Source organism: Amorphus sp. 3PC139-8 (genome assembly GCF_040750475.1).
Lineage (GTDB): Bacteria > Pseudomonadota > Alphaproteobacteria > Rhizobiales > Amorphaceae > Amorphus.
In genome coordinates this window covers 1-57,671 of the sequence record NZ_JABJVY010000015.1, presented here as the reverse complement: position 1 = coordinate 57,671, position 57,671 = coordinate 1, and the positions used below count along the sequence as shown (strand labels likewise).

Genomic DNA, 57,671 nt, shown 5'->3' with positions numbered 1-57,671 from the left:
CCTCCCAGGCCCGCAGTCAGCCTGCGCGCAACACAGGCATCACCACTCACGGCAGCGTCATCATCCATGGCACGCGGCCGGACAACTTTATCGGCGCCGAGGCGCGGGAAACCCCTGGCTTCTTCGCCCGCCTATTCGGTGGCGGACAGCGCGCGTCCCGTTTCCGCGAGGACGGTCGCCACGTCGAGACGCCGGATGCCCAACGCGAAAAGGCACCAGCGGACAGCAATCGGGCACGGCTCGACCGGTCGGGAACCTCGGAGGGGGATGGGATCGTCGGCGTCTATCGCGGCGGCGGCATGAAGACCTGGTGCGTGCGGTTGTGCGACGGCTTCTATTTCCCGGTCAGCTATTCCACATCCAGCAGCAACTACCGGCGCGATCTCGCCATCTGCCAGGGCCGGTGCCCGGGCGCGGACGTCTCGCTCTACTCCCATCCAAGCTATCTCGACCCTGAGGACATGGTCTCGACCGTCTCCGGCGAGCGCTACACCGCGCTGCCGACGGCGTTCCTTTATCGCGACAAGGTCATCTCTGGCTGTGGCTGCGAGCTTCAGGCACCGGAGATCAAGACCGCCGGCGATCGCGGCCTGACCACCCCGCTCGACGCCGCACCGCAAGACGAGGCGAGCGAACTTGCCTCCACCGAGACGGGCGAAGACGGCGTGGAAACTCCGGTCGAGGCGGGAGATGCCGAACAGGGTTCGCTGACAGTCGCCGCCTATGCCCAGGAAGTCGCGGAAGATTCCCCCGCTTCTGCCGTCCTGAAAGAGCTTCCGCTCCGTCCAAAGTCCGATGACGACAGCGACGCACGGGAGATCACCGAGGACGATCTCAACGTGCGGAAAGTCGGTCCAACGTTCTTTGCCGACCAAATAGCGGCATCAGCCGCCGAAGCTCAGGCCCGGACGAGCGGCCAGTAAGCGCGAGACGCAACGGCGCAAACAGCGCCCGCCCCTTGCGTCCCGATGCTTTGCCCACCGCCTTCGTCCAGGCGGAGAAGGTCGTCTCGTCCCAAGGCTCCTCCGGCAGCAGATCGGCGGCCAGCGACAAAAGCTCCCGATCGTCCGGATCGACCGCCGGTTCGACCGGCCCCGTCACGACCTGCCACCACTCCGAGGCCTCCGACAGACGCGTGAGGTTGTCGCGCACGGCGAGCCAAAACGCTTCGCCACCTCCAACGCCGAGCGCGGCAAGCCGCTCAGCCACGTCGGCATAGTCGTAGGCCTGCAGCACCGCACCGTTCAGATTGTCCAAATCGCCCGGATCGAAGGTTGCCGCCGATCGACTGATCGAGGTCAGATCCACGACGTTCGCAAGCCGGTCCAGGCTGGAGACCGCCTCAATCGCATGCGAGGTGCCGGTGAGCACGGCGAGCGAGACCACCGCCATAGCCTCGTAACCGCTTTCGCGCAGCGAACGCAGCGAGAGCGCGCCGGTGCGTTTGGAAAGCGCTTCTCCGTCCGCGCGGACCAGAAGATTGTGATGGCCGAAGCTTGGCGGCGTCGCGCCGAGCGCCCGAAAGATCGCAATCTGAACGCCGGTGTTGGTAACGTGATCATCGCCGCGCACAACATGGCTGATGCCGAGCTCGATGTCGTCGACCACTGAGGGCAGCGTGTAGAGGAAGGTTCCGTCCTCGCGGATTAGCACGGGGTCGGAGACCGATCCAAGGTCGACGCTCTGGTCGCCGCGACAGAGATCCGTCCAGGTCACCGGCGTCGGCCGGACGGCGCGCGGATCGTCGTCGAAATTGGGAAGAAGAAAGCGCCAATGGGGTTTGCGGCCCTCGTCGAGAAGCTGCTGGCGGGCGGTATCGTCGAGAAACAGCCCTGCCCGGTCGTAGATCGGCGGCAGTCGTCGCGCCAGCCTGCGCTTGCGGCGAACATCCAACTCCTCGGCCGTCTCGAAACAGGGATAGAGCAAGCCTGCCTGTTTCAGCCGGACCACAGCCTCTTCGTAGCGCGCGAAGCGATCCGACTGGCGCACCACCATATCCGGCTCGATGCCGAGCCAGCGCAGATCCTCCACGATCGCCTCGGCGAACCTCTCTTCCGAGCGCGCCTGGTCGGTATCGTCGAGGCGTAGCACATAGCGGCCGCCATGGTGCCGGGCGACGAGCGCGTTCAAGAGCGCGGTTCGGGCATTGCCGATGTGGAGATAGCCGGTTGGCGAAGGCGCGAAACGAACCGTAACCTGCATGGTCGTCACCTTCTTCCCCGTCCGAGAGAACGGGCGCGGCTTTTGGCGGCAAGCGGTCGAACGGTCATCAACATTTCGGTCATCGCCTATCCCGGAAGCGATTGGTGATCGGAAAGCGGCGCTCCTGCGCGATGCCGTGCGAGGTCAGCATCACGCCGGGAGCCGCCTGGCGGCGCTTGGGCTCGGCCCGGTAAATCAGGTCTGCGACAGCCCGCACGGTTTGAAGCACATAGCCGCGCGCGGTAACCTGGCTCACACTCAATCCATCTTCCAGCAGCGCTTGGAGGATCCCATCCAGGATGGCCTGGGGCGGGATCGCCGCCTGACGACTCCGGTCGGCGCTCAAGCCCGCGTGCGGCGGCTTGGAAAGAACACGCTGCGGCACGACGTTGCGTTCAGGGCCCAGAGCGTCCAGTGGCCGCTTGCCGTTGCGCCAACGGGCCAAGCGAACCAGGTCCGTCCGGTAAAGGTCCTTGATCGGGTCGAAACTGCCGCTCATGTCGCCGCAAGACGCCGCGAAGCCGGTTGCGAGATCCGACTTGCCGATGGCGGCAAGAGGCAGCGTGTGGGTCGCTTGCGCGCGGGCCATCAAGAGCGTGCCGCGCACGCGTGCGGCAATCATTTCGTCGATATTGGCGTCCAGCGACGGCGACGAATGCGCTGCAAGCGCAGTGAGAACGCCATCGGCGCCGGGCTCGATTGGCACGGTCTCCAGTGCGATCCCAAGCACCTTTGCCACCTCGGCGGCATCCTCCAGGCTCTCCGGCGCCGCGTTTTGGCCGAACAAGCTAAGAGCGTGCACCCGCTCGGCCCCCAGCGCATCGACGGCCATCGCCGCGCAAACGGCCGAGTCCAGTCCTCCCGTCAGATCGAGCGTCACGCCGCGAAAGCCGTTCTTCTCCATATAGGCCTTGAGCCCGCACAAACAGGCGCGCCAGGTCGCTTCGGTGGCGTCCGGAAGGCGCGCCCGCGGGCCGTCGATCACGGTCCAGCTTTCGCCATCGCGATCCCAATGCGTCACCACGACGCTTTCGCCGAACTGAGGGAGCTGAAACCCCAACGACCGATCGGCGTTCAGGCCGAAGGAAGCGCCGTCGAACACCACTTCGTCCTGACCACCGACGAGATTGGCGACGACGACCGGCAACTCGAACGCAACCACCCGAGCAACCGCCGCCTGCAGCCGCTGGTCCGGCGCGGACGGTATGAACGGTGACGCCATCGGCGCAACCAGGATGTCGGCGCCGGTCTCCGCCAGGCACTCCACGACATCCTCGTCTCTCAAGTCGTCGCCAATCGCGATCCCGAGCCGAACGCCTCGCACCGCGATCGGCCCTGGTGTCGGTCCCGGCACGAACAAGCGCCGCTCGTCGAACGAACCGACGACCGACAGCATCGCCTTGTAGGTGAGCGCCTGAACCTCGCCGCGATCGAGCACGGCAACCGCGTTGAACAGCCGGCCGGCCTCACGCCACGGCGTTCCGATCAAGACTGCCGGACCGTTCCCGTCGCCGGTCACATCGGCGAGCGTCTCGATCGCGGAGCGGCAGGCTTCGCAGAACGCAATGTCCGCGGCCAGCCCCTCTGGCGGCGCGCCGGATATGAAAAGCTCCGGAAAGACGAGAATGTCGGCCGATTTTTCGCGCGCCTCTCGCCAAGTTCCAAGCGCGAGGTCGAGATTGCCGGCGACATCGCCCACGATCGGATCGAGTTGGGCGATGGCGATCCGGATGCTCGCAGTCTCGACCATGGATGGCTGTCTCGTGCGCTAGAAGCTGCAATGAACCTCGAATAAGGCTCAGCCGTTGCTGATCCCTTTGCTCCGGCAGGAGCAGATCGACGCGCGTACCAGCGACGGAGGCCTGCACATAGCGCGCGCACCGTCACTCCGCAATCAAGTGGCATTTTTCAGGTTTTATGCGAACGCGTAAGCGTCCATCATCAACGCGCCGTATTCGTGGGAGGTGTGCACCCGCGAAGGCACCGCCCCGCCTGCACCGAGCGCGACGAACAAGGGCATCAGATGTTCGTCGGTCGGGTGATTCTCGACGGCGAACGGCGCCTGGCGGCGATAGTCGAGAAGCGCGTCGATATCGTGCGCCTTGATGCGGTCCACGATCCAATCGGAAAAGGCAACAGCCCAGTCGGCGGGAGCGGCATCGACGGGATTGCGCCCGAGTTCCGTGCGGATTGCCCGAAGATTATGGGTCAGCGACCCCGAACCGATCACCAGGATGTTGTCGGCGCGCAGCGGAGTGAGCGCCCGGCCGAGCTCGAAATGGTGGCGGGCGTCTTCCTCGGGCTGAACCGAGATCGCAACCACCGGAATATCCGCCTCCGGATAGAGCAGCTTCAGCGGCACCCAGACCCCATGGTCGAAACCCCATGTCTGATCCACGACGGCCGGCATGCCGACGGCTTCAATCAAACCGGCGATCCGGCTGGCAAGCGCGGGATCGCCCGGTGCCGGATAGGTCATCTCGAACAGCCTGGGATCAAACCCGCCGAAATCGTAGATCATCCGGGGATGCGCCGCCCCCAGCACCGCCGGAACCCGTGTCTCGTAATGCGCGGAGATCAGAACGATCGCATCGGGCCGCGGCAGCGCGTGGGCGTACTCGGCGAGGAAATGGCGCGCCGGCGTGTCCGACAGGACCAGCATCGGCGAACCGTGGGAAACGAAGATGGACGGCAGCATGGCGTAACTCCGGCTTGGGCGGAGGACCGATCGCATCTAGGGACGCCGCCCATCCGCCTTTCCGCAGATATAGGCGGTCACCAGCGGCGCAGGCAGGGCGCTAACCGGAAACGCATCGTTCATCATTTCGGAAACGCCCGCGCAGGATGCCGCCGGAAACCGATTTTCCGCCCGCATCGCGCCCTGAGATCGAAAGCGCCCTACTCCGCGGCCACCGTCGGCGCACGGTAGCCCTGGTCGAGCCGCTCCTTGCGCAGGTTCTCCGCGATCAGGAAGGCAAGCTCGATTGCCTGCTCCGCGTTCAGACGCGGATCGCAATGGGTGTGATAGCGGTCCGAGAGGGTTTCCGCGGTCACAGCCCGCGCGCCACCGGTGCACTCGGTGACGTTCTTGCCGGTCATCTCGATGTGGATGCCGCCGGCATGGGTTCCCTCCGCGCGATGGACCGCGAAGAAGGTTTCCACCTCCGACAGAACCCGCTCGAAGGGCCGCGTCTTGTAGCCGTTCATGGAGACCGTGTTGCCGTGCATCGGGTCGCACGACCACACCACGCTGCGCCCTTCCCGAGAGACCGCGCGGATCAGGCCCGGCAGGTTGTCCATCACCTTGTCGGCACCCTGGCGCACGATCAGGGTCAGCCGGCCCGGCTCGTTTTGCGGGTTGAGGGTCTCGATCAGACGGACCAGTTCCTCCGCCGACATCGACGGGCCGCACTTCAGCCCAATCGGATTCTTCACCCCGCGGCAGAATTCGATATGGGCGTGATCGAGCTGGCGCGTCCGGTCGCCGATCCACAGCATGTGACCGGAAGTCGCGTACCACTCGCCGGTGGTGGAATCGATCCGGGTCAGCGCCTGTTCGTAGCCGAGCAGCAGCGCCTCGTGGCTGGTGTAGAGATCCGTCGAGCGGAGTTGAGGCGTGTTGCCCGGCTCGATGCCGCACGCCCGCATGAACGAGAGAGATTCCGAAATCCGGTCCGCGATCACACGATATCGATGGCTCTGCGGGCTGTCGGTGACAAAGCCCAGCATCCACTGATGCACGTTGTCGAGATTGGCGAAGCCGCCCTGGGCGAACGCCCTCAGGAGATTCAAGGTAGCCGCCGACTGGCGGTAGGCCATCTCCAGGCGCGCCGGGTCCGGCGTGCGGCTTTCCGGCGTGAAGGCGATGTCATTGATGATATCGCCGCGGTAGCTCGGAAGCTCCAGGTCGCCCTGCTTCTCCGTATTGGACGAGCGCGGCTTAGCGAACTGGCCAGCAATCCGGCCGACCTTCGTCACCGGCGAGGCGGCCGCGTAGGTCAGCACCACCGCCATCTGAAGGAAGACGCGGAAGAAGTCGCGAATGGTGTCGGGGTGATGCTCCGCGAAGGATTCCGCGCAGTCGCCACCCTGGAGCAGGAAACCATTGCCTGCGGCGACACCGGCGAGCTCCGCTTTCAGCCGGCGCGCCTCGCCTGCAAATACCAGTGGAGGATAGGTCGAGAGACGGTCCTCAGCCGCCGCGAGCGCCCCCTCGTCCGGGTACTCGGGCACCTGCTTGATCGGCTTCGATCGCCAGGATGCTGGTGTCCACGTCTCAGTCATTGTAATCATTCCAAATAAGGCGCCGCCGTCGGCGCGTCGTTCCGTTCGCCCCCCGCGTTCCGCGAGTGGGGGGCACTTATACACATGCCGGTTGTCTCTTGGCCACCCGTCCAGCGATCTCCGGCGTCGACAAGATCAAGAGCACGCAGGAGCACCGGTGGAGGGCGAGCACAGCCACAAGCCAGCGGACATCAAGGCCCGCCTCGCCGCCGGCCCGAAAGCGTCCTATCTGCGCGACTGGGTCTATGGCGGCATCGATGGCACCGTGACCACCTTCGCCGTCGTCGCCGGCGCGATCGGCGCCGAGTTTTCCACCCAGGTGCTGCTCGTGCTGGGCGCGGCAAACCTGTTCGCCGACGGCTTCTCCATGGCCGCCGCCAACTATACCGCAACCCGCGCGGAAAGGGAGGATTATCGACGCCTGCTTGAGCAGGAACGTCGCCACATCCGCTTCTTTCCCGATGGCGAGCGCCAGGAGATCCGGCAGATCTTTCAAAACAAGGGGTTTCAGGGCGAAGAGCTGGAAACCTTGGTCAGCCTCATCACCGAGCGCAAGGATGTCTGGATCGACACCATGCTGGCGGAGGAATATGGTCGCTCCAATACGCAGTCCGATCCGGTACGCAGCGCCGGTGCGACGTTTGCCGCCTTCGGTCTGTGCGGAGCGCTGCCGCTGGCACCGTTCGTGTTGTCGATCCCCGAGGCGCCCTCGGCGGCAACCGGACTTACCGCCCTCGTCTTCTTCGCGATCGGATCGGTGCGCAGCCGCTTTTCCACCCGCTCCTGGCTCAGATGCGGCTTGGAGACCTTCGCGATCGGCTTGACCGCGGCCGGCGTCGCCTTCCTCGCCGGCGATCTTCTGACCCGGCTGTTTTGACGGTTTAGCGGTTAAAGCGGACCGCACCGGCCGTCGAGAGCGCATCGTCGACCAAGGTCCGTTCCTCGTCAGTCAAGGTCTGCGCACGCGGATAGAGCGGCTCGTCGCGATCATCGAGGACCGGCACATGCCAACCATCGGTGGTCGCCATGAAATCGGCGACACCTTGCTCACCAAACACCTTCAGATAGCCCTGCAACACGCAGTCGACATAGCTCTGCAGGACCGGAAATCGGCGATCGCCATAACGATCATGGCGCTGCTTGACCCGGTAGACATAGGCTTCGCCCGGATGCCGGTCGGACGTTTCCGGTGCGACCTGGTCCCGCCCAACGGTTAGCCGGTCGTAGTGACGCTCGCGCCTGTCGAGGGTCGGCAGGCTCGCCACCGCTTCTCGGGCAAGCACGCCCTTCACCACCGCACCCGGCTCCGCGGCAACAATCGTGAGCGAACACGTTCCCGACATCAGCGAGCGGCGCGACGTCACGCGCCATGCCCGCCGATAGCCGGTAAGCCGCGCGGGAATCACCGTCTGGCTCTGGGGCCGTGTTGCGGCATTCACCAGCGAGCCGTACCCGAAATAGTGAAAGACCTCGCCAACGTCCTCTGAGCCGCGTCGGCCCGTCGTCAGGTCGTTCATTCCGCCGCTTCGCGAACGTACCGTTCCGGCGCCATGCGCATGGTAACGAGCTCTTCCGCCGCCGTCGGATGGACCGCGACGGTGGCGTCGAAGTCGGCCTTGGTCGCTCCCTTCTTCAGAAGGATGCCGAGGACCTGGACCATTTCCGCCGCGCCGTGACCCATGACGTGAACGCCCAGCACGCGGTCCGTCTCTCCGTCGACGACGAGTTTCATCAGCATGCGCTCTTCGCGACCCGACAGCGTATGCAGCATCGGCCGGAAGTTCGTCTTATAGACGTCGACGATCTGGAAGGCGGCGCGCGCCTCCACCTCCGTCAGGCCGACCGTACCGAGCTCCGGCTGAGAAAACACGGCACTCGCGACGGTCTCGTGATCGACATTGACCGGACGACCGCCGAATACGGTGTCGGCGAAGGCGTGACCCTCGCGGATCGCCACCGGCGTGAGATTGATCCGGTTGGTGACATCGCCGACGGCATAGATCGACGGCACCGAGGTGCGCGACCATTCGTCCACGACGATCGCGCCGTGGACGTCGGTCGTGACCCCGGCGCATTCGAGCCCGAGACCATTGGTATTAGGACTGCGCCCGATCGCGAACAGGATCTGATCGGCGGCCAGGACATGCCCCGCGGCGGTGTGGCCGAGCAACCCGGCGTCCGTCTTCTCGATCTTCTCGAACACGTCGCCGCAGACGATCTTAACGCCCTTGCGCTCCATTTCGGCGTGAAGCGCCGTCCTCAGATCGTCGTCGAAGCCGCGCAGGATCTCCTCGCCGCGATAAAGCAGCGTGGTTTCGACCCCGAGGCCATTCAGGATACCGGCGAACTCCACCGCGATGTAACCGCCCCCCGTAACGACCACTCGCTCCGGCAAGGTCTCCAGATGGAAGACCTCGTTGGAGGTGATGACGTGCTCGACACCCGGCAGCCGCGGATCGATGTTCGGCCGGCCTCCGGTTGCGATCAGGATCGTCTTGGCCGTGACCGAACGATCCTCCGCCTCCAGAAACACCCGATGCGGGCTTTCCAGCGTGGCGCGGCTGCGGATTGCCGCAACGCCCGCGCGCTCAAGGTTCGCCAGATAGGCCCCTTCCAGGCGGCCGATCTCGCGATCCTTGTTCGCAATCAGCGTCGCCCAGTCGAAGGTCGCACCTTCAAGCCCGCTCCAGCCGAAGCCGACGGCATCCTCGAATGCCTCGGAAAACTGAGAGGCGTAGACCAGGAGCTTCTTGGGCACACAGCCGCGGATGACGCAGGTGCCGCCGTAGCGATATTCCTCGGCGAGCGCCACCTTGGCGCCGTGCTGCGCGGCAATTCGGGCGGCGCGCACGCCGCCGGACCCGCCGCCGATCACGAACAAATCGTAGTCGAACTCGGACATCGTCACCTCTTACCGGAGGGCGCCATCTTCCGCCGGTCAGCCAACCGGTCAGACGATCAAAGCGGGAGACCTTGGGCCTTCAGCCGCTTGCGCACCTCTTCCACCATCTCGGTGGAGATCGCATCCGCCCACTGCTTCGACGCGCCGATGGAGAGCGCCGAAATACTCGGGCCCAGCCGGGCGAGCTTTTCGCCGGTCGGCGTCTGATAGAAGTCGGCAATTTCGTTCAGCTCGTCGGCCGAGAACCGTCGCGCCCAGATTTCCTCGACCGTCCGATCGAGTTGGGGGCGGCGCTGCGCCATTTCCAGAGCAACCTGGGTGGTGGTCTCCTCGATCTGGGCGGTCAGAGAGGGGTAGCTGCGCGTGAACAGTGTCTGGGTCTGTTCGGCCAAGGTCGGCAGGATCTGGTCGAAGCCTTCCGAGACCTGGGCGGCATCGATGGCGCGCCGGGCGGCCTTCAGATGCTGCGGCGTCAGAGCTTCTTCCTGCTCTCCCTGCTGCGACTGGGCCTGAACCGACGGGGCGCCGGCCACGAGAAGGCCGATGGCAAGTGCCGCGCCAGCGGTTCGACACCAATTAAGACAGCGCATGAACGTTCTCCGCGTTTTTCTGGATCAGGCCGGAGTGGATCCTGGGGATCCGACACTTCCGACCACGATCGAAACTCAATTCGTAAGAGCGGGATGGCGAGGGACAGCCCGTGCCCTTCTACATCCCGTCCCATATTGGCAACCACAGACTCAATCTAGAACAAATCGCACCGGGTTCTGGTCGGAAATTGCGTCAACAGATTGAAGCACATGGTTCATACGCCCCGCCTGCCGCACGATGGGCCGAACAACGCCCTCTTCATGCCTGGGACAGGTGAATGACCTCATCCGCGCCGGCGATCAAGGCTCCCGTGGCCAGGCCAATGAACAGGCCGTGCTCGACGACCCCGGGAATGTGCAGCAGCCGATCGGCCAACACTTCCGGGTCGGGAATCCGTCCGAACGCGGCATCGACGATCACATGTCCGCCATCCGTCACGAACACGCCGCCGTCCGCCGCTTTGCGCACGGTCAGCTCCCCGGCAAGCTCGAGCGCATCGGCCGCAGCCCGAATAGCGCGCACCGAAGCCCCCAATCCGAACGGGACCACCTCGATCGGTAACGGAAAGGCCCCAAGGACGTCGACCCTTTTGGAGGAATCCGCAATCACCAACATCTGATGGGATGCCGCCGCCACGATCTTTTCCCGCAACAGCGCCCCGCCGCCGCCCTTGATCAGGCGAAGCTTGGGATCGATCTCGTCGGCACCGTCGATCGTCAGATCCAGCTCGGGCGTCTCATCGAGAGTGGACAGCGGGATCTTCAGCTCCTGCGCCAACGCCGCCGTGCGTTCGGAGGTCGGGACGCCCACCACCGTCAGGCCTTCCGCGACCCGCTCGGCCAGCCCGCGAACGAAAGCTTCCGCCGTCGAGCCCGTGCCAAGACCGAGGCGCATGCCGCGCTCCACATGGCTAACCGCCGCGTGCGCCGCACGCTCTTTCATCGCCGCAGGATCAATCTGACCGCTCATGCCCTCATCCTCGATAGCTTCTCGCCACGCCCGCCTGGATGCAAAAGACAACCGGAAAGCTGTGGCAAGAGGCGCGCTGGCCTTAGCATAGGTCAACACGATCCGTCACGCCGAGGGGCGCCCATCCACCATTTGCATTCGCCCAATCGAGCGTTCGCAGACGGTGCGCGCATGGGCCGATCCTGCTATGGCAGCCACAAACCCCGTCCCTCTGGAGCCAGACATGACCGCCGCTTCCTTGCTGGTGTTCGACCTCGACGGAACTCTGATCGAGACCGCACCGGACCTGACCGCCTCGCTCAACACCGTCCTTGCGCTGGAAGGCTTGCCCCACGCCGATGTCTTTCGAGCCCGCTCGATGATCGGACACGGTGCGCGCGCCATGATCGTCCAAGCCTTGAAGGATCTCGAGGAACCGGCCTCCGACGCCCGTGTCGACCGGCTGCTTGCGGTGTTCCTGGACCACTACGAGGCCAACATCGCGGTCGCGAGCCACCCCTATCCCGGCCTCCTGGACGCGCTCGACCGGCTTTCCGACGCCGGCTGGCAGTTCGCCGTGTGCACCAACAAGCGCGCGCCACTGGCCGTTAAACTGCTCGACGCGCTCGACCTATCGGCCCGGTTCCAGACCATTGCCGGCCCCGATACCTTCGGGGTCGCCAAGCCCAACCCCAACCATCTGTTGCGCACGATCGCACGCGCCGGCGGCCAAGCCGATCGGGCGATCATGGTCGGCGACTCCCGCACCGACGTCGACACGGCGCGGGCAGCCGCAACGCCGGTGATCGGCGTGGATTTCGGCTACACCGAAGTGCCGATGCAGGAGATCGGGCCCGACCTCCTGATCAGCCACTATGAAGAGCTGGAAGCGGCCGTCGATCGGCTGTCGCGCCCCTGGGCGGCCTGACGGCTGTTTCCCAAAGCAATTTCTTACGGAAAGCCGAGTCCCGCTTTTCCTGAAACTGCCCTATTTCGCCGCGTCGACAATCTCCGGGCCGGGGGTGTGGCGGTGCGACACCGGTAACGTAACAGAGAAAATCGAGCCGGTGGGCCCGGTCGAGACCAGACGGATATCGCCGCCGAACACCCGCATGATCTGCAGCGAAATCGCAAGCCCAAGGCCGCTTCCCTTGGCATCACCGGCGCGCTCGTTCCAGGCGCGGGAGAACTTGGTGAAGAGATGGGCGCGATCCTCCGACGGGATGCCGGGCCCATTGTCGACAATGCGAAAATCCACGCGCCCATCCTGAACCGAAAACGACATTCGCACAAAGGGATCGGCGGATGTGTTGAACTTGATCGCATTGGACAAGAGGTTCACGAACACCTGCTTGAGCCGGTCGGGATCGGCATCGACGTGGGCCGGCCAGGTCACCGGCACGAAGGTGAGCCGGACCCCGCAACGCTCGGCCAGCCCCGTCATGACGGCGATCGCGTCCTGCAGCACCTGCGCGGCGTCGATCGTTTCCATGTTCCAGTTGATCTGGCCGCTTTCCATCCTGTTGAGATCCAGGATCTCGTCGAGAAGCCGGGTGAGACGCCGGCTCTCCTGATCGATGATCGCCACGAAACGTTGGGCACGCGCCTCGTCGAGCCCGTCCTCATGGACAAGCAATTCGGCGAAGGAGCGGATCGAGGTCATCGGCGTCCGGAGTTCATGGCTGACGCGGCTTAAGAAGTCGTCCTTCATCTTGTCGAGCTGGGTAAGCTTTTCGTTGGCATCGCGGAGTTCGCCGGCGATCCGCTCCAGCTCGACAGATTTGCGCTCCAGCTCGCGCGAATATCGGATCGCCTCGCGGGTCTCGTCGAGAAGCGCCATCACGGTATCGACGGCAATCGGCTCGCCCTTGGCAATCCGCGACACCATCAACCCGGCCGACGAGGCGCCGATGCCGCTGGCAAGCTGGCGTTCGACCAGCGCGATGAATTGCGGGTCCGGCAGCGGCAAGCGGCCGGGGCGCCCCTGGCGCATCGCCTGGGCTTCGAACACGGATGCCGTACGCTCCGCCCCAAGAATGCGCTCGCTCAGCCGGTAGAGGTCTTCCGCCCGCGCCGAACGGGGCAGAACCGGCTCCGCCGACGCCGGAGAACGGTCGAACACATCCACGAACAGCGCGCTCTGCAGCCGCTCGATCGGCGACTGGGATGTAAAGATCGACACGAATATGTACGCCGTCAGGTTGGCGCCAAAGCTCCAGAACAACGAATGGACAAGAGGATCCCAACCGTGGAGGCCGAACAGCGCAGTCGGCCGCAGCACGTCGAGATCGAACACGCCGTGCTCCACCAGCCAGCCGATATTCCAGCCGCCGGCTGCCAGGCTCGGCACCAGCAGCGTATAGGCCCAAACTACGAAGCCGATCACGAGCCCAGAGAGCGCGCCGTCGCGGGTTGCCCGGCGCCAGTAGATCCCGCCCACCAGCGCCGGCAGGAACTGCGCCACGCCGACGAACGAGATCAGGCCGATGGAGGCAAGCCCGTTTGCTCCCGCCGTGGTGCGATAATAGAGATAGCCGAGGGCCAGAATCGCGACGATCGAAATGCGGCGGATGAATAAGACCGTCTGCGAGAGGTCGCTGTCGGACGTGCTCTCGATCAGCCGGGTGCGCAGAAGAAGCGGCGTGATCAGATGGTTGGAAATCATGATCGACAGCGCGATCGATGACAGGATCACCATCGAGGTCGCCGCCGACAGCCCGCCGATGAAGGCGAGGATGGCCAGCTCCTCGTAGCCGGCGGCGAGCGGCACGGTAAGCACGTAGAGATCCGGATTGGCGCCGACGGGAAGCAGCGTCATGCCGGCCAGCGCGATCGGCACCACGAACAGGCTGATCAGCAGCAGATAGAGCGGGAACAGCCAGGCGGCGGTGAACAGGTGGCGCTCGTCCTGGTTCTCCACCACCGCCACCTGGAACTGGCGCGGCAGACAGACGATCGCCGCAGCCGACAGAAAGCTGATCGCGATCCAGCGCGTCTCGTCGGATTGGGCGAGCGTGGCGAGATGGGCGACCTTGGGAGACCATTCGCCGGAGAAGACGCCGGGCATCCCCTCGCCCGAGAGGCCGGCCACAACGAGAACGCCGACGCCGACCAGCGCCAGCAACTTGACCATGGATTCGAACGCGATCGCCGCCACGACGCCCGGATGGCTTTCGTCGGCGCCGATCTTACGGGTGCCGAACAGGATGACGAAGGCCGCCATGCAGGCCGCAACCCAGAAGCCGGTGTCGCTCAGAAAGCCGGGGCGCGGCGCCGTGCCGTCGGCAAACGGGGACGGCCGGGCGATCGCCTCGAAGCTGGTGGCGACGGCCTTGAGCTGCAGCGCGATGTAAGGTGCGATCGCCACGATCGCAATCAGCGTGACGACGGCGGAAATCGCCGAGCTCTTACCGTAGCGGGCGGAGACGAAATCGGCGATGGAGGTGAGCTGCTGGTTGCGCGAGATCCGGACCAGTTTGCGCAGAAGCAGCCACCAGCCGACGAACACGAAGGTCGGCCCGATATAGATCGTGGCGAATTCCACGCCGTTGCGCGCCGCCGACCCGACCGCCCCGTAGAAGGTCCAGGAGGTGCAATAGACGGCGAGCGAGAGGGTGTAGACGATCGGAGAACGGATGAAGCCGGTGCGTCCGCGCTCCGCCCGCCGGTCGCTCACGAAGGCGAGCAGGAACAGTCCGCCGAGATAGAGGGCTGCGACCGCAACGATGACCTCCGGCTCGAGCATCGCTGCGCCTCAGTTGCCATCCCAGGGTGGCGCTTTTGCGCTCTCCTCGTCCCGGAAGAGCCTGCGCGCAAGCCACGCGGTGGCGCCAATGAAGACGAGCCAGACCAGGAACAGGTAGGCGTGGAGCAAGGGGATTCCGCCGATCAGCATGGGGCGGTCGAACAGGAGCAGGACCGGCGGCATCAACAGGATGACCAGCGCCGCCGGCAACGCCCACTTCAAGTCGGAGACGCCATCACTCCGCATCCGCGCCTCCGCCGACGAGCCGACGCACCCGCCCGATCAGATCCTGGTTGGAAAACGGCTTGGTCACGAAATCGTCCGCTCCCAGATCGATCATCTGCTTGCGATCGGTGTCCTGCCCCTTGGCCGTCAGCACCAGGACCGGAACCCCTGCCCCGTGCGGCATCTGGCGCAAACGCCGGAGCACGTCGAAGCCGTTCTCGCTCGGGATCATCGTGTCCAGAATCAACAAATCCGGCGGGGCGGCGGCGAGGCGATCGAGCGCGATCGCGCCGTCGCGCACGGACTCCACCCGGTAGCCCTGGCGTTCCAAAAGAAATGTCAGCGATTCGACGATAAAGGGCTCGTCTTCGGCGATCAGGACACGGGGTGGACCTCCCTTTTCAAGATGTCCCGGATCAATCTCCGCCATTGGCTGCATGTGCCTCCCCACTGGTGTTTTGTTGTTGTGCGTGACTGTCGGCGTCCCCGGCCTCCGCCACGTTGATTTCGCGCAAGGCTTGCCGGAAAACCGGCGGATGCGCCCGCTGCTCGCAGCCCTCGCGACGACAGGACCGGCATTCGAAGCCAACGCGTGCGATCAGGCTGTCGCGACGCGAGGCATAGGCGTCGCCGTAGACAACCCGATCGGCATGGTGCGCCTCGCAGCCGAGCATGACCGAAAACACCGTTTGAGGGCGGCCGTGAGCGGTTGCAACCTTTGTCACACGTCGCGCGATAAAGAGAAAGCGCGCACCGTCCGGCATGGCAGCGAATTGACTCACCACCTGGTCGGGGCTCGTCAGCGCCGAATAGATCGCCCAACGGGGACAGGCGCCGCCGAATTCCGGCATTCTGAGGCCGGGAATGGAGAAGCGCTTGGAGATGTTGCCGGCCGGATCGGTGCGCAAAAAGGCGAACGGGACGCCCTCCGCACCCGGCGCTCTGAGCGTCACCAGCCGATGAGCGGCCTGCTCGAAGCTCGCCCCGAAGCGGGCGCCGAGTCCGTCGAGATCGTAGCGTAAATCCTCCGCGGCTTCGTAGAACGGCGCGTAGGGAAACAGCAGCGCCCCCGCCGCATAGCGAGCCAGCGCGCGCTTGGCCCTGAGGCGAGCTTCGGCGCTGGAAAATTTCGCCGTGGCGACGAGCTCATCGAAGGCCGGGCCGATTTCCAGTTCGCACAGCCGTTGCGCGAGACGAAACCGCACCGTCGTGACCGGTGCCCCTTCCGCCAGACAGAGCCGGCGCGCAGCCGGCTCGCCGCCCGCGTCCCCTGTCGCGGAGCTCACTTCAATGCCGTGGCACTCCGCCAACCGTTCCGCCAGCGCGTCGGCGGACAACAAGCGCCCGCCGCTAATCTCGGAGCGAAGCGCCGTGGCCGCCTCTTCGATCGGCGGAAAATGGTTGCGGTTGTCGATGATGAAGTCGTCGACTTCGCGCGCCGGCGAACTCGGGCGCAACGTATCGCCGGAGTGCTCCAGCGTGTCGATCACCGCGCGGGCACTGGAGGTCAGCGCATCGCTCTCGCTGGCGATGATGCCGGCGAAGCGCCGCCGCTCGGCGGCTTCGAGATCCTCGTGCTCGGCCAGGATCTCCGAAAAGGAGCGCACCGAGGTAATCTGGGTCAACATCTGGTGGCTGAGCGCCATCAACTCTGGATCGCGGCTCAAGCGCTCCGACAGAGCAAGGGCCGTCTCGGTGGCATCCTGCAGGCTGCGGTGCATGCGGATGAAAGCACGCGCCCAATCCGGATAACGACCGACCAGCCCGGCCGCAGTATCGGCGTCGAGTTCCTCGTGCCCGAGCGCCCGCGCAAGCTCCATCAGCGCTTCCACCAGGCGGCTGTCGTGGTCGGCGGTCAGATAGTCCAGATCGAGGTCGAGGGCGTCGGCGATCCGCCGCAGAAGCTTGCCGCCGATATAGCGTTTGTCGTGCTCGATAAGGCTCAAATAGGCCGGCGAAATATCGACCTCGGCGGCCAGTTCCGCCTGCGCCAATCCGGCCGCGCGCCGGCGTTCGCGAATGCGCTGTCCGATCGGAACGCGGACCACCACTCAACCTCCCCGTTATCGGCCCGTTCGGGCTCGTTTGGCCGTTTGTAAAGTTCTTAACAGCCATTCACGGCCATGCGACCGGAATTTACAGAACTTTGCAAGTCCCCCGCTTCGCCATTGCCGGTTGCACAGCCCATGGCGTAGCCATTTGGGAGAGCGGATCGCTCGAGCTGGTTGTAGTCCGCTCAAACAAGATCCGGGAGGAAACCATGAGCATTCTGAAGACCGGGACGTCCCGTCGGACGGTCCTGAAGAGCGGTGCCGTTCTGGCCGGCACGGCGATTGCCACCCCCCAGTTGTTCATTCGCCGCGCATCCGCCGCGGACTATCTGAACGCCCCCACGGGATCGACGGTCACGCTGGGCTTCAACGTGCCGCAGACCGGTCCCTACGCAGACGAAGGCGCGGACGAGCTGCGGGCCTACCAGCTCGCCGTCGAGCACCTCAATGGCGAGGGCGACGGCGGAATGCTCAACACTATGAAACCGACCGCACTGAAGGGGAACGGTGTCCTCGGCAAGAAGGTCGAATACGTCACCGGCGACACCCAGACCAAATCCGACGCCGCTCGCGCATCCGCCAAGCGAATGATCGAGAAGGACGGCGCGATCATGATTACCGGTGGCTCGTCCTCCGGCGTCGCCATCGCGGTGCAGTCGCTCTGCCAGGAGACCGGCGTGATCTTCATGGCCGGCCTGACCCACTCCAACGACACTACCGGCAAGGACAAGCGGGCGAATGGCTTCCGCCACTTCTTCAACGCCTACATGTCCGGCGCCGCACTCGCTCCGGTGCTGGAGAAGGCCTACGGCAAGGATCGCCGTGCCTACCACTTGACCGCCGACTACACCTGGGGCTGGACTCAGGAGGAATCGATCAAGAACTCCACCGAGAATATCGGGTGGGAGACGGTGGCCACGGTCCGCACCCCGCTCGGCGCCGGCGACTTCTCGCAATACATCACCCCGGTCCTCAATTCCGGGGCCGACGTCCTGATCCTGAATCACTACGGCAAGGACATGGTGAACTCGCTCACCCAGGCGGTTCAGTTCGGCCTTAAGGAAAAGCAGGCCAACGGCAAGAATTTCGAGATCGTGGTGCCGCTCTATTCCGAGCTGATGGCCCAGGGCGCCGGCGAAGCGGTGAAGGGCATCTACGGCTCCGCCAACTGGGACTGGAAGCTGAAGAACCCCGGCACCGAGGCGTTCGTGAAATCGTTCGGCCAGAAATACGGCCAGCCGCCGAGCCAGGCTGCCCAGACCTGCTACGTGCAGACGCTGCTTTATGCCGACGCCGCCGAACGGGCCGGAACCTTCAACCCGTGCGCAGTGATCAAGGAGCTGGAAGGCTTCGAGTTCGACGGCATGGGCAACGGTCCGACGCTTTATCGTGCCGCCGACCATCAATGCTTCAAGAAAGTGCTGGTCGTGAAGGGCAACGAGAACCCGACCAACCAGTACGACCTGCTCGAAGTCGTCGAGGAAGTGCCGGTCGATCAGGTGTGGTACGAGCCGTCGATCTTCGGCGGCGAGCTTGGAAGCTGCAACCCGGGCGCCTGACGCCCCCGGGACTGCCTCAGCCCCTTGGTTCGGCCCGTTCGCCATCCCCCCGGACGGGCCGATTACAGCGCAGCCGGACGCTGCGCGTTGCGCGTCCACCCGGCGAACCATCCCCAGTTTGTCCGGGTGGACGTCTGCATCAAGCGCCGGCGCGGAGCACAGGTCACATGGACCAGATTCTCCTGCAGATCCTCAACGGCCTCGACAAGGGCGGCGCTTACGCCCTGATCGCGCTTGGCCTCACCCTTATCTTCGGCACCCTCGGCGTCGTGAACTTCGCGCACGGCGCCTTGTTCATGCTCGGCGCGTTCTGCGCGGTCGCGTTCTACCAGGTCCTGCACCTGGAGAAGGTGACGCAAGACCCGACGCAGCTCACGCCCTGGGGCACCCCGATGGAGATCCGCCAGCCTTATATCGAGGCGTGGCTGGGCGACGCGGGCGGCGCGCTCCTGAACTTCGCGGTCCCGCTTTCGATCCTGCTCGCGATCCCCGTGATGCTCGTCATCGGCATCGTGATGGAGCGCGGACTGATCAAGCATTTCTATCGCCGACCCCACGCGGAGCAGATCCTCGTCACCTTCGGCCTTGCGGTGGTGCTTCAGGAAATCATCAAGGTCTGGTTCGGCGCCAATCCGATCCCGATCCCCGCTCCGGACATGGTCGCCGGTTCCGCCGACCTCGGAGTGGCACTCGGGTTTCCGCCGAACGCCATCTCCTATCCCTGGTGGCGGCTGGTCTATCTCTTGTTTTCGCTGCTCGTGATCGGCGCGGTGTTCGCGTTCCTGCAGTTCACCACCTTCGGCATGGTCGTGCGCGCCGGCATGGCGGACCGCGAAACCGTCGGGCTTCTCGGCATCGACATCGGCAAGCGCTTTACGATCATGTTCGGGATCGCCGCCGTCGTCGCCGGCCTGGCGGGCGTGATGTACACGCCGATCCTGCCCCCCGACTACCACATGGGCATGGACTTCCTCGTGCTGTCCTTCGTCGTGGTCGTGGTCGGCGGCATGGGCTCGCTCAGCGGCGCGGTTCTCGCAGGCTTCCTGCTCGGCATCCTGCAGTCGTTCGCCTCCATGAACGAGGTGAAATCGATTTTCCCCGGCATCGACCAGATCATCATTTATCTCGTGGCCGTTGTGATCCTCCTGGTCCGGCCGCGCGGTCTGATGGGCCGCAAGGGCGTGATGGAGGGCTGACCAGATGGGCTTCTTCGACAAGGACACTCTGCAAAGCGATCTCGTCCTGATCGCCATTTTCACCGTCGCCGTCGTGACGATGCCGATCTGGCTGCAGCCGTTCGGTGCCGCCTATCCGGACCTGATGCAGAAGTTCGCGATCTTCGGCATCTTCGCGACCGGCTTCAACATCCTGTTCGGCCTCACCGGCTACCTCTCCTTCGGCCACGCCGCATTTCTGGGTGTCGGCTCCTACACCGCCGTTTGGAGCTTCAAGCTCCTGGGCATGAACCCGATCCCGGCGGTGATCCTCGCGGTGGTGGTCGCGGGCGTGTTCGCCCTCGTCATCGGCTTCCTGTCGCTCCGGCGGACGGGCATCTACTTCTCGATCCTGACGCTCGCCTTCGCGCAGATGTGCTACAACCTCGCCTATTCGGTGCTGACCCCGATCACCAATGGCGAGACCGGTTTGCGCGTCCTGCGCTCCGATCCGCGCATCTTCGACGGCTCAGCCGAAGCGACCGGCCCGTTGGTGGCGAAACTGTTCGGCATCGACATGACCGGCATGGCGGGATTTTATTTCTGCGCCGTCATTCTGATCCTGGTCTCCTGGCTTGCGATCATGATCTTCCGCTCGCCGTTCGGCCTGATGCTCAGGGCGGTGAAGACGAACCAGAACCGGCTTGGCTACACCGGCCTTAACACCCGCCCCTATGCGCTTGCCGCCTTCGTGATCTCCGGCATGTATGCCGGGCTTGCCGGGGCGTTGATGTGCGTCACCGACCCGCTGGCGGGTGCGGAGCGCATGCAGTGGACGGCGTCGGGCGAAGTCGTCCTGATGACCATCCTCGGCGGCGCCGGCACCTTGATGGGGCCGATGCTGGGCGCAGCGCTGATCAAATATTTCGAGAATATCTTCTCGTCCTTCAACGACCGGGCGCTGGAGCAGGTTTATGCCTTCTTGCCGGACTCCGTTCGCGAAGCGGCCGTGTCCGTGTCCGGGCTGTTCGTCGGCGATGGCTGGCACCTCACCCTCGGCCTGATGTTCATGATCATCGTGATCTTCCTTCCCGGCGGCATCATCGAAGGGCTCAGGCGGCTCGGAAAACTCCTGTTCGGGCGAAGACGCACCGAGGACCGACACGTGTCGGCCCAGGACCGTCCACAAACGGCGACGCGCTGAGGGAGCGACGGGAATGGGTCTTCTCGAAGTCAATGACGTCAACAAGGCGTTCGGCGGCCTGAAAGCGCTGAACCACATCACCCTCTCGGTCAACGAGGGCTCCGTGCACGCCATCATCGGGCCCAACGGGGCGGGCAAGTCGACGCTGCTCAACTGCCTGATCGGCCGACTGATCCCCGATTCCGGCACGGTTACCTTCAACGGCCGTTCGCTGGTGGGGGTGAGGCCCTACGAGATCAACCAGGTCGGCGTCAGCCGAGTGTTTCAGACGCCGGAAATCTTCGGCGAGCTGACGCTGATCGACAACGTCATGATCCCGGCTCTGGCGCACCGCGACGGCACCTTCCGCCTCAACACCTGGACCCGGCTCGATCACGAGAACGAGGTTCGCGACAAGGCGCTGGCGGGGCTTGCCGATGTCGGCCTGGCGGAGAAAGCCGACATCGTCGCCAACAGCCTGAGCCGCGGCGACAAGCGCCGACTGGAGCTCGCCATGTGCCTGATCCAGGACCCGAAGCTGTTGCTGCTCGACGAGCCGACCGCCGGCATGGCCCGCCACGACACCAACCGGACCATCGACCTCCTGAAAGAAATCAGCGAGCGGCGCAACCAGACCATGGTGGTCATCGAACACGACATGCACGTCGTGTTTTCGCTCGCTCACTACGTCACCGTGATGGCCCAGGGCGCCGTGATCGTCGAGGACAAGCCGGAGAACATCAAAGGCAACCCGAAGGTTCAGGAAGCCTATCTGGGAGGAGCCCACCTGTGAACGCGACAGAGACTCTGACCCGCCCGGACGGCGCACCAACGGCCAGCACGAACTTCCTGAATGTCCGCGACATTCACGCCTATTACGGCGAGAGCTACATCGTGCAAGGCGTGTCGTTCCAACTGAATCGGGGCGACATCCTCGCCCTCCTCGGCCGCAACGGCGCGGGCAAGACGTCGACCCTGCGCACCATCGCGCGGGTCGGTACGCCGGACCTGAAACAGGGCGAGATCTGGCTGGAAGACACCCCCGTTCACAAAATGCGGGCGCACGAGGCCTCGCGGCGTGGCATCGCCTTGGTTCCGGAAGATCGGCGGATCATCGCTGGCCTGACGGTGGAGGAGAATATCGATCTCGCCCAGATCGCGCCGCCGATCGGTTGGCCGAAGGAGCGCATCTTCGAGCTCTTCCCCCGGCTCGGCGAGCGCCGCCGCCAGGAGGGCGTGACGCTGTCGGGCGGTGAGCAGCAGATGCTGGCCGTCGCCCGGGCGCTAGCGCGCGACGTCACATTGTTCCTGCTCGACGAGCCCTATGAAGGCCTCGCCCCGGTCATCGTCCAGGAAATCGAACGCACGCTGGAACAGATCAAGTCGATCGGGCTCACGACCATCATCGTGGAGCAGAACGCCATCGCCGCCCTCCATCTGGCCGATCGGGCACTGATCCTCGATATGGGCCAGGTCGTATTCGACGGCTCGGCACGCGAAGTGCTCGACAACGCCGAACTGCGCGAACAATATTTGGCGGTCTAGCTCATGGAGCCGTTCCGCATTTCTCGGACTTACGGAGCGGGTCTTAAGTGCGTGTTTCGGCGCGTTTCCGGACGGCCACCGGTTTCCATTTGACCTGGAAGCGCTCTAGGTCATGAACTCATAAATCCGCACGGTCCGGGCGGAGGCGATTTGGTCGAATGCCAGGAGCAAGAGCGCAGGAAACCCGGCCGGTTTTCAAGATTTTGCGACGCAGCAGTCGGGCAAATCGACCCGCTCCTTCGGACGCCGAAACGGTTTCGACCTGCTTCGTCGACCCGCTCGGACGGGGGAAAGACCCCGCCCTTCGCGGCTCTCCTGGCATCTCTTTGCCGTTTCAGGCGCCGGAACATTCGCATTTATGAGTCCATGACCTAATCGAAAACCAGACCGCCCCGGCTCTCGCGTCAAGCTCCAAGCTTCTCGATCGAGAGACGTCCGCAGGCCGCTCGGTTTCCCCCAATTGCGCGGACTATGAGCGCCGATTGCAGGTATACTGAATAATCGGACCGGTAATGAAGCCGCTGGTCTTTTCCTTCCAGCGGTTGCACTCAGCTTCGCTCGTGAAACAGCCGACGAACGAAACCGGGATGATTTGGTCCGTGGTGTCGTCTTCGACCGAGCCGGACACGCGACCGACCCATTGGGCATTCGGATTCGCGTTGCAGGACGGCGTCGCCTTTCGGATCTGATCGATCTCATAGAGCGTGTTGGCGCTGGCCACGCTGCTTGCGAGACCGAACGCCACTGCGATCGCGATCCCTGCCATTTCCATTCGCATTCCGCTCTCCCACCGCTTCCAGGACATGCCTACGCCTGGATCGGACCCGCAATTGGTGGTCGGCCACCGGTCGTGTATTCGCCGCCGCCAGACATACTATAACGGTGCCGGAAGGCGCGAACATCACATGCGCGCGACGGCTCCCGAACGCCTATTGGATTCGTCTTCGGCACGTGCCTGACCCCACCGGATCGACGCCGCAACCTTCAATATTGAAGGTTTGACAAGCGCGCTTTAGCCGCGATCGATTGCCACCGGCCTGGATCAACCTTCTCATAGCCAGATCCAACAAGCTTGTTCATGACGCGTGGCGCGCGCTCGACAACAGAAGCCCCGCGTGTTTCTTGCCCCCTCGACCCAAGACGAGAAGCGGAATCGCAAATAATTGCGCCCTCAGCAAAAAATACGCGCCATCTATAACAATTTGTACATAAAAGCCGGCCCTGCCGGATCTCCGATCCTTTGGCAGAGGCTTGGGGGCGTGCGTGCTTGATTTCACACTCGCCCTTTTTCGGAACGCAGGCATGCTCGCCTTCCTGGCGATTGCCTATGGGCTGTTTCTTCAACGTCTGAACGGGCTTGCGGCCGCCACGACGCTCGGCCTGGTCTTCGGCCTCGGCGCGGTGTTGTCGATGCTGGATCCGATCGAGATCCAGCCAGGAGTGTTTGCCGACTCACGCACCACGATGGTCGTGCTCGCAAGCTTCTTCGGCGGTCCGGTCGCCGCTACGATTTCAACACTAATCGCCGTTGCGTGCCGGATCCTGCTGGGCGGCGTCGGCACGTTGGCCGGCACTCTCGCGATCATCCTGTCCATGGTGATCGGGCTGACGGGCTACTATTGGGTCGGCCGCCGGATCGATCAGGTGCGCTACTGGCACGTCGCGTGTCTTGCTGGCATGACCGCCTTCACCACAGCGAGCCTGCTCGTCCTCCCGATCCCATTCGCATTGGACATTCTGGAACACACCGGACTTCCCGTCGTCGCGGTCCGCGTCCTCGGCGTGATCTTTCTCGGCGCGGTGATGTTGGAACAACAGCGCCGCATCCTCGCCGAAACAAGGGTGCGCGAACTCGCCTATGTCGATGAGCTCAGCGGACTGGCAAATCGCCGCGCCTTTTCGCTCCAGCTTTCCCGGGAGTGGAACCGGTGGGAACGATATGGCGAGAACTTCACCATCGTTCTGGTCGATATCGATACCTTCAAATCGATCAACGACCAATTCGGCCATCCGGTCGGCGACATCGTCATTCAGCGTCTTGCCGAGATCATGCTTGCCGAATCCCGCCACTCCGACATTGTCGCCCGCACTGGAGGCGAGGAGTTCGGTCTGCTTCTGCCCTACACCAGCAGCGAAACAGGCGGTCGTGTGGCAGAGCGCATCCGCAAGCGCGTTGCCGAAACGACGATCTTGGCGGAGGGTCGCGAGGTTCGCTTCACGGTCAGCCTGGGTGTCAGCGCCAGTGCCGATCGATACCGCTCGATGTCGAAATGCCTGTCCGGCGCAGATCGCGCCCTTTACGGCGCGAAAAAGCGTGGACGCAACATGGTGATCGTCGACACCCCCAGCCAAGCGCTCGCGAACGTTTGAGCGGCGTCGCTGCCCCTTGCGTCGGCAACGACTTCCCGGTTCTTTAGCGGGGCACGGCGAGAGTGGGGATGGGTTCGGTTCGCGTTGCATCGAAACGATCGCATTCCTGCGCCGTCACGTCGAACGACACCACCAACTCCAGAGTGATTCAACGACAATGACCGGAAACGATCTTCGCTTCGGCTTCGCCGGCCTCGGGGTGATGGGGGTGCCGATGGCTCGCCACCTGCTGGCCGCCGGTCCGACGACCGTCTGGAACCGAACCGCAAGCCGAGCGGACCCGCTAGTGGCCGAAGGCGCCGCACGAGCCGAGACGCCGGCAGCCCTTCTCGATGCCGCGGACCTGGTCGGGGTGTGTGTGCTGGACGGTGCCGCCGTGCGCGAGCTTGCCCTTGGCCCAAACGGCTTCGTGCACGCCAAGGGCAAGGCCGGCAAGGTCATCGTCGACTTCTCCACCATTGCGCCCGACCAAGCCCGCGCGATCGCGGCCGAGATGGCAGAGCATGGGATTGGATGGATCGACGCCCCCGTTTCGGGCGGCGTGCCGGCGGCAGAAGCCGCGAGCCTGATCGTGCTGGCCGGCGGCGCCGAGGAGCATATCGCCCGCGCCCACCCGCTGATCGACCTTGTATCCGCCCGGTTGACCCATCTGGGCCCTTCCGGTGCCGGCCAGCTCGCCAAGCTCTGCAACCAGATGATCGTCGCCAACAACATGATGGTGATTGCCGAAACCATCGCGTTCGGCCGTAAGGCGGGCGTCGACGTCACGCATCTCGCCGCCGCGTTAAAAGGCGGCTTTGCCGACTCCACGCCCCTGCAGATCTTCGGCCCCCGCATGGCGACCCACACGGTCGAACCCAAACTCGGCGGCATCGGCGTGATGTTGAAGGATCTCTTGATGGCGGCGGAGGCGGCAGCGGACGCGGGAGCCATCACCCCGACGTCCAGCCACACCATCGATCTCTATCGCAGCGTGGCGGAGCGCGGCGGCATGTCTCTCGACGACGATATCTCGGCCCTGGTCAATCTGTTCGACGACCAAGGCGCGTGAGGCCCGGCGCATGGATCTGACCTGCTACGACGACTTTCGCCGCGTTGCGCGCCGCCGCGTGCCGCGCCTGGCCTTCGACTATCTCGACGGCGGGTCGGGCACCGAAGCCGGCCTCGTAGAATCGGTCGCAGCCTTCGAACGCATACGGCTGATCCCGGAGAGCCTGGTCAACGTGGACCAGGTCGACACCTCCTGCGAGCTGTTCGGCCATCGGTTCGCCCAGCCGTTTGGCTTCGCGCCGCTCGGCCTGACGGGGTTGATCTGGCCCGGCACGGACATGCTGCTGGCCAAGACGGCGGTCGAACGCAACATCCCACACATCCTATCGACGGCGGCGACGACCACCATCGAGGACATCAGCCGAGCCTCCGGCGGACACTCCTGGTTCCAACTCTATGTCGCCCGCGACGAGGCCGTCGCCGACGACATCGTCGACCGGGTCGATCAGCTCGGCGTCGACGTCTTGTTCGTGACTGTCGACGTCCCGGTCCCCGGTCGGCGTCTACGCGATATACGCAATGGCCTCAAGCTGCCGCTGCAGCCTTCGTTGCGCCTTGCCGTCGACCTTGCCCGGCGCCCGTCCTGGTGCGCCGCGCTCGCGCGATCCGGTGCACCGCGGCTTGCCAATCTGGAGCGCTATGCGGACCCGGCCGCGACGGCAGGCCAGCTAGCTGCCTTCATGGCGACCCAGAGCTCCGGCCGCCTGGACTGGGCGGTGCTGGAGCGGTTGCGCAAACGTTGGCCGCGCAAGCTCGTCGTCAAAGGTATCCTGTCGCCGCAAGTCGCGGCACGGTCGAAGGAGATGGGCGCCGACGGCGTCGTGGTTTCAACCCACGGCGGACGGCAGCTCAACAGCGCAATTGCCTCGATCGATGCCCTGCCCGCGATCCGGGCGGCGGTGGGGCCGGACTTTCCGGTGTTGATCGACAGCGGTGTGCGCTCGGGCGAGCACGTCGCCAAGGCGATCGCACGTGGAGCGGATTTCGCGCTGATGGGCCGTCTGCCGCTGATGGCGATCGGTGCCTCTGGCGGCAAGGGGCTGGCGCTTGCGGTGGACCAAGTCGCCGACGACCTGGCGCGCACCCTCGCCCTTCTCGGCGTCACCTCGCTCGACCAGCTCGGACCGCATCTGGTCGCGAGCTGACCAGAGCCGAGCTCTCGCACGCCAACAACCATTTCATTCAATCCAAACAGGGAGGACTGGGGGATGCAGATCGAAACCAACCGCTTCAAGGCCGCGATCACCTCCGACACGCCCCAGATCGGGGTTTGGAGTTCGCTGTGCTCCAACATCGCCGCCGAGATTCTCGCCACGGCCGGCTTCGACTGGGTGTTGATCGACATGGAGCACGCGCCGAACGACCCGGCGAGCGTGCTGTCGCAGCTTCAAGCCTACACCGCCAGCGGCACCACGCCGGTGGTCCGCCCGCCCTGGAACGAACCGGTGATGGTGAAGCGGCTCCTGGACATCGGCTGCTTTTCGCTTCTGTTCCCGATGGTACAGACGCCCGAAGAAGCCGAAGCTGCCGTGCGCTCCTGCCGCTATCCGCCTCGCGGAACCCGCGGCGTGGCGCTGACCCATCGCGGCAACAAATTCGGACTGGCGAGCGATTATGCCGCGCGCATCGAGGACGAACTCGCCATTCTGGTTCAGATCGAGACCATGTCGGCGCTTGAGCGTGTGGACGAGATCGCCGCTGTCGACGGCGTCACCGGGGTGTTCTTCGGCCCGGCCGATCTGTCGGCGGACATGGGCCTGTTCGGCCAACTTGGTCACCCGGATTTGACGGCCGCGATCGAGCGCGGATGCCAGGCGGTTCAAGCAGCCGGCAAGCCGTCCGGCATTCTGGTGACCGACGTCGACCTGTCGGTGAACTGGCTGGAAAAGGGCATGCGGTTCGTGGCGTGCGGCACCGACGCTGGCCTGATCGCCAAAGGCGGCCGCGCGCTCAGTGCCGATGTCCGCGCCAAGGCCGGGCTATCCTGATCCGATCCGTCAGGCGGGACGCTACTCGTGACAACGCCGAGTGTGCGTTGCACAATCGTCACCGCCTCTCGCTATAGCCTGGCGGGGCGCAACCGTCCCGGCAGGCTCTCAGCGATGGACGAGCTCAGGCCACCCTCTGCGATATCGCCACGTCTTCCCGCATTCGATCCACGGAGCGCGCTATGGTCGAACCCGCATTCTCCCAAAAGACGGCCGGCGACCGGATTCATTTTCAGGTATTCGAAGGGCGCGCCGAAGCGGTGGAACCGGTTCCAACCGCCGTCGTCTGTCCCAATGAGGCAGCCTCGCTCGGCGGCGCACTGGAAGCGTACGATCGCAAGCTGATCGAACCCGTTCTCGTCGGCTGTGCGGAGGAGATTCAGCGGACGGCGGACGAACTCGGGCGCAGCATTTCCGAATTTGAACTCGTCGATTGCACCGGCGACAGTCAGGCGGCCGCAATGGCGGTCAAGCTGGTCCACGACCGGCGCGTGCGCTGCCTGATGAAGGGCCATCTGCATACCGATGTCTTCCTGCATCCGGTGGTGGCGCGCGAAGGCGGGCTTCGCACCGGGCGCCGGATCTCGCACGTTTTCGTGGCTGATCTGCCGAACCATCCGAGGCCGCTCCTGGTCACCGATGCCGCCATCAACATCGCGCCGGATCTCGCCACCAAGGCCGATATCATCCAGAACGCGATCGAACTCGCCCTCGCCCTCGGCATCGACATTCCGAAAGTGGCTGTCTTGTCCGCGGTCGAAACGGTCAGTCCGGGGATCCCGTCCAGCATGGACGCCGCCATCTTGGCCAAGATGGCCGATCGCGGCCAGATCAAGGGTGGCCTGGTCGACGGCCCGTTCGCGATGGACAACGCAATCGACCCTCAGGCGGCTGCCACCAAGGGGCTGTCCTCGCCGGTTGCCGGCAAGGCCGAGGTCCTCGTCGTTCCGTCCATAGAGGCTGGGAACATCCTGCTGAAGGGCCTGACCTTCCTGGGCGGCGCGGAATCGGCCGGCCTGGTCATCGGCGCGACGGTTCCCATCATGCTCACCAGCCGAGCCGACGATGACCGTGCGCGGGCCGCATCCGCTGCCCTCGCCCTGCTCTACGACCACTGGGCCAAGACGCGCACTCCCGCCACGACCTAAGAAAAGAAAGGGCGTTCGCCGTGACCGACCTGATCCTGACCATCAACGCCGGCTCGTCGAGCATCAAGTTCTCCCTTTTCACCATGGCCGCGGCAACGGAAGTCATCCGCGGCCAGATCGACGGGCTGGGTGTTCATCCGCGTCTCGTCGCCCGCGAAGGCAGCGAAAAAGTCGTCGACCAGACCTATCCGGATGGGACCGGGCCAGCGGACCACGCCGCCGCCCTCAAAAGCATTCTTGCCTTGTTGCAGGAGCGCCATCCCGACCAGCAGGTGACAGCGGTCGGCCATCGGATCGTGCATGGCGGCCCGGACTTCAAAGACTCCGTGCGACTGGACGACACCGTTTTGGACCGGCTGAAAGCGCTCAATCCGCTGGCGCCGCTGCATCAGCCGCACAATCTTTCCGGCGTCGCAGCCGCGCGCGCCGCGTTTCCCCACGCCCTCCAGGTGGCCTGTTTCGACACAAGCTTCCACCGCAAGCATCCCTGGGTGAACGATACCTTCGCGCTACCGAACCAGTTCTATGAAGCCGGCGTGCGCCGCTACGGCTTCCACGGCCTGTCCTACGAGTACATCGTCTCGCGGATTGCAGAGTTGGGGCTGGCTGACGACAGCCACAAGCTTGTGGTGGCGCACCTCGGCAACGGCGCCTCCATGTGCGCGATCCGGGACGGGGTTTCGATCGCCTCCACCATGGGCTTCACGGCGCTGGACGGCCTGCCTATGGGCACGCGCTGCGGCCAGATCGATCCCGGCGTGCTGCTCTACCTGATTGGCGAAAAAGGCATGACGACGGAGGAGCTGACCAAGCTGCTCTACAATGAATCCGGCTTGAAGGGCCTGTCCGGCATCTCCAACGACGTCCGGGATCTGGAAGAAAGCGACGACCCCAACGCCGCCCGCGCGCTGGATTATTTTGTGTTCCGGGTGCGCCGCGAGCTCGGCGCGATGGCGGCCAGCCTGCGCGGTCTCGACGCCGTGGTGCTAACGGGGGGCATCGGCGAGAACGCCGCCAATTTGCGCCACCGTATCCTGCACGATGAGGAATGGCTCGGGATCTCGATCGACGATGAGCGCAACTACGCCAAAGAGATGCGCGTCTCGACGGACACCTCCCCGGTGCAGGTCTACGTCATCCCGACCAATGAAGAGATGATGATTGCCCGCCATACCGCGCGCATTGCAGCCCAAGAGAGCGTTGGCACGGCGAGCTGAAGAGCGACATCCGATCAGAAGGCGCCGTCATAGGCGCGCCGATCGATCCGAGCGGCCAGGATCGTAAAGCCGTCGCGGCCCAGCGCCTCATCGAGTTGGGATGCCAAGGTTTCGGCGTCGTCGACCCAGCGGCCCACCCCGCCGAGTGCCTCCGCTACCGCAGGAAAGTCCGTGCCACCGAATTCCACGCCAACGGACGGGCGCTGTTGCGCCCGCTGTTTCAGCTCGATCAGTGCCAGGCTTTCGTCGACGAGCACGACAATGGTGAGCGCCAAGCCGAGATCGCGGATCGTGGCGAGTTCGCCGAGATTCATCTCAAGCCCGGCATCGCCGACAAAGGCGACCACTGGTGCGTTCGGGTGGGCAAGCTTGTAGCCGGCAGCCAGCGGCACGGCACAGCCCATCGTGCACAACGCCGAAGACTGCAGCAGCGTGCGCGGATGGTGCGCCGTCCACATCTGGCTGAGCAGAATACGATGGGCGCCGGAATCGGCCGTGATCACGGCCTCTTTCGGCAGACCATCGCGAACGGTCGCAAAGACTTGCGCCGGCCCCCAATCCGAACCCGGCGCGAACGCTTCGCCCAGAGAAGTGCGCACGGCGGCGGGCTCGCCCTCCGGCCAGACCGGACGCGGCGCGACGGAGGCCATCAGCGTATCGAGCGTCGGTGCGATCGCCCCCTTTAGAAGCAGCGAGACCGAATGCATGCCATGGTCGCGCACGACCGGGGCAATCTCGATCACATGCTTATCCGCGCGCCACGGATTGCGCCAACCGATCCGCATTTCGATCGGATCGTATCCGAGAAGCAGGATCAAATCGGAAACGTCGAGGAGCGGCTTCAAAAGGTGGTCGGCTTTAGGCGAAAGCCCTGCCCCGCCGAGCGCCAGCGGATCAGTCTCGTCGATGAGACCCTTGCCTTTGTAGCTGGTGATCAGCGGAACGCCGAACCGGCGGCAAAAGGCGGCAATCTCGGGCCCCGCTTCTTCGTTGACGGCGTCCACGCCGGCAATCGCGAGCGGCCTGCGGCTGGCGGCGAGCCAGGCGCGTGCGGTATCCAGATCCGGTCCCGGCGCCGGCATCGCTGGCGCCGGCAACACAGGCGCCGGCCCCGCGACTTCGCCGGTTTCGCCTTCTGCCACGCCGATCGGCACATCGATGTGAACCGGTCCAGGCTGGCCATCCGACAGCGCCACCAACGCCTTGTCCATCACGGCGTTCAGGCTGCCCGGTGCCGCCCGGAAGCTCGCCTTGACGATTGGCGCAAGCAGCGCGCGATGATCGAAGACCTGATGGGTGTAGGTGTCGGCGTCGGCCTGATCGACACAGCCGGTGAGGACAATCAGCGGAACACGGTCCTGATGTGCATTGGCAATCGCATTGACCGCATTGGCCAACCCCGGCCCCAAGGTGGCGACGAGGATGCCGGGTACCCCTGTCGCATGCCAGCCGCCTTCGGCGAAGAAGCCGGCGGGCGTTTCATGCTTGGTCAGGACGAACCGGACGCCGGCCCGATCGAGCGCATCGACAAGGGCAAGCACTTCGCCCCCCGGAATTCCGAAGGCCGAGCGGCAACCGATGGCGGCAAGCTTGGCGGCAATCAGTTCCGCGCCGGTCGTCATGTGCCGAGCCCGACGATACCGGCTTCGGCGAGCCCATCGATTTCCACGTCGGAAAGCCCAAGCGCTTCGGTAAGGACATCGCGGGTATGTTCGCCGAGCCGGGGCGGTGCGTAACGGTAGCTCACCGGCGTGTCGCTGAACTTGATCGGATTGCCGATCAGATCCACCGAACCGGTGGCGGAGGTCGGATGTGGCATCGTCACCCGGGCGCCGCGATGGATCGCCTGGGGATGGGAAAACACCTCCGAGACATCGTTGATCGATCCGCACGGCACACCGACGGCCTTCAGATCATCGATCCATGCCTGGCGAATGCGGGTGCGAGTCATGGCCTCGATGATCGGGATCAGCTCGCTCCGGTTGGTCACTCGTGCCGTGTTGGTGGCGAAGCGCGGATCGTCGGCAAGCTCCTCGCGCCCCGCGACAGCACAGAACTTGCGAAACTGACCGTCATTGCCGACGGCGAGAATGAAGTCGCCGTCGCTGGCCGGAAAGGTCTGATAGGGCACGATGGTCGGATGCGCGTTACCGAGCCGGCCGGGGACACGTCCGTCGGTCAGGTAAGCCAGACCCTGGTTGATCAACGCGGCGATCTGGGAATCGAACAGCGCGAGATCGATATGTTGGCCGCGCCCGGTGAGCGTGCGGGCATGAACGGCCGCCAGCACCGCATTCGCCGCATACATGCCGGTCATCACGTCCGCCATGGCAACGCCGACCTTGGTCGGGCGTCCACCCTCGTCGTCCGGAAACCCGGTCACGCTCATGGTACCGGCCATCCCCTGCACCATGAAATCATAGCCCGCCCCGGCCGCGAACGGTCCGGTCTGGCCGAAGCCGGTGACGGAGCAATAGATCAGGCGCGGATTGATCGCCGACAGGCTTTGATAGTCGAGCCCGTAGCGGGCGAGCTGACCGACCTTGTAGTTCTCCAGTACGATGTCGGCATCCGCCACCAGGCGCTGCACGATCTCCTGGCCTCGGCTGGTGGAGAGATCGATCGCAATGGAACGCTTGTTGCGATTGGCGCAGAGATAGTAAGCGCTTTCGCGCGTGTCGGTTCCCGATTGATCCTTCAAGAAGGGCGGCCCCCAGCCACGGGTGTCATCGCCGACACCCGGTCGCTCCACCTTGATCACGTCGGCGCCGAGATCGCCCAGAAGCTGGCCAGCAGTCGGGCCGGCGAGGATCCGGCTCAAGTCGATGACCTTCAAATCGGCGAGCGCGCCGGTCGGAGCGGACGTTGCGGAAGCCTCCTGCTCGGGGGGTGTCATGGCCAATCCTTGGTGGGAAACAATTGTCTGGAGATCGCACACGGCGACCCTCCGCACAAGCCGAAGTCAGTGCGAAGCCTGAAGCGCCCGATAGGCGTCCTCGATCCAGCCCGGCTCGATTTCGTGGCCACCGCTATGGGTGCAAAGCTCCAGCCGCTTGCCGCCGCAACTCTGCCAGCGCTCGCAAGCGAGATCTCCGAGTTCGGCCGGCAAAGGCTGCGCCGCACAGCCGGCCCGCTTGCGCCAGGTCGTAAGGCTTTCCATGACGTCGGATTGGCGAGAGCTGTCGCCGATCGGCCGGCCCTCCATCGGAACGACCGTGTCGCTAGTACCGTGGATCTGGATCAGGTTCGGCACCGGCGACGGGCAATCGGTCGGGATCGGGTTCCAATAGGCGCCGGCGACAGGAATGAAGCCGTCAAAGCGATCGCCGAGATAGCAGGCCGTGAACCAAGCCATCGAGGCGCCCATTGAGAACCCGGCCGCAACGGTTCGGTCGGGGGCGATCGGGTAGCGCGCCTCGACATCGTCGAGTACGTGCGCCACGAAGGCGATCTCATCGCGATGGTGGGAAGGCGATCCCGGAAACGACCAGCTCTTGCCCTGACCGTTCGGAGCGACCAGCAGCACGCCGAGATCGTCGGCGGCCTTCGTCAGCCCTTCGTTCCACATCACGCTGTCGGCCGATCCCTTCCAGCCGTGGAAATAGACGAGCGCCGGAATTTGGCTCTCGCCATCCCAGTCGGCGGGCACATGAACGCGGTAATCGCCCCCCTCGACAGGGCAAGCGGAGAATTCACCGCATGAATCGCGGGCGTAACCGGCGTTTGAGGCCAGCAGCCCAATCGCGAAAGCCAGAGCCAGCGCCGGAAGGAACCGCTTCGGCAGCTTCTTGAGGGTCGACGTCATCGGATACGCCTCATGCGCGCCGTCTCCTCTCCTCGTGGGTTCGCCCGAGAGATCAGCCATTGGCCGGCTCGGACACGGCGGCGATCGGCGCATCGACCATGTCCGTCGCCGGATGCGGCGCCAGTGCCGGCAGCGCCAGCGGCGCAAGGGCCGCCGGCCGCTCGCCCTCCTCCGGGATCTGCCAGAGCCGGACGCGGACCGCGAACCGGCCGAGCCTCGGCCAGGCAGTAATGACGGCAAACGGCACGGCGAGCGCGAGCCCGGTGACGACGGGCGCAGCTGCGATCAGCGCACCCGTCGACACTCCGGCGAACCCGATCGCACCGGCTATCCCCAGCGCTGTCTGCGGCCAAAGCCGGCGCAGCGCGACCAGCAGCGGCACACCATGGCCCGAACGCCGCTGGGCGCTCCAGCCAATGGTGCGGCCGAACGGCAGGCCGAGGAGGAACAGCGTGTGTGCCAGCGCGGCGATTGGGGCGATGAGCATGAAGAACAGAACCTCTCCGACTACGCTAGCCAGCAGCCGCATCGTCCCACCGAAACTCTGCCGAGCCCGTAAGCGGGTCAAAACGTCGACGATGGAGGCGAGCTTCGGCGCGAATACCATGGTCAGGATAGTGACCAGCATGGCGAGCCCGGTGTCGGGCCGGAACAGGACTGCCGGCTCGGTGGCGAACACCACGATCATGGCCGTCGCCACCATAAAGCCGATCCAAGCGGCAGACCCCAGGAACATCAGCATCGCGAGCACGAGTTGAATGCGGCTGACGAGCTTGAGGCCCGGCAAGCCGATCAGCCGGCCATACTGCATGTTGCCCTGGCACCAGCGCAGGTCCCGGCGCAGGAATTCCATCAGCGTCGGCGGGTTTTCCTCGTAGCTCTCGAACTCTTCGGGAATGACGCGGACCTCGTAACCGGCCCGTCGCATCAGCACCGCCTCGACCTGATCGTGGCTCAGCACGTCACCGCCCAACGGCGGGCGTCCGGGCAGTTTCGGAAGCTCGCAATATGCCCGGAACGGCTCAAGCCGCAGGATCGCGTTATGGCCCCAATAAGGCCCGCAATCGGCCTGCCACCAGGCGGCTCCCAGCGTATGCGATCGCATCCCGAGCCGCATGCCGAACTGGAACATGCGAGCAAAGAAGCTGGTGGTCGGCAGACCGGTCACCAGGCTCTGCAAAATGCCGATTTGCGGATTCGCTTCCATCACCCGCACGAGCCGCTTGAGCGCGGCCGCCGACATGTAGCTGTCGGCGTCGAGCACGATCGCGAAGGCGTAATCATCCCCCCAGGTCTCGCAGAAGTCCCGGATATTGCCTGCCTTGAAACCGGGATTATCGGCTCGCCGGCGATAGACGATCCGGATCCTGTCCTGCCAGCGATGGCGGAGGCTTTCGATCGCCGACTCTTCTTCCACAATCACGTCGAGCCAGTTGGAATCGCTGAGCACATAGACGTCGAACCGCTCCGCCACGTCGGCATCGACCAGCCCCTCGATCATCGCCGTCACGTTGCGGACGACGGGAGCGACATCTTCGTTGCGAATGCAGACGAGAAGCGCCGTGTGCGCCTCGATCGAACGCGCTGGGTCATCCGCAGCAACGGCGGGCGCCGTGGCGGCGAGCGGATCGCGCGCAAACCGCATCACGACGAGGCCGACCACCGCGTTCCAGAAGCCCACGACTGTGTAAGGCAGCGTCAACGCAAAGAAGGCAATCAGAACAAGGTCCGGCACATCATAGCCGCCCGGCGACAACGTCACCGTCATCAGCACGAACAAGGCGCCGACTGTCAGTGAAACCGCTGCCCCAAACAGGCGCCGGCGCCCCTGCACTGCCCGTTCCTTCGCAGTGTCCGTCACCACCTGAGTGGACGAACCGTTCATAGAGCCCTCGCTTTGTCCCTCGCCCGCCCCGTGTTAGGGCCTTCGCAACATTAGCAAGCCATTGGCCTGCTGGAATGCTATCGCGATGCATCAACACCGAGAATCCGGCAAATGAAGATTTCCGGACGGTCAAGGTTCATCACGTCTCTGCGAGCCGAACCCAATCAGGCCCTGACCCAATGAACTCGACCGAAGACACCGCCGCCCGAGCGCTCTGGTATCTCGCCCCGGGACAAGCGGAATTACGGGATACTACGCTCGGACCGCTTGCATCGGATCATGTCCGGGTGCGGACGCTTGCCAGTGCGATCAGCCGCGGTACTGAGGGCCTCGTCTTTCGCGGCGAGGTCCCGGAGAGCGAAATCGATCGCATGCGCGCACCCTTTCAGGCGGGCGATTTCCCCTTCCCGGTAAAATACGGCTACGCCGCAGTCGGCCGTGTCGAAGCCGGACCGGCGTGGTGTGTGAAGAGCCGTGTGTTTGCGCTTCACCCGCACCAGGATCTTTTCGACGTTCCAGCCGATGCAGCCGTGGCAATCCCCGAGACCGTGCCCAGCGAACGGGCCGTGCTCGCCGCAAATATGGAGACGGCGCTAAACGGCATCTGGGACGGCGGACTCTCCGCCGGAGACAAAGTCGCGATCGTGGGCGGCGGCGTGGTCGGGCTGCTGGTCGCCTATCTGGCCGCCCGCACACCCGGCACCGAAGTGACGGTGCTGGACATCAATCCGGCGCGCGGTCCAATCGCGACCGCGTTCGGCGCCGCCTTCGGTCATCCGAGCGAGGCCGATGGCGCCTATGATCTCGTGTTTCACACCTCCGCCTCCGGGGTCGGCTTCGACACCGCACTGCGGCTCGCCGATTTCGAGGCAACCGTGGTGGAACTCTCCTGGTACGGGACCAAGCCGGTACTCGCCTCGCTCGGCGGCGTGTTCCACTCCAAGCGCCTTACGCTTCGCTCCAGCCAGGTGGGTGCGGTGGCGCCCTCTCGGCGAGCCCGTTGGAGCACGAAACGCCGGCTTGCCAAGGCGCTCGATCTCCTGGGCGACCCGGCGCTGGATCGCCTGCTTGAGCCGGCAATCGCATTCGCCGACAGCCCCGAGCGTCTCGGGGAGGTCTTTTCCGCCGAGCGCGGAATGCTGTGTCCGCTCTTGCGCTATCCGGCTGCGACCGACATCTGAGATTGCTCAAGACATTTTGCCAGGAGACACGCCCGTGCACGCCGTCGAAGTCCGCGACCACATTATGATCGCCCACTCCTTCAAAGGCGACGTGTTCGGACCCGCCCAGGCACTGCACGGCGCGACCTTCGTGATCGACGTCGCCTTTCTCGCCGAAAGTCTGGATGCCAACGGCATCGTGATCGATATCGGCCGTGCCCACGAGACCCTAAAGGCGGTCCTCGCGCCTCTGAACTACAAAAACCTGGACGAACTGCCGGAGTTTGCCGGCCAGAACACGACCACCGAAGTCCTGACCCGCCACATCTTCGAACAGGTGGCTGCAGCCGTTCGCGCCGACGAGCTTGGCCGGCCGGCCGCTGAAATCGCATCGGTGCGGGTAACGATCTCCGAATCCCATGTTGCGCGCGCCTGGTACGAGGCGCCGATCGCGGCGTGAGCACGCTCGTTTTCGCAATCCCCGGCCCGCTCGACACAGCTTCGGGTGGGTACGGTTACGATCGACGCGTCATCGATGGGCTGAAGGCACTTGGACATCGGGTGACGCATCTCGCCTTGGCGGACGGCTTTCCGAAACCCGATGCCGACGCCCGCGCGCAAACCAGCGCCGCATTCGCCACGATCGACGACGGACAGCCGACGATGGTGGATGGCCTCGCCCTGGGCGTCCTGCCGCACGAAATCGCCGAGCTTGCCCGCCGCGCCCCGGTCGTCGCGCTGATCCACCATCCCCTTGCGCTGGAAACCGACCTGACGCGCGAGCGCATCCAGGCGCTGGAAACGAGCGAGCGCCACGCGCTTGCCGCTTGCCGGCATGTGGTCGCCACCAGCGATGCGACTGCATCCGTTTTGGCCGAGCACTATGGCGTCGACCGGTCCCGCCTGACCGTTGCGCCGCCGGGGGTCGATCGGCCGAGAGCCTTCGCGCCACTGACCGCAGATCCGCCCCGTCTCCTTTCCGTCGGCGCCCTGGTTCATCGCAAAGGCTATGACGTGCTCGTCGACGCCCTGGCCGGGCTACAAGATCTCACCTGGACGGCGGAGATCGTGGGCGACCCGGAGCGCGATCCGACGATTGCCGCCGATCTTGTGCGCCGGATCGAGGCCCACGGCCTTGCAGATCGCATCCAGCTTGCCGGCCGGCTCGACGCCGCAGTACTCGCGACGCGCTATATGGACGCCAATCTCTTCGTCATCTCCTCGCGCTATGAGGGCTACGGAATGGTGGCGAGCGAAGCGATCGCCCACGGACTTCCGATCGTCGGAACCACCGGGGGAGCACTGGTCGACACGATTCCCGATGAGGTGGGCCTCAAGGTCGCACCGGACGATGCGGAGGCGCTGTCGACGGCGGTGCGCCACGTTCTGGAAAGCTCTGCGCTTCGAACCAGGCTTGGCGAAAGCGCACGAATTGCGGCACAAGACCTTCCCCACTGGGCGGAAACGGCGCGGACGATCGCCACCGTGATCGAAGGATTGAACTCATGACCTTTTCCAGCGACTGGCTGAAGCTGCGCGAACCGGCCGACCTTCGGGCCCGCAATCGGATCCTGGTCGCCCACGTCGCAGCGGCTTTCGCGGGGAAGGTCCCGATCAACGTCGTCGATCTTGGTGCGGGAGCCGGCGCAACGGTAAAGGCGCTCGCCCCTCATCTGCCGGAGGACGCTCGCTGGCGGCTGGTGGACAACGACGCGGCGCTGCTGTCGCTCGCCTCCTGGACGCTGCCGCAGGAGCGACTGGAAGCGCGTTGTCTCGATCTGGACCGAGCGCTGGAGCAGGCCATCGAGGCGCCGGCGGATCTGGTCACCTGCTCCGCCCTCCTCGATCTCGTTTCGGAAAGCTGGCTCGAGCGTCTGATCGGCGAGCTGGGCGCGCGGGGTGTGCCCTTCTACGCCGCCCTTACCTACGATGGCAGCACGACCTTAACGCCCGGCGATCCGCTGGACGAGCCGATCACCGAAGCGCTCAACCAGCACCAGCATCGCGACAAGGGCTTCGGCCCCGCCCTTGGTCCGGATGCCGCTCTGCTCGTTCCCGAAAAACTCAAGGCCGCCGGATTCAGCGTCGAAGTCGGCCGGTCCGACTGGCTGATCGACGACAAGGAACCCGAGCTCGCTAACGCTCTCCTCACCGGCTGGGTGGATGCCGTCGCCGAAACCGGGCTGATCGCCCCGCCGGATCTGGGCGCTTGGCGCAAAGCCAGGTTGGATGCGGTCGCGGCCGGCGAATTGACGCTGCGCGTCGGCCATATCGACCTATTCGCTAGACCCAATTAGGCTCCCTGGAACCGTCCGCTCATGCGGTCGTCTCCAGGCCTGAAAAGTCGCAGTCGAATACCACCTCGTCTCCCAGTCGGTGCAGCGTGGTGGCTGGCCGATGCACGGCGTCGAGCCGATCCGTGGGCGCGAGTGAAAGGCCCTGACGGCCCGCCCCGATGATCATCGGCGCCACCAAGAGGTGCAGCCGATCCAGACATCCGGCATCGAGAAAGGCGGACACGGTGGCCGCGCCCCCCTCGACCAATTGGCGACGATAGCCAAGGACGCCCAACCGTTCACGGATCGCATGCGGATCCAGCCGACCCTTATCATCCGTAGGCAGGCGGACCACATTTACGAAACCAGGCAGATCCAATTCGGCGGTCTCGCTCGTAACCACGACGAGGTCGGTGGTGGGATCGGTCAGGAGCTTCGCATCGCGCGGGATGCGCCCTCTCGGATCGATCACGGCGCGGGCGGGGCTTTCCCCTTCGACAAGACGCACCGTGAGACGCGGATCGTCGGCCGTCACCGTACCGATACCAACGATCACGATATCGACAAGAGCCCGTAGCCGGTGAAGATGAACGAGACACGCCTCGCCATTTATGTAACGCGACCGGCCGGTCGACGTGGCGATACGGCCGTCCAGGGATTGGCCGAGCTGGGCGAGCACGAACGGGTCCTGGCCCGCGCCCGCGGCGATCGGCCCGTAAAGGGCGCACCAGTCCGGCGGCAGCGCGTGGCCCTGACGAGCGGCCGCCAGGACGGCTCGCCACTCGTCGGCGTCGGTTCGGCACGGCACGAATTCGGTGCTCACGGGTTACCTTGTTTAGATCGCAGGGCATCGACGTGCGACAAAACTGGAGGAGTACGGTATTGACACACCATCAGCGTCACGGCCATCCGAACGTTGGCCCCGCCAGCGCGGCCGAACGCGTCGATACCTTGGCGCAGCAAGAAGGTCCCATGATATCTCCTGCCACCGGCGATACCGACGCCCTCATCCGGATCCATCGCGGTTGCGCCGATCTCCGCGCCGGGCGGCCACTGGTGGTCGCCGCGGCCGACGAAACGATTGCCGTTCTGCCGGTCGACGGGCTCGACCAGGCCACCCTCGACGACTTTCGCATCCGAATTGCGGCTGCAACGCCGGTTTTGCTTGTCACCGACCTGCGCGCCAAGGCGATCGGTCTGACCCCCTATGAGGCGACCGCGGTGACCACCCCCACCGAGGCAACGCCGGAAGACTATCTGACCATCGCCTCCGGTTCCGAAGTTCGTCTGGGCCACACCACGGCACCCGGCGGCGAGGCAGCGAAAGCCGCCCTCGAGATCACTAAATGCGCCGAGCTGTTGCCCGCTTTGGTGGCCGCACCGGTTCGCGGCGGCGTCTTGGAAGCGCCCGACGCGCCGATCGCCGTGGAGGCCGGCGCAGCGCTGAACTACCGCGCCGAGGTCGCCCAAACCCTGAAGATCGTCGCCGAGGCGCCAGTGCCCTTGCGCGGCGGCATCGAAAGCCGCTTCATCGTGTTCCGCGACATGATGGGCGGTACGGCGGTCGCGGTGATGATCGGAAATCCGGATCCGAACCAGTCGCTGCGCGTGCGCGTCCATTCGGCATGCGCCACCGGCGACATCTTCGGATCGCGGCGGTGCGACTGCGGCGATCAGCTTCGGCTCGCGATCGAGCGGATCGATCAGCTCGGCGGCGGCTGCGTGCTCTATCTGGACCAGGAAGGCCGCGGACTCGGACTCGCCAACAAGCTCAGGGCCTACAATCTGCAGGATCTCGGCCTGGACACCGTCGATGCCAACACCGCGCTCGGCTATCACGAAGACGAGCGGGATTATGCCGCCGCAGGACGGATGATCGCGGAACTCGGCTGGGATCAGATCGTGCTTCTGACCAACAATCCGACCAAGATCGACGCCCTGCGCCACGCCGGCATCAACGTTTGTGGTCGGATTCCGGTGCTTGCCCCGGTCACCCCGGACAACCGGCGCTATCTGGAAGCAAAGGCCGCGCGAGCCGGTCACCTTCTGGATCAGATTGCCGGCGGCGACGAACCTACACCCGTGGCGGTCAAATCGGCGGGGCGGGACTGAGCCCCGATACGGTTACCAAACACGGTCAAGGGGCCCGAGCGAGACGCGGCGGCTGGACCCTTTGCGCTTTCCATAGAATAGTGGAGCAACTCTAACTTATCGTTCGAATGTGTTTGCGGACGGCGAACCGGTTTTTCCTTCACCTGGAAGCGCTTGAGCAGGGAGAACGCGACGCCATGGAAAGCCCCACCCTGCCACCCTGCTATTCGCCCGCGCACAGAGCGCTGCATTGGATCATGGCGGCAGCCGTGATCGTGCTGCTCGCCGCCGCGATCGGCATGAACAACGTTGCGCCGGGCCCCTGGATGAACCGACTCTACGTCCTGCACTGGTCGCTGGGCGTCCTGGTGTTTCCGCTGGTTCTTATCCGAATCGGTATGCGCTTTTCCAATCCGCCGTTGCCGCTGCCGGAGGACATTCCCGGCTGGCAACAACGTCTGGCAGTCGCCAACCACGCGCTGCTCTACGCGATCTTGCTGGTCAATCCGCTGCTTGGCTATTTCACCAAATCGGCGTTCGGCGGTCCCGTGACCTTTTTCTGGCTGGTCGACCTACCGCCGGCGATCGCCAAAGATCAGGCGCTGTTCGAACGGCTTTCGACCGCCCACGTCATCATCGGTTTCGTCATGATCGCGGCGATTGCGATGCATGTCGCGGCCGCGCTTTATCATGGCCTGATCCGGCGCGACGGGGTGTTTTCCCGCATGACCACCGGCGGCGGAAGGTGATGCGGAGCCTTATGCGAGTGGACCGCCTTGCCGCGCACCTTTGACGCGAATCACAAAATAGACAAAATCTATAGTGGAAATCCCTCCTTGGGCTGCCGATAGCACGTGGCAGGCATGCAGATCCGAGCTCACCGTCAGTGTCGAGCAGGATTTAAACCTATCATGTTTCGTGATCTGACGCCTTTTCCGAACAGGCGAAAGTGCCTGATCGAGACGAAAGGACTAAAGATTTAACAGGTTAAGCATTTTCTGCTCGGATTGACTCGATTTGAACAGGACATGCTCAGGTCATGGGCTCATAGATGCACACGCTCCGGCGCCTGAAACAGCAAAGAAGTCCCAGAAAAGCCACGACGGCCGGGGAGCTCCTCCCAGTGCGAGCAGATCGCTTTGACCAGTTTCTGCGTCGCAAGATCGTGCTCCTCCATGAGGCCGGAACGGATCAACCTTCCGGAGTTCCCGCGCTTACTCCTAACATTCGACAAAATCACGTCCGGCCGGAACGTCCGGACTTATGAGTTCATGACCTAGGGGCGCACACGTGGACATTCGTCAGCTTAGCTATCTGGTCGTGCTCGCGCGGGAGAAACATTTTACTCGAGCCGCCGCCCTGTGCGGGGTGACGCAACCCACGCTTTCCGGCCGCATCCGCCAGCTCGAAGAAGAGCTCGGCATCCCGATCGTGAAGCGCGGCCACCGCTTCCATGGCCTCACGCCGGAAGGCGAGCAGATCGTTAAGCGGGCCGCATCGATCCTGGAAGACTGGGAGGCGATGCAGCAGGATTTGAGCCGCATGAAAGGCGAGCTCACCGGGCGCGTCACCTTGGGCGTGATCCCGTCCGCCCTGCCCCGCGTCGCCCTACTCACCCGACGGATCGGCGAAACCTTCCCCGGCATCGGCTTCACGCTTCTGTCCATGTCGTCGGAGGAAATTCGGCTCGGCCTGGAGAATTTCGAGCTCGATGCCGGCATCACCTATCTCGATAACGAGCCGATCGACCAGGTCCGCACGGCCCCGCTCTACCGCGAGCGCTTCCGTCTCATCACGCCACTCGACCATCCGCTCGCTCACGAACACCAGGTGACCTGGGCACGCGCTGCGGAATTTCCGCTCGCGCTCCTGACGCCGGATATGCAGAATCGCCGGATTGTGAACGCCGCATTCCTGGCGGCTGGCGCGAGCCCGACCTCCCGCATCGAGACCAACTCAATCATTGCCATGGTCACCCATGTCCGCGACGGACAGCTCGCCGCGGTCCTGCCCGAACTATCGCTGGAAGCCTTCGGCCCCCTGCCCGGCATCACGGCTCTCAAACTCGTCGATCCGCTTGTCGATCATGCCGTTGGGCTGATCGTTCCGGACCGCGATCCGCTGCCGCCGGTGGTGGAATCGGTCTATCGCATCGCACTTGCGGCGGGCGAAGCGACCGCCGCCCCCGCAACCTTGGCCACCGCGGCTTCCGCGACCAGCAAATAAAAGAAACGGCGCCCACCGGGGATTGCGGGCGCCGTCCAAAGGGATCCCGCCGAAGCGGGACCCTGTCGTGACGGGTTCGAACGGCCTATTCGGCCGGAGCGCCCCGGACGGACGCGACGTCCGCCTGGTGACGCTCCTCTTCACGCTCCGGCTCCGTCTCCATGAAGTGATGCGGCTTCACGGGCTTCAGGAACAGGTTGGCGAAGAAGGCGATCACCAGCAGCCCGGCCATGCAGTACATGGTCGTGTTGTAGAGGCTGGGGGTCGGATCGACCGTTCCAGCTGGCGCGATCTCCAACAAGCGACCGACCGTCACCGTGTTGGCGGCGACGAGCTGATCGAGTTGATCGAGCCCGGCCCCGAACCGCTCCTGGAACGCCGCCGGATCGACTTTCGGCGCCAGATTCTGGATCGCGTTGTTGATCGACATCTCCCGAAGGTAGGTGATGGCGAACGGACCCAAGACGCCGGCCGCACTCCACGCCGTCAGAAGTCGACCATGGATGCCACCGACATATTTGGTGCCGAAGACGTCTGCCAGATAGGCGGGGATCGTGGCGAACCCGCCACCATACATGGTGAAGATGACCATCGTGGCGGCGTAGAACATCACCAGCCACATCACCGCCGGGTTGGCGCTGACGGCCTGCGCCGTGAACGGAATCGACAGATAGAGGATCGTTCCGAGCACGAAGAAGCAGTGATAGGTGTTCTTGCGGCCGATATAGTCGGAGATGCTGGCCCAGAAGAAACGGCCGCACATATTGAAGACCGAGATCATCAACACGTAGGTTGCCGCGAACGCTCCGTCCACGATGCCCGGCAAGGTACTCCCGAAAATCTCCGTCATCATGGTCTTGGCAACGCCGATCACGCCGATGCCGGCGGTCACGTTGAAGCAGAGCATGACCCAGAGCTGCCAGAATTGGGGCGTCTTCAAAGCCTGGTCGATGTGGACGTTGCCGGAGGTGATCATGCGCCGGCTCGATTCCGCCTCGCTGGGCGGGGCCCACCCGGCCGGCTTCCAGCCCTCGCGGGGCACCCGGTAGATGAACGAGGCGACCATCATCACCACGAAATATCCGATGCCGAGCGTGAGGAAGGTCATCGCCGCACCGGTATTCCCGGTCCCGACGACGTAAACGCCCTCCGGCCCCGGCACGATCATGCGCGGAACGTCCGCCGCCGTGACCAGCACCACTTCCGTCGCCGTGCCGTTCACGTCAGCAAACTGCGCACCGCCCTGGGTCGTGAGCGCGACATCGGCCGCCGGCCCAAGATAGGTCGGGGCGACGTAGTAGAGGTGCAAAAGCCAATCGATCAAAGGCGCGCCGATCATGGCGCCACCGCCGAAGCCCATAATGGCCATGCCGGTCGCCATGCCGCGCCGGTCTGGGAACCAACGGATCAAGGTCGACACCGGCGAAACATAGCCGAGGCCGAGGCCGCAGCCACCGATCACGCCGTAGCCCAGATAGACGAGCCAGAGCTGGTGCGTGACGATCCCGATGGACCCGACGACGAAACCGCCGCCCCAGCAGAATGCCGCCGTCACGCCGACGCAACGCGGACCGACCTCTTCCAGCCATTTGCCGGCAAGGGCGGCGCACAGGCCGAGAAAGACGATCGCAACAGAAAAGATCCACACCACGGAGCCGAGCGACCAATCGCCCGGCGCGGGCGCGACGACGCCGAACTCCCGGATCAAGGCTGGATTGAAGATGCTCCAGGCATAGACGGAGCCAATACACAAATGGATCGCGATCGACGCCGGCGGCACCCACCATCGGCTGAAACCTTCGCGGGCGACGATCGATTCCTTCAGTAGAAATCGCGGTATGGCCATGAGCGGCGCTCCCTCCCCATGTTGGCGAACCGGCTCGCAACCGGCTCGGCGACGGAAATTTCATCCCTTCGCGCGCAGCCGCGGCTTTGTGCCGCTTTGGTTATTGCTTGACCCGACGGCCGTTTCGCCGCCCAAACTTGGGACAAGACTCGGTGCGCGTACCGCCTATCGAACGCGCGTCGGCCCTCAATACAAAATAGAAATTTTCTATCTCTTGATCGGCCCCGCCTATCAGGGGCAAGCAATTCCCCGGTTTCATAAAATCGATCGGCGTTCATTATTACAGCGCCAATCGGAAATGGGGAACTTGCCCTTCGTGATACACGGAGCGGACGGGGAAAGACGCGAGCCTCAGGTGAGGCGGACTATTCGCTTCGTGCTCGAAACCGAAGAACGGAAAATTTTTCCAACTCTCCGCTTGGCTTCGCGCAAGCGCAAGCACGTGCAGCAGATCGCTTCAATCGAACGCGAAATCGGGCATGGAAGACAGAGTCACTGCGCGGCAAGAGGACTTCCGCCCTTGCGGCTCGCATACATCGACCGGTCGGCGGCATCGAGCAAGGCGCGCAGATTGTTGCCTTCCGTCGGCGCGGTCGCGGATCCGACACTGACGGACAAGGGCGAGGCGTCTCCGTCCAGCGTGATGGCGCGCACTGTGTTGCGAATGGCATCGGCCATCCGTGTCGCCGCCGTCTCATCCGCACCGGAGACGATGATCACGAATTCGTCGCCGCCATAGCGAAAGATCGGATCGTTCTGGCGCACCGCTCCTCGCAGACTCTCGACGAGCTGCTGCAAGAGCGTGTCGCCTGCGGTATGGCCGAACTTGTCGTTGACCTGTTTGAAGCCGTCGATATCGATCATGAACAGGGTCAAGGGAACGCCCTGCACGGTTGCGGACGCAACCAGCCTTGGCCCCTCCTCCTCCAGCGCTCGGCGATTGCGGGCCTTGGTCAGGACATCGATCTGGGCGGCTTCGTTCAATGCTTCGAAACGCTGGCGATAGGTCAGGACATCGAACACGTCCCGAAGCCGATTGGGAACTTCGTTGGCGTCCATCAGCCCCTCCGCCCATCGGAGATAGACCCAGAGGATGAGCCCGAAGAGCCCGGAGGCAACGAGCTTTCCCACGAACCCGCCGAATCCGGCCGTAAGGGGCACCCCGAACGTGGCGTAGAGCATGGAGAAGAAGGCGAACTGATCGAAGGCGAGAACCAGGATCACGCTCAGCCAGATTCGCGCGAACAGGCCGATCCAATGGATTCGCGCTAGGCGCTCGTAGATCAAGATCATCGCGATGCTGTCGACGAACAGGAGAAGGGTCCCCCACACCGACAGCCAGGTCGATTCCGCGACGACGTCGATCGCGGTTCCAGCCCCGCTCGTTCCGATCCGCGTCTGATAGCTGATCAGAAGCACGACGGCGATGATCACCAGATTGCCGATCAGGAGCCCATAGATCGGCTGGCGAACAACTTCCGCGTCCTCGCGGATGTAGACGAGCAGCAACAGCAGCAGTTTGCCGGTGAACAGGACGACCGATCCGGGGGTGTAGGTAAACGGCCCCAGGCCCACGAATACGGTGATCGCGAGATAGTTCTCCGCGAATGTCAGCGCACACAGCGCCGACAGAAACGTGCCGAGTCCCAGCCGCCCACGGAAACGGAATAGGGCTAGCATTACCCCGTAGTAGACGCTCCCCTGCGCCAAGGCATAACCCAGATCCGATAACATGTTGGACGGTTTCCAGAATCGTCGGCAGGACTAGTGAAGCACCATTCCCGCCATGACGCCAAGGTCCGGTATAGCGGGGAACGCGCCTCGCGTCGCGGCGCTCGATAGACGGCCCCTATGGAATGATGCGCAGAATCGATTTGAACTTTTCCAGACAATAAGAAAGCCTAGTTAAAAGACCGGAGTAGTCCCTAAGCGGCTCGCCCGAAGCCGCAACGGCTTCGGCGAACGACCATTGGAGGAAACACATGTCGGGCTCGTCGGACGGCCGCGATCGGTCGAAGAGCGAAGCAACGTCCGTTTTGGACATCGCAGAGCGGGCCTCGGACTATGCGACCCTGTGCGAGGCGCACGGGAACCGCCCGGACGCGCTGATCGAAATCCTTCACGCAGTGCAGGCGCGGTTTGGCTACGTGCCGGACGATGCGGCCGCCACTCTCGCCCACGCGCTCAATCTCTCACGCGCCGAAGTTCATGGCGTGATCACCTTCTATCATGATTTCCATACTGCCCCTGTCGGCCGCCACGTGGTGCGGCTTTGCCGGGCAGAGGCGTGTCAGGCGGTCGGTGCGCATGCGCTGGTGCGCCATGCGTGTGCTTCCTACGAGGTCGAACCCGGGCAGACGACCGCGGACGGATCGATCACGCTCGAAGAGGTATTCTGTCTCGGCAACTGTGCGCTCGGCCCAGCGGCGGAGATCGACGGCCGGCTCTACGGCCGGATGACCGCCGACCGGCTTAACCGGATCACGGCCGATCTCAGGTCCACCACTTCGGAAGCGGCGGAGTAACGCCATGAGCGCGCCGATCACCATCACCGTCGCCAAGGACGCAGCCGCCCGTTCCGTCGGCGCCGACGACGTCGCCGGTCGGATTGCCGAGGAAGCTGCCGCGCGCGGCATCGATGTTGTGCTGAAGCGCACGGGCACCCGCGGCCTGCTTTATCTGGAACCGCTGGTCGAAGTCGTGACAGATGCCGGCCGGATCGCCTTCGGCCCAGTCTCCCCGGACGACGTGGCCGACCTGTTCGACGCCGGCTTTCCGCAGACAGGCGACCACCCACTGTGCCTCGGTCCGACGGAGGAGATCCCCTATCTCGCCCGCCAGACCCGGATCACCTTTGGACGATGCGGCGTGATCGACCCGACCGATATCGCCGAGTATCGCGCCACCCGTGGGTTCCGCGGTCTGGAAGCCGCCCTCGCCAAATCCCCCGCCCAGGTTGTGGAGGACGTTGTCGCCTCCGGGCTCCGGGGCCGTGGCGGCGCGGGCTTTCCGACTGGCATCAAGTGGCGCACGGTCGCAGCCGCCGATGCCGATCAGAAATATATCTGCTGCAACGCCGACGAAGGCGATTCGGGAACGTTTGCCGACCGGATCCTGATGGAGGGCGACCCGCTCCATCTGATCGAAGGCATGACGATTGCTGGAATCGCTGTCGGCGCGGACACGGGCTACGTCTACATCCGCTCCGAATATCCCGACGCCGTCGCCACCATGCGCGAGGCAATTGCGGCGTGCGAGGCGGCCCATCTTCTCGGCGACGATATTCTCGGCTCCGGCAAGAGCTTCCGTCTGCATGTCCGGGTTGGTGCCGGCGCGTATATCTGCGGCGAAGAGTCGGCGATGCTGGAGAGCCTGGAGGGCAAGCGCGGCGTGGTACGGGCGAAACCGCCGATCCCGGCGATCGCAGGTCTGTTCGGCAAGCCGACCATCGTCAACAACGTGCTCTCCTTTGCCGCCGTGCCGTCGATCCTGGCGGACGGCCCAGAGGCCTATGAGGCGTACGGCTTCGGCAAATCGCGCGGAACGATGCCGTTCCAGCTTGCCGGTAACATCGCCCGTGGCGGTCTGGTGGAAGTCGCTTTCGGCATCACATTGAAAGATCTGGTGGAGGACTTCGGCGGCGGCACGCGATCCGGCCGGCCGGTGCGCGCGGTCCAGGTCGGCGGTCCGCTCGGCGCGTATATCCCGGCGGACCAGATGGGCCTGCCGAAAGACTACGAGACGTTTGCCGAAGCCGGATTCATGGTGGGCCATGGCGGCATAGTGGTGTTCGACGACACCGTCGACATGGCCGAGCAGGCCCGCTTCGCGTTCGAGTTCTGCGAAAAGGAATCGTGTGGCAAGTGCACCCCCTGCCGGATTGGGGCGGTGCGCGGCCGCGAGACCGTGGAGAAGATCCTCTCCGGCCAGGAGGTGGCGGGCAACGTCGCCCTCATCGAGGAACTCTGCACGCTGATGACCGACGCGTCGCTGTGCGCCATGGGCGGCCTCACGCCGATGCCCGTGGCCAGTGCGCTCAAACATTTCCCCGAGGACTTCGATCGGGTCGGCGCGCGCGAAGCGGCCGAGTAGCCCGACGGGCTTCCGTTCAAGGGAGGACAAGATGACGCTCCTGAAAGAGACCGATTTCGGCACCCCGGAAAAGGCGGGCGACGCCGCCGTAACCGTCACCATCGATGGGCAGACGGTGAAGGTCGCCGAGGGCACCTCCGTGATGCGCGCGGCGGTCGACGCCGGCATCTCGATCCCGAAGCTTTGCGCCACCGACAGCCTGGAACCGTTCGGTTCCTGCAGGCTTTGCCTGGTGGAAATCGAAGGCCGCCGGGGCACGCCGGCCTCCTGCACCACGCCGGTCGCCGACGGCATGGTGGTGAAGACGCAGACCCATCGCCTGGAGCAACTGCGCAAGGGGGTGATGGAGCTCTACATCTCCGATCACCCGCTCGACTGCCTGACCTGCGGCGCCAACGGCGACTGCGAATTGCAGGACATGGCGGGCGATGTCGGCCTGCGCGAGGTGCGCTACGGATTCGAAGGCGACAACCATCTCGGCCAGGAGAAGGATGAGTCCAACCCCTACTTCACCTTCGATCCCTCGAAGTGCATCGTCTGCTCGCGCTGCGTGCGCGCCTGCGAAGAAGTCCAGGGCACCTTCGCGCTGACCATCGAGGGGCGCGGCTTTGACTCCAAGGTTTCCGCCGGCACCGCCTTCGACGACTTCCTGTCGTCTGAGTGCGTCTCCTGCGGCGCCTGCGTCCAGGCGTGCCCGACCGCCACGCTGGAGGAAAAGTCGGTTCTGGACCACGGCGTACCGAACCGGACCGTGATCACGACCTGCGCCTATTGCGGCGTGGGCTGCTCGTTCAAGGCCGAGCTCAAGGGCGAGGAAGTCGTCCGCATGGTGCCCTACAAGGATGGCGGCGCCAACGAGGGCCACTCCTGCGTGAAGGGCCGCTTCGCCTGGGGCTATGCCACCCACAAGGACCGCATCACCACGCCGATGGTCCGCGAAAGCATCCACGAGCCGTGGCAGCCGGTCTCTTGGGAGGAGGCGATCCAGTTCACCGTCGACCGCTTCAAGGGCATCCAGGAGAAATACGGCCGCGGCGCGATCGGCGCCGTCACCTCCTCGCGCTGCACCAACGAAGAGGTCTACGTCGTCCAGAAGCTGGTGCGCGCGGCCTTCCACAACAACAATGTCGACACCTGCGCCCGGGTCTGCCACTCGCCCACGGGCTACGGCCTGAAGACGGCGTTCGGCACGTCTGCCGGCACCCAGGATTTCAAGTCGGTCGAGAAGTCCGACGTCGTGATGGTAATCGGTGCCAACCCGACCGACGGCCATCCGGTATTCGCGTCGCGGATGAAGAAGCGCCTGCGTGACGGCGCAAAGCTGATCGTGGTCGATCCGCGCCGGATTGACCTGGTGCGCTCGCCGCACATCCGCGCCGCGCACCATCTTCAGCTTCAGCCGGGCACCAACGTCGCGATCATGAACGCGCTCGCGCACGTGATCGTGACCGAAGGGCTGGTCAATCGCGCGTTCGTGGAAGAACGCTGCGATGCGGCCTCCTTTGCACGTTGGGAGGACTTCGCCGCCGAGCCGGAAAACAGCCCGGAAGCGGTCGAGGAAGTCACCGGTGTGCCCGCCGGCGAGATCCGGGCCGCCGCTCGTCTCTACGCCACCGGCGGAAACGGGGCGATCTACTACGGCCTCGGCGTGACGGAGCACAGCCAGGGTTCGACCATGGTCATGGCTATGGCCAACCTCGCGATGGCGACCGGCAATCTCGGCCGAGACGGCGTCGGCGTGAACCCGCTGCGGGGCCAGAACAACGTGCAGGGCTCGTGCGATATGGGCTCATTCCCGCACGAATTTCCTGGCTATCGCCATGTGGGCGAAGAGGCTGTGCGCACCCTGTTCGAAGAGCGCTGGGGCGTGCCGCTGGATAACGAACCAGGCTTGCGCATCCCCAACATGCTGGCGGCTGCCCTCGACGGCTCGTTCAAGGGGCTTCTTGTCCAGGGCGAAGACATCGCCCAGTCCGATCCCGACACCCAGCATGTCACCGCCGGCCTGGAGGCGATGGAGTGCGTCGTCATTCAGGACCTGTTCCTGAACGAGACGGCGGGCTACGCCCACGTGTTCCTACCCGGCACGTCGTTCCTGGAGAAGGATGGCACCTTCACCAACGCGGAGCGGCGCATCAACCGTGTCCGTCCGGTGATGGCGTCGAAGACCGGTATGCAGGAATGGGAGGTGACGGCGCGACTGGCCGAGGCCATGGGCTATCCCATGTACTACAATGATGCCAGCGAGATCATGGACGAGATCGCCGCGGTCACGCCGACCTTCAACGGTGTCTCGTTCGATAAGATCGACCGGCTCGGATCGCTGCAATGGCCCTGCAACGACAAGGCGCCGGAGGGCACCCCGATCATGCACGCCGGCCAGTTCGTGCGCGGCAAGGGCCTGTTCTCGCTGACGAAGTTCATCGCCACCGAAGAGCGGACCAACCGGTTCTATCCGCTGATCCTGACCACGGGGCGGATCCTGTCCCAGTACAATGTCGGCGCCCAGACCCGGCGTACCGAGAACTCGGTCTGGCACCCGGAGGACATCCTGGAAATCCATCCCCATGACGCCGACGTGCGCGGCATCGAGGATGGGCAGATGGTGTCGCTGGCCTCGCGCAAGGGCGCCACGACCCTGAGAGCCATGATCTCCGACCGAATGCCACAGGGCGTGGTCTACACCACGTTCCACCATCCGCTGACCGGCGCAAATGTGGTCACAACGGAGAATTCCGACTGGGCGACCAACTGTCCCGAATACAAAGTCACGGCGGTGCAGGTGAGCCTCTCCAACCAGCCGTCCGACTGGCAGCGCGCCCATGAGGAGCGTGCCTCCGAGATCACGGCGATCGAAGCGGCGGAATAGCGCCGTGCCTCGACCCGCGCGCCCTCTGGAGCCCGCACCGCTGAACGAGCGGGCAGCGGGCGCGCGCGTCAAAACCCGGGTCTGGCACCCCGACGGCATCGTTCGCGAAGGCGTCTGGGCGCTCGCGGAAGAAGTCCCGATCGAAGTCCGCCTCAACGGGGCGTCGTTCGCTGTCATGATGGCGACTCCCAACGACCTTGAGGACTTCGCGGTCGGCTTTGCGCTGACGGAAGCCGTGGTCGACGACGCCGGAGCAATTGAGGGAATTCAGATCATTCCCTCCGACGACGGCATCGTTGTCGCGCTGACAATCCCGGAGGATGCGCTTGCGGCCGGTGCCGATCGGACCCGCGGGCTGGCCGGTCGGTCCGGGTGTGGGGTCTGCGGCGTCACGGCACTTGGCGACGCGGTGCGGGCCGCGCGACCCGTCCCCGCCCAGCCGCCGATCGCGCCGGAGGCGATCGCCACCGCCTTCGCCCATCTCTCAGACCATCAGCCGATGAACCGCGTGAACCGCTCCGTGCACGCCGCCGCGCTTGCCGGCCGGGACGGAGCCGTCCGGCTCGCGCGCGAGGATGTCGGCCGCCACAACGCCCTCGACAAGCTGATCGGCGCCTGCGCGCGCAACAATGCGTTGCCGGTCGAAGGCTTCGTCGTTCTGTCCAGCCGCACGAGTTTCGAGATGGTGCTGAAAGCGGCCACGGCCGGCGCAGCGCTGATCGCATCGGTCTCCGCTCCGACGACCCTTGCGCTGGATTGCGCGCGCAATGCCGGCATCAAACTCGCCGCGGCTGGGCCTGACGGCAGAGTCGTGCTGATAGATTAGATGACAGTTTCCCGAGAGGAGCCCGATGGAAACGGCTGACTTGACCCGCATGGCCAACCAGATCGCCGACTATTTCACCGCCTATGGCCACGACGAGGCAGTTGCGGGGATCGCCGATCATATCGAGAAGTTCTGGGATCCTCGGATGCGCAAGACCTTGCTCGCCCATGTCGCGAACGGCGGAGACGGGCTCGATCCCCTGGTGCTGGAAGCCGCCGAGCGCCTCGCACCCGTGACAAGCTGAACGTCATCAAACGATTGCTAAACGGATTTCCGTTTCGCCTGGAAACGCTCCCGACGCCGTTCTGGCTTCTGAATGGCGGCAAAGCTGATTGCGTTTGATCCAGACCCCGTCACAATCTGATAAATGATGGCGTGATCGCGAATCGGTCCCGCTGTGGCCGGTTCGTGCTCCATTTCACCGGCTTTGGGGGCCGCATCTGGTCCCGCCGATTATAGCGACAACGGGGATTTCGGCGTTTGAAGCCGGCCGCCTTCTCATATCAGGCCCCCACCACGATCGACGAGGCGCTGGCGCTGCTCGCCGATGCGGGTGGGGACGCCAGAATCCTCGCCGGCGGCCAAAGTCTCGTGCCGGCCATGGCTTTCCGGCTCGCCCAGCCTGCGATGCTCGTCGATATTAACGGGCTGAGCGATGCTCCCCGGCTCGCAGAGGAGGACGGCCGACTGGAAATCGGGCCATTGGTGCGCCATCAGGATATACGGCGCCTCACGCCACGCCGCCCGCTAACCGCGATGCTGTCGACCATGGCGCAACATGTGGGGCCATGGCCGGTTCGCTCGCGTGGCACCTTCTGCGGTAGCCTGGCCCACGCCGATCCCGCTTCGGAATGGGCGCTCGCCGTGGTCGCGCTCGATGCCAACCTGACCCTGGAGAGCACAGCGGACGGCCCGCGCTCCGTGCCGGCCGGCGATTTCTTTTCCGCCATGATGGCGACCTCGGCCCGAGAGGACGAAATGCTGACGGCGGTGACCATTCCCGATCTTGCCGCCGGAACGCGATGGGGCTTCGCGGAGATCGGTCGGCGCACGGGCGATTTCGCAATCGTGCTGGCGCTTGCGATCTACGAGATGAAAGGGGGCCGCATGTCCCGTGTCCGGATCGCGGTCGGCGGTGCGGAGGCGGTGCCGCGGCGGCTCGTAGATGTCGAAACGGTGCTGGAAGGCACGGCGCCGAGCAAGCCGCGCTTCCTTCAGGCCGCCGAATATGCCGCCGATGTCGTCGATCCGCTGGAAGACGGCTATGCCGATGCCCTCTATCGCCGCGACCTGGTGCGCGCCCTTGTCCTCCGAGCTCTCCAGCAGTCGACCCGATGATACGCGCCCTCCTCCCATTCCTCACTCTACAGGCCGGCCTTTGCCAGCCGACGGAAGGCGCGTCCCATGAGTGAGACCGAACGCGTCAGCTTCCAGCTCAACGGTTCGTCCTGCACAGTTTCGGTGGAGCCGCGCCAGACCGTGGCCGACCTGCTGCGCGCCCAGCGCCTGAGCGCCACGCCGGTCGGCTGCGACCAGGGGATCTGCGGAAGCTGCACCGTATTGCTCGACGACGAGCCGGTCCGTGCCTGCCTCCTGTTTGCGCCGCAGCTTCAAGGCCGCTCGCTGCGCACGGTGGAAAGCCTCGCCAAGGGCGGGACGCTGCATCTGCTGCAGCAGGCGTTCGACGAGGAGGACGCGGTGCAGTGCGGTTTCTGCACGCCCGGCTTCCTGATGCTCGCCGCCGCCGCGCTCGAGCACGATCCGTTGATCGAGGACGACGCGCTCGATGCGCTGATGACGTCCAATCTGTGTCGCTGCACCGGCTATGGTGCGATCCGACGGGCCGTGAAGAAGGCGGCGAAACGACATCGGCGGACGGTCTGATGCGGCATCTCGGGCGCGCCCTCACCCGGCTTGAAAGCGGCCCCCTGCTGACCGGCCGCAGCCGGTTCGTCAGCGCCATCAGCCTGCCCGATCAGCTCGCGATGCGCGTGATCCGCTCGCCCTACGCCCATGCCCGGCTCACCCACATCGGGCTTGAGGCCGCGCGAGCGCTTCCCGGCGTAAAAGCGGTGTGGACGGCCGACGATATTGGCGATATCGGCCCGATCGGCTACCGGGTCGACGCCGGCGACGAGCTCGCCGCCCATCGCCAGCCGGTGCTGGCCCGCAGCGTGACCCGCTATGTCGGCGAACCGATCGCCGTCGTGATCGCCGAGACGGCAGCCATCACCGAGGACGCCGCCGAGCTGGTGGAGATCGGTGCGGAGCTTCTCGACGTCGCGCTGGAATCCTCCAAAAGCCGCGCTCCGACGGCGGCCCCGACCGTCGCCGCCACCGTCGAGAAAGGCTTTGGCGACGTCGAGCGCGCTTTCCTGGCCGCCGATCTCGTGGTCGAGCTCGACCTGAGCGTGGCGCGCCAGGCGGCCATGCCAATGGAACCGCGCGGGCTGGCGGCGCGCTGGGACGGGGCGCGCGACATTTTGGAAGTCTATGGGACGGCGAAGCTGCCGCATCTGGAGCGCGACATGCTGGCCCGCCTTCTGGGCCGTCCGGCCTCGCGCATCTTCCTCTATGCCGGTCATGTCGGCGGCTCGTTCGGCGCGCGCGGCGAGATCTTTCCGGAAGATGTGCTCGTTTGCCTGGCCGCCTTGCGCTTCGGCCGTCCGGTGGGATGGGTGGAGGACCGGCGCGAGCACATGATCGCAACCACCCATGCTCGCGGCCAGAGACATGTGGCACGCGTAGCGGCCAAGGACGACGGCCGCATCCTCGCCTTCGATGTCGGCTTCCAGATCGACCAAGGCGCCTATCTTCGACCCGACGGGCTGACGATTGCCGAAACCACGGCCGCGATGCTGCCGGGCCCGTATAAGCTTGCTGCCTATCGCGCCCATGGCGAGGTACTTCTGACCAACAAGACCCCGGCGGGACCCTGCCGCGGCGCAGGGCGGTTCGAGGCAAATTTCGTCTGCGAACGACTGGTCGACGCCGTCGCCGATCGACTCAACATCGACCCGATCGACGTGCGGGCGGCGAACCTGATCGCGCCGGAGAGCATGCCCGCCCCACGCCATATGACGCTGAACGATCAGCCGCTAATCTACGATTCCGGCAACTATGGTGCCCTTCTCGACAAGGTGAGCGACGCCTGGTCTCTGACGGCCCTGGAACGGCGACTTGAGGGTCGGCGCGCCAAGGGCGAGCGGGTCGGCCTCGGTCTATCCATCGTGGTGGAACCAACCGGCGGTGGCGGCGGCGACGGCGCCCGCATCTCCGTCGACGAGGCTGGGACGGTCGAGGTCGTCACCGGCGCAGCCGATCTCGGCCAGGGACCGGAGACCGCCATCGCCCAGATCGTCGCCGACATCCTGGCCGTGCCGTACACGGACGTGCGGGTCGTGCACGGGCGCACCGACGGTATCGGATTCGGTCAGGGAGCCTATGGCGCCCGCGTCACCGTCATGACCGGCACGGCCGCGCAACAGGCGGCGGAGAAGGTGCGCGAGAAGGCGCTTTCCGCCGCGGCGGCCATGATTGGCGTTTCCGTCGACCGGCTGATGCTCGATGAGGGCGAGGTGCGGGCAACCGAGCATCCCGAAGCCCCTGGTTTGCCGCTCGGCGCCGTTGCGCGCGCGCTGCGTCCCGAACGGGCCGGCGCGCTCGGCGAGGCGTTTGTCCCAACCGATACGGCGGGTTTATCGGCCGAGGCCTGGGTCACGCTGGACGGGCCGACATTTTCCTATGCCATCCACGCGGCAGTCGTCGCCGTCGACGAGGAAACCGGGGTCGCGACCGTCGAGCGCTATCTGGTGGCAGCCGATGTCGGCAACGCGGTGAACCCGAAGCTGATCGAAAGCCAGCTCGCCGGTGGCGCCGCACACGGAATCGGGGGAGCGCTCTACGAGGAGTTCCAGTTCGGCGACACGGGAGATCCGGTCACCCTCACCCTGTCGGACTATATCGTGCCGGGCGCGGACCAGATCCCCGATGTGGAGGTGATCGTTACCGACGACGCACCCTCGCCGCTGACCCCGCTCGGCATCAAAGGGTGCGGCACCCTCGGTACCACCGGCGCGGGCGCTGCGATCGCCGCGGCCATCGACGCCGCGCTGGATTTTCCCGGCGCCGTCACCACCCTGCCCGCGACGCCCCCTCGGCTGAGAGCGTTGCTACGGGGCGTGGACTAGGGTCAGGACCCATAAATCCGTTCCGCTTTTGCCGGAAACGCGGAGTGGGTCTAAGTGATTGTTTCGACGCGTTTCCGAACGGCCAACCGGTTTCCACTTCGCCCGGACACGCTCTAGAGCGTGTCATTTGGTTTTTGAATCGACGAAGGGATTCCCTTGAGGGGTCGGATCTGATTCAAGCTGCCTGCTGGGTGGAGGCTGGCATGCATGACCAAACCCTATTCCAATGATCTTCGTGAACGG

49 protein-coding genes (1 of these 49 running past the window's edge) are annotated in these 57,671 nt (G+C 64.8%); 29 read left to right on the top strand and 20 right to left on the bottom strand.

Features of this window, described 5'->3' with window-relative positions; translation table 11 throughout:
* Positions 1-923: the 3' portion of a DUF2865 domain-containing protein gene (locus HNS03_RS14900; RefSeq protein WP_367196299.1), read on the top strand. It extends 397 nt beyond the left edge of the window; the window shows 923 of its 1,320 coding nt (coding positions 398-1,320); its start codon lies off the left edge, out of view; it ends in the stop codon at positions 921-923.
* On the opposite strand, the gene HNS03_RS14895 is transcribed toward HNS03_RS14900, so the two are convergent.
* The 4 genes from HNS03_RS14895 to HNS03_RS14880 all read right to left on the bottom strand — a co-directional run bounded on the left by HNS03_RS14895 (position 835) and on the right by HNS03_RS14880 (position 6,486).
* Positions 835-2,202 carry a glutamate--tRNA ligase gene (locus HNS03_RS14895; RefSeq protein ID WP_367196298.1) on the bottom strand — a complete coding sequence of 456 codons (1,368 nt, stop codon included), beginning with the start codon at positions 2,200-2,202 and terminating at the stop codon, positions 835-837. The genes HNS03_RS14900 and HNS03_RS14895 overlap by 89 nt on opposite strands.
* A gap of 79 nt (positions 2,203-2,281) precedes the next feature.
* A complete protein-coding gene (locus HNS03_RS14890; protein ID WP_367196297.1) occupies positions 2,282-3,952 on the bottom strand; it encodes an NAD+ synthase in 1,671 nt (556 codons plus the stop codon).
* A gap of 165 nt (positions 3,953-4,117) precedes the next feature.
* On the bottom strand, positions 4,118-4,900 hold the full coding sequence (locus tag HNS03_RS14885) for a class III extradiol ring-cleavage dioxygenase (RefSeq protein ID WP_367196296.1): 783 nt from the start codon (positions 4,898-4,900) through the stop codon (positions 4,118-4,120).
* A gap of 200 nt (positions 4,901-5,100) precedes the next feature.
* Positions 5,101-6,486, bottom strand: coding sequence for a class II 3-deoxy-7-phosphoheptulonate synthase (locus tag HNS03_RS14880; RefSeq protein WP_367196295.1), 1,386 nt, complete (start codon positions 6,484-6,486; stop codon positions 5,101-5,103).
* Between the two features lie 157 nt (positions 6,487-6,643).
* Between HNS03_RS14880 and HNS03_RS14875 the strand changes: the two genes are divergently transcribed.
* Positions 6,644-7,363, top strand: a complete 720-nt coding sequence (locus tag HNS03_RS14875; protein ID WP_367196294.1) for a VIT1/CCC1 transporter family protein — start codon at positions 6,644-6,646, stop codon at positions 7,361-7,363.
* Between the two features lie 4 nt (positions 7,364-7,367).
* Here HNS03_RS14875 and HNS03_RS14870 read toward each other — a convergent pair whose 3' ends face one another.
* From HNS03_RS14870 to rpiA, 4 genes are all read right to left on the bottom strand, one after another.
* Positions 7,368-8,003, bottom strand: coding sequence for a gamma-glutamylcyclotransferase family protein (locus tag HNS03_RS14870; RefSeq protein WP_367196293.1), 636 nt, complete (start codon positions 8,001-8,003; stop codon positions 7,368-7,370).
* Positions 8,000-9,388 (bottom strand): glutathione-disulfide reductase, encoded by a 1,389-nt coding sequence (gor, locus tag HNS03_RS14865; RefSeq protein WP_367196292.1) that lies wholly within the window; start codon positions 9,386-9,388, stop codon positions 8,000-8,002. Before gor ends, HNS03_RS14870 begins: the two co-directional genes overlap by 4 nt.
* Positions 9,389-9,444: 56 nt before the next feature.
* Complete coding sequence (locus HNS03_RS14860; protein WP_367196291.1) at positions 9,445-9,978, bottom strand: DUF2059 domain-containing protein; 534 nt, start codon at positions 9,976-9,978, stop codon at positions 9,445-9,447.
* 259 nt (positions 9,979-10,237) lie between these two features.
* Positions 10,238-10,936, bottom strand: a complete 699-nt coding sequence (gene rpiA / locus HNS03_RS14855; protein ID WP_367196418.1) for a ribose-5-phosphate isomerase RpiA — start codon at positions 10,934-10,936, stop codon at positions 10,238-10,240.
* Between the two features lie 235 nt (positions 10,937-11,171).
* On the opposite strand from rpiA, the gene HNS03_RS14850 reads away from it, so the two are divergent.
* The gene (locus tag HNS03_RS14850; RefSeq protein WP_367196290.1) at positions 11,172-11,855 is read left to right on the top strand and encodes an HAD-IA family hydrolase; all 684 of its coding nucleotides are present in this window, start codon (positions 11,172-11,174) and stop codon (positions 11,853-11,855) included.
* A gap of 60 nt (positions 11,856-11,915) precedes the next feature.
* Here the strand turns inward: HNS03_RS14850 and HNS03_RS14845 are convergent, their stop codons facing one another.
* From HNS03_RS14845 to HNS03_RS14830, 4 genes are read right to left on the bottom strand one after another with little or no spacing between them, the layout of a single operon-like run.
* The gene (locus tag HNS03_RS14845; protein ID WP_367196289.1) at positions 11,916-14,672 is read right to left on the bottom strand and encodes an ATP-binding protein; all 2,757 of its coding nucleotides are present in this window, start codon (positions 14,670-14,672) and stop codon (positions 11,916-11,918) included.
* Positions 14,673-14,681: 9 nt separating this feature from the next.
* Complete coding sequence (locus HNS03_RS14840; protein ID WP_367196288.1) at positions 14,682-14,918, bottom strand: hypothetical protein; 237 nt, start codon at positions 14,916-14,918, stop codon at positions 14,682-14,684.
* Positions 14,908-15,327 (bottom strand): response regulator transcription factor, encoded by a 420-nt coding sequence (locus HNS03_RS14835; protein WP_367196287.1) that lies wholly within the window; start codon positions 15,325-15,327, stop codon positions 14,908-14,910. The genes HNS03_RS14840 and HNS03_RS14835 overlap by 11 nt, the downstream gene beginning before the upstream one ends.
* The gene (locus HNS03_RS14830; protein WP_367196286.1) at positions 15,314-16,945 is read right to left on the bottom strand and encodes a helix-turn-helix domain-containing protein; all 1,632 of its coding nucleotides are present in this window, start codon (positions 16,943-16,945) and stop codon (positions 15,314-15,316) included. The genes HNS03_RS14835 and HNS03_RS14830 overlap by 14 nt, the downstream gene beginning before the upstream one ends.
* Positions 16,946-17,157: 212 nt before the next feature.
* Here HNS03_RS14830 and HNS03_RS14825 point away from each other — a divergent pair, with 212 nt between their 5' ends.
* From HNS03_RS14825 to HNS03_RS14805, 5 genes are all read left to right on the top strand, one after another.
* Positions 17,158-18,507, top strand: a complete 1,350-nt coding sequence (locus tag HNS03_RS14825; protein ID WP_367196285.1) for a substrate-binding protein — start codon at positions 17,158-17,160, stop codon at positions 18,505-18,507.
* Between the two features lie 167 nt (positions 18,508-18,674).
* Positions 18,675-19,703, top strand: a complete 1,029-nt coding sequence (locus HNS03_RS14820) for a branched-chain amino acid ABC transporter permease (RefSeq protein ID WP_367196284.1) — start codon at positions 18,675-18,677, stop codon at positions 19,701-19,703.
* Positions 19,704-19,782: 79 nt separating this feature from the next.
* The gene (locus HNS03_RS14815; protein ID WP_367196417.1) at positions 19,783-20,865 is read left to right on the top strand and encodes a branched-chain amino acid ABC transporter permease; all 1,083 of its coding nucleotides are present in this window, start codon (positions 19,783-19,785) and stop codon (positions 20,863-20,865) included.
* Between the two features lie 13 nt (positions 20,866-20,878).
* A complete protein-coding gene (locus tag HNS03_RS14810) occupies positions 20,879-21,637 on the top strand; it encodes an ABC transporter ATP-binding protein (protein ID WP_367196283.1) in 759 nt (252 codons plus the stop codon).
* A gap of 14 nt (positions 21,638-21,651) precedes the next feature.
* Positions 21,652-22,389 (top strand): ABC transporter ATP-binding protein, encoded by a 738-nt coding sequence (locus HNS03_RS14805; RefSeq protein WP_367196416.1) that lies wholly within the window; start codon positions 21,652-21,654, stop codon positions 22,387-22,389.
* A gap of 469 nt (positions 22,390-22,858) precedes the next feature.
* On the opposite strand, the gene HNS03_RS14800 is transcribed toward HNS03_RS14805, so the two are convergent.
* Entirely contained in the window at positions 22,859-23,167 is a 309-nt protein-coding gene (locus HNS03_RS14800; RefSeq protein WP_367196282.1) for a hypothetical protein, read from the bottom strand.
* 524 nt (positions 23,168-23,691) lie between these two features.
* Here HNS03_RS14800 and HNS03_RS14795 point away from each other — a divergent pair.
* From HNS03_RS14795 to HNS03_RS14770, 6 genes are all read left to right on the top strand, one after another.
* The gene (locus HNS03_RS14795) at positions 23,692-24,759 is read left to right on the top strand and encodes a GGDEF domain-containing protein (RefSeq protein ID WP_367196281.1); all 1,068 of its coding nucleotides are present in this window, start codon (positions 23,692-23,694) and stop codon (positions 24,757-24,759) included.
* Between the two features lie 157 nt (positions 24,760-24,916).
* Positions 24,917-25,810, top strand: coding sequence for an NAD(P)-dependent oxidoreductase (locus tag HNS03_RS14790; protein ID WP_367196280.1), 894 nt, complete (start codon positions 24,917-24,919; stop codon positions 25,808-25,810).
* A gap of 10 nt (positions 25,811-25,820) precedes the next feature.
* Positions 25,821-26,954, top strand: coding sequence for an alpha-hydroxy acid oxidase (locus tag HNS03_RS14785; protein ID WP_367196279.1), 1,134 nt, complete (start codon positions 25,821-25,823; stop codon positions 26,952-26,954).
* Between the two features lie 63 nt (positions 26,955-27,017).
* The gene (locus HNS03_RS14780) at positions 27,018-27,797 is read left to right on the top strand and encodes an HpcH/HpaI aldolase/citrate lyase family protein (protein ID WP_367196278.1); all 780 of its coding nucleotides are present in this window, start codon (positions 27,018-27,020) and stop codon (positions 27,795-27,797) included.
* 182 nt (positions 27,798-27,979) lie between these two features.
* On the top strand, positions 27,980-28,945 hold the full coding sequence (locus tag HNS03_RS14775) for a bifunctional enoyl-CoA hydratase/phosphate acetyltransferase (RefSeq protein WP_367196277.1): 966 nt from the start codon (positions 27,980-27,982) through the stop codon (positions 28,943-28,945).
* A gap of 20 nt (positions 28,946-28,965) precedes the next feature.
* The gene (locus HNS03_RS14770; protein ID WP_367196276.1) at positions 28,966-30,162 is read left to right on the top strand and encodes an acetate/propionate family kinase; all 1,197 of its coding nucleotides are present in this window, start codon (positions 28,966-28,968) and stop codon (positions 30,160-30,162) included.
* Positions 30,163-30,176: 14 nt separating this feature from the next.
* Here the strand turns inward: HNS03_RS14770 and HNS03_RS14765 are convergent, their stop codons facing one another.
* From HNS03_RS14765 to mdoH, 4 genes are all read right to left on the bottom strand, one after another.
* A complete protein-coding gene (locus HNS03_RS14765) occupies positions 30,177-31,784 on the bottom strand; it encodes a thiamine pyrophosphate-binding protein (protein ID WP_367196275.1) in 1,608 nt (535 codons plus the stop codon).
* The gene (locus HNS03_RS14760; RefSeq protein ID WP_367196274.1) at positions 31,781-33,058 is read right to left on the bottom strand and encodes a CaiB/BaiF CoA transferase family protein; all 1,278 of its coding nucleotides are present in this window, start codon (positions 33,056-33,058) and stop codon (positions 31,781-31,783) included. The genes HNS03_RS14765 and HNS03_RS14760 overlap by 4 nt, the downstream gene beginning before the upstream one ends.
* A 66-nt stretch (positions 33,059-33,124) precedes the next feature.
* A complete protein-coding gene (locus tag HNS03_RS14755) occupies positions 33,125-33,967 on the bottom strand; it encodes a PHB depolymerase family esterase (RefSeq protein ID WP_367196273.1) in 843 nt (280 codons plus the stop codon).
* Positions 33,968-34,019: 52 nt separating this feature from the next.
* A complete protein-coding gene (mdoH, locus tag HNS03_RS14750; RefSeq protein WP_367196272.1) occupies positions 34,020-35,852 on the bottom strand; it encodes a glucans biosynthesis glucosyltransferase MdoH in 1,833 nt (610 codons plus the stop codon).
* 179 nt (positions 35,853-36,031) lie between these two features.
* Between mdoH and HNS03_RS14745 the strand changes: the two genes are divergently transcribed.
* From HNS03_RS14745 to HNS03_RS14730, 4 genes are read left to right on the top strand one after another with little or no spacing between them, the layout of a single operon-like run.
* Entirely contained in the window at positions 36,032-37,033 is a 1,002-nt protein-coding gene (locus HNS03_RS14745; protein ID WP_367196271.1) for a zinc-binding alcohol dehydrogenase, read from the top strand.
* Positions 37,034-37,067: 34 nt separating this feature from the next.
* Positions 37,068-37,472 carry a 6-pyruvoyl tetrahydropterin synthase family protein gene (locus tag HNS03_RS14740; RefSeq protein WP_367196269.1) on the top strand — a complete coding sequence of 135 codons (405 nt, stop codon included), beginning with the start codon at positions 37,068-37,070 and terminating at the stop codon, positions 37,470-37,472.
* The gene (locus tag HNS03_RS14735) at positions 37,469-38,521 is read left to right on the top strand and encodes a glycosyltransferase family 4 protein (protein ID WP_367196268.1); all 1,053 of its coding nucleotides are present in this window, start codon (positions 37,469-37,471) and stop codon (positions 38,519-38,521) included. Before HNS03_RS14740 ends, HNS03_RS14735 begins: the two co-directional genes overlap by 4 nt.
* The gene (locus HNS03_RS14730; RefSeq protein WP_367196267.1) at positions 38,518-39,309 is read left to right on the top strand and encodes a methyltransferase domain-containing protein; all 792 of its coding nucleotides are present in this window, start codon (positions 38,518-38,520) and stop codon (positions 39,307-39,309) included. The genes HNS03_RS14735 and HNS03_RS14730 overlap by 4 nt, the downstream gene beginning before the upstream one ends.
* Before the next feature lie 19 nt (positions 39,310-39,328).
* Here HNS03_RS14730 and HNS03_RS14725 read toward each other — a convergent pair whose 3' ends face one another.
* Complete coding sequence (locus HNS03_RS14725; RefSeq protein WP_367196266.1) at positions 39,329-40,111, bottom strand: RibD family protein; 783 nt, start codon at positions 40,109-40,111, stop codon at positions 39,329-39,331.
* Between the two features lie 149 nt (positions 40,112-40,260).
* Between HNS03_RS14725 and ribA the strand changes: the two genes are divergently transcribed.
* From ribA to HNS03_RS14710, 3 genes are all read left to right on the top strand, one after another.
* Positions 40,261-41,400, top strand: coding sequence for a GTP cyclohydrolase II RibA (gene ribA / locus HNS03_RS14720; RefSeq protein ID WP_367196265.1), 1,140 nt, complete (start codon positions 40,261-40,263; stop codon positions 41,398-41,400).
* Between the two features lie 176 nt (positions 41,401-41,576).
* Positions 41,577-42,128: a cytochrome b gene (locus HNS03_RS14715; RefSeq protein ID WP_367196264.1), complete on the top strand. Its 552-nt coding sequence runs from the start codon at positions 41,577-41,579 to the stop codon at positions 42,126-42,128.
* Between the two features lie 541 nt (positions 42,129-42,669).
* Positions 42,670-43,605: a LysR family transcriptional regulator gene (locus HNS03_RS14710; RefSeq protein WP_367196263.1), complete on the top strand. Its 936-nt coding sequence runs from the start codon at positions 42,670-42,672 to the stop codon at positions 43,603-43,605.
* Positions 43,606-43,690: 85 nt separating this feature from the next.
* Here HNS03_RS14710 and HNS03_RS14705 read toward each other — a convergent pair whose 3' ends face one another.
* A complete protein-coding gene (locus tag HNS03_RS14705) occupies positions 43,691-45,451 on the bottom strand; it encodes an OFA family MFS transporter (RefSeq protein WP_367196262.1) in 1,761 nt (586 codons plus the stop codon).
* 492 nt (positions 45,452-45,943) lie between these two features.
* A complete protein-coding gene (locus HNS03_RS14700) occupies positions 45,944-47,185 on the bottom strand; it encodes a GGDEF domain-containing protein (protein ID WP_367196261.1) in 1,242 nt (413 codons plus the stop codon).
* A gap of 248 nt (positions 47,186-47,433) precedes the next feature.
* On the opposite strand from HNS03_RS14700, the gene HNS03_RS14695 reads away from it, so the two are divergent.
* The 8 genes from HNS03_RS14695 to HNS03_RS14660 all read left to right on the top strand — a co-directional run bounded on the left by HNS03_RS14695 (position 47,434) and on the right by HNS03_RS14660 (position 57,428).
* Positions 47,434-47,976 (top strand): formate dehydrogenase subunit gamma, encoded by a 543-nt coding sequence (locus HNS03_RS14695; RefSeq protein WP_367196260.1) that lies wholly within the window; start codon positions 47,434-47,436, stop codon positions 47,974-47,976.
* A 4-nt stretch (positions 47,977-47,980) separates the two neighbouring features.
* Positions 47,981-49,543 (top strand): formate dehydrogenase beta subunit, encoded by a 1,563-nt coding sequence (locus HNS03_RS14690; protein WP_367196259.1) that lies wholly within the window; start codon positions 47,981-47,983, stop codon positions 49,541-49,543.
* A 31-nt stretch (positions 49,544-49,574) separates the two neighbouring features.
* Entirely contained in the window at positions 49,575-52,412 is a 2,838-nt protein-coding gene (fdhF, locus tag HNS03_RS14685; protein ID WP_367196258.1) for a formate dehydrogenase subunit alpha, read from the top strand.
* A 4-nt stretch (positions 52,413-52,416) separates the two neighbouring features.
* Positions 52,417-53,238 carry a formate dehydrogenase accessory sulfurtransferase FdhD gene (fdhD, locus tag HNS03_RS14680; RefSeq protein WP_367196257.1) on the top strand — a complete coding sequence of 274 codons (822 nt, stop codon included), beginning with the start codon at positions 52,417-52,419 and terminating at the stop codon, positions 53,236-53,238.
* Between the two features lie 25 nt (positions 53,239-53,263).
* Positions 53,264-53,482: a formate dehydrogenase subunit delta gene (locus HNS03_RS14675; RefSeq protein ID WP_367196256.1), complete on the top strand. Its 219-nt coding sequence runs from the start codon at positions 53,264-53,266 to the stop codon at positions 53,480-53,482.
* 236 nt (positions 53,483-53,718) lie between these two features.
* Positions 53,719-54,576, top strand: coding sequence for a xanthine dehydrogenase family protein subunit M (locus tag HNS03_RS14670; protein WP_367196255.1), 858 nt, complete (start codon positions 53,719-53,721; stop codon positions 54,574-54,576).
* Between the two features lie 66 nt (positions 54,577-54,642).
* Positions 54,643-55,122 (top strand): (2Fe-2S)-binding protein, encoded by a 480-nt coding sequence (locus HNS03_RS14665; protein WP_367196254.1) that lies wholly within the window; start codon positions 54,643-54,645, stop codon positions 55,120-55,122.
* A complete protein-coding gene (locus HNS03_RS14660) occupies positions 55,122-57,428 on the top strand; it encodes a xanthine dehydrogenase family protein molybdopterin-binding subunit (protein WP_367196253.1) in 2,307 nt (768 codons plus the stop codon). Before HNS03_RS14665 ends, HNS03_RS14660 begins: the two co-directional genes overlap by 1 nt.
* Positions 57,429-57,671: the final 243 nt, after the last annotated feature.

Coding starts and splice junctions, on each gene's coding strand:
- HNS03_RS14895 (WP_367196298.1), bottom strand. CDS start 2,202: ATGCAGGTTACGGTTCGTTTCGCGCCTTCGCCAACCGGCTATCTCCAC.
- HNS03_RS14890 (WP_367196297.1), bottom strand. CDS start 3,952: ATGGTCGAGACTGCGAGCATCCGGATCGCCATCGCCCAACTCGATCCG.
- HNS03_RS14885 (WP_367196296.1), bottom strand. CDS start 4,900: ATGCTGCCGTCCATCTTCGTTTCCCACGGTTCGCCGATGCTGGTCCTG.
- HNS03_RS14880 (WP_367196295.1), bottom strand. CDS start 6,486: ATGACTGAGACGTGGACACCAGCATCCTGGCGATCGAAGCCGATCAAG.
- HNS03_RS14870 (WP_367196293.1), bottom strand. CDS start 8,003: ATGAACGACCTGACGACGGGCCGACGCGGCTCAGAGGACGTTGGCGAG.
- gor (WP_367196292.1), bottom strand. CDS start 9,388: ATGTCCGAGTTCGACTACGATTTGTTCGTGATCGGCGGCGGGTCCGGC.
- HNS03_RS14860 (WP_367196291.1), bottom strand. CDS start 9,978: ATGCGCTGTCTTAATTGGTGTCGAACCGCTGGCGCGGCACTTGCCATC.
- HNS03_RS14850 (WP_367196290.1), top strand. CDS start 11,172: ATGACCGCCGCTTCCTTGCTGGTGTTCGACCTCGACGGAACTCTGATC.
- HNS03_RS14845 (WP_367196289.1), bottom strand. CDS start 14,672: ATGCTCGAGCCGGAGGTCATCGTTGCGGTCGCAGCCCTCTATCTCGGC.
- HNS03_RS14840 (WP_367196288.1), bottom strand. CDS start 14,918: ATGCGGAGTGATGGCGTCTCCGACTTGAAGTGGGCGTTGCCGGCGGCG.
- HNS03_RS14835 (WP_367196287.1), bottom strand. CDS start 15,327: ATGGCGGAGATTGATCCGGGACATCTTGAAAAGGGAGGTCCACCCCGT.
- HNS03_RS14825 (WP_367196285.1), top strand. CDS start 17,158: ATGAGCATTCTGAAGACCGGGACGTCCCGTCGGACGGTCCTGAAGAGC.
- HNS03_RS14820 (WP_367196284.1), top strand. CDS start 18,675: ATGGACCAGATTCTCCTGCAGATCCTCAACGGCCTCGACAAGGGCGGC.
- HNS03_RS14815 (WP_367196417.1), top strand. CDS start 19,783: ATGCCGATCTGGCTGCAGCCGTTCGGTGCCGCCTATCCGGACCTGATG.
- HNS03_RS14810 (WP_367196283.1), top strand. CDS start 20,879: ATGGGTCTTCTCGAAGTCAATGACGTCAACAAGGCGTTCGGCGGCCTG.
- HNS03_RS14800 (WP_367196282.1), bottom strand. CDS start 23,167: ATGCGAATGGAAATGGCAGGGATCGCGATCGCAGTGGCGTTCGGTCTC.
- HNS03_RS14795 (WP_367196281.1), top strand. CDS start 23,692: ATGCTCGCCTTCCTGGCGATTGCCTATGGGCTGTTTCTTCAACGTCTG.
- HNS03_RS14790 (WP_367196280.1), top strand. CDS start 24,917: ATGACCGGAAACGATCTTCGCTTCGGCTTCGCCGGCCTCGGGGTGATG.
- HNS03_RS14785 (WP_367196279.1), top strand. CDS start 25,821: ATGGATCTGACCTGCTACGACGACTTTCGCCGCGTTGCGCGCCGCCGC.
- HNS03_RS14780 (WP_367196278.1), top strand. CDS start 27,018: ATGCAGATCGAAACCAACCGCTTCAAGGCCGCGATCACCTCCGACACG.
- HNS03_RS14775 (WP_367196277.1), top strand. CDS start 27,980: ATGGTCGAACCCGCATTCTCCCAAAAGACGGCCGGCGACCGGATTCAT.
- HNS03_RS14765 (WP_367196275.1), bottom strand. CDS start 31,784: ATGACGACCGGCGCGGAACTGATTGCCGCCAAGCTTGCCGCCATCGGT.
- HNS03_RS14760 (WP_367196274.1), bottom strand. CDS start 33,058: ATGACACCCCCCGAGCAGGAGGCTTCCGCAACGTCCGCTCCGACCGGC.
- HNS03_RS14755 (WP_367196273.1), bottom strand. CDS start 33,967: ATGACGTCGACCCTCAAGAAGCTGCCGAAGCGGTTCCTTCCGGCGCTG.
- mdoH (WP_367196272.1), bottom strand. CDS start 35,852: ATGAACGGTTCGTCCACTCAGGTGGTGACGGACACTGCGAAGGAACGG.
- HNS03_RS14745 (WP_367196271.1), top strand. CDS start 36,032: ATGAACTCGACCGAAGACACCGCCGCCCGAGCGCTCTGGTATCTCGCC.
- HNS03_RS14730 (WP_367196267.1), top strand. CDS start 38,518: ATGACCTTTTCCAGCGACTGGCTGAAGCTGCGCGAACCGGCCGACCTT.
- ribA (WP_367196265.1), top strand. CDS start 40,261: ATGATATCTCCTGCCACCGGCGATACCGACGCCCTCATCCGGATCCAT.
- HNS03_RS14715 (WP_367196264.1), top strand. CDS start 41,577: ATGGAAAGCCCCACCCTGCCACCCTGCTATTCGCCCGCGCACAGAGCG.
- HNS03_RS14705 (WP_367196262.1), bottom strand. CDS start 45,451: ATGGCCATACCGCGATTTCTACTGAAGGAATCGATCGTCGCCCGCGAA.
- HNS03_RS14700 (WP_367196261.1), bottom strand. CDS start 47,185: ATGTTATCGGATCTGGGTTATGCCTTGGCGCAGGGGAGCGTCTACTAC.
- HNS03_RS14695 (WP_367196260.1), top strand. CDS start 47,434: ATGTCGGGCTCGTCGGACGGCCGCGATCGGTCGAAGAGCGAAGCAACG.
- HNS03_RS14690 (WP_367196259.1), top strand. CDS start 47,981: ATGAGCGCGCCGATCACCATCACCGTCGCCAAGGACGCAGCCGCCCGT.
- fdhF (WP_367196258.1), top strand. CDS start 49,575: ATGACGCTCCTGAAAGAGACCGATTTCGGCACCCCGGAAAAGGCGGGC.
- HNS03_RS14675 (WP_367196256.1), top strand. CDS start 53,264: ATGGAAACGGCTGACTTGACCCGCATGGCCAACCAGATCGCCGACTAT.
- HNS03_RS14665 (WP_367196254.1), top strand. CDS start 54,643: ATGAGTGAGACCGAACGCGTCAGCTTCCAGCTCAACGGTTCGTCCTGC.
- HNS03_RS14660 (WP_367196253.1), top strand. CDS start 55,122: ATGCGGCATCTCGGGCGCGCCCTCACCCGGCTTGAAAGCGGCCCCCTG.